Here is a 57,236-nt window from a genome sequence, read left to right on the forward strand (position 1 = left end):
GATCGTTTTTGTTCGCTTGTCGGGGGCACAACGCTAACGAGAAAATTAACGATAACAACTACTACTTTTGATTACTTAATCACAAAATAGAAGCATCGAGTAGGAATAAATCAAAGCTCAACTGGCCAACTATTAAATTCAACTCTATATGCAAATTGATTCATATAAAAAGGAAATGCATAATGTCAGTTACTGAACCTAACGTGTTAGAACCAAGTAAATCAATTTCTGAAAACGTAGCTCCAGCTAAAGTCCTTGTCACTGGTTTTCTAGGTGCTACTTTCGCACAATTTGCAGCAAGGAACTTGGCAAACGCTGCTTTAAATTCATTCAGTGTTCCTTTAGCTAAGACCGCAAAAAGCTTGTTCTTGCGCGCCGACTCTTCAACGAGCATGTCTCCAACTGATTACCTTGAACAAAACTTTGTTCGTATCCGTAGAATGACGAGGCAAATATACCAAAACGTCAATGATCTACCTTTGACAAATGCGAGGAACTTACTTCAGTCGAGCTTATCCAGTTTTGAAGAAATTAAAACTGATGACCCAGAGGGTGATTACGCTCAAATGAACTACGATAACGCAAGAGATGCTGTCACTAAATGTAAAGAAGCCTTAGCTATATTTGACGACCATTCAGATAATCAAGAGTGGATAGGCGCTTACTTTACAGCAGCCAGTCAATATTGCTTCATTTGCCGTCAGATCCTTCAATATCAGAAAGACAACATATTTGCTGAAAATGTTATCGCGAAGGAAAATGTCCTTTCTCAAATTGATAAATCGATAACATACGTCACCCAAACAGTTAATGTAGATGACATGATCAAAGCCGTTAGCGACAAAGTTGCTGAAGTTGCTTATACTGATGGATCTACCCACCCATGGGGATTCCGCTACTACTTATCTGAAGATAAGACTCACTATAAAACTCTAGCCAACAAAACTAAGGATGGAATGACAGAGTGTAGTGACGCTATCAGACAAAATGCGATTGATTTGCTTGAAACTCAAATAATACAACCAGATGTCGTAAGAAGCTGGGAATTAATAAAGCTTGCGATTGAAGAAGACGTCTAGCTTGAAGAGCTACTAAAATAATAAACTCTTTAAACCAAAAGGCGCCATATTGGGCGCCTTACTCAATTCAACTAAACATTTCCATCTGATCCAAATCTCCCTTACACAACTCAGGTTGGAGTTTTGGATCAGGTTTATCGCCGCTAGGCTCAATGATTCGATGTACTGAGGTGTAGGTTACAAAGACGGTACCGCAGTTTAGATTAAGGCACTGACAATACGCTTCTCGAGTTTCTTTACTCATCGCCCGGGAGGTAGCAATGCGGGCTTTGCTTTCACATTTTGGGCATGTGATTAACATAGCAACTCCTTTTCAGTAATTGCGCTTAAAGCCTGAATTGCGGGCTTTCGACTTCATCAGCCATTTCAATAATGGCTTTGATGGCTTCTACTTTTTCACTATCAAGCTCGCCTTGATTGTCAGCAACAACTAATCCCATTAAGTAAGCACCTGCCTGGGCGCGGTTTTCACCGTTCGTACTCAATGCGACCCCGTCGAGAATTAGCTCCAGTGCTTGCTGGAAAAGCTGTTTTTTATTAGACATATCAATATCCTTACCAATGACATCCAAAATATACTGTATATTTATACAGGCTTCTACCTGCATTTTGATGTCTATGCCACTGAATAAGGAGTTGGTAGCTAGCACGTATCCCTTCAAAGCCCCAATTCTAAATCGTTAAAAGCCTGCCATTTCTCAGTTGAACGGACACATATTTGTCTATCGGTACTTTAGCACCAAGTTGCAGAGGTCTAATAAGACATTTTACGCCTTGTGAACTCCATCCTGTCATACGCCTGAGTTGCTCAATTAGCGCCGAGTTACAGTTATTTTCAGTGCTCCAAGGGGAATCGCTCCGCGCTTCTTGAAGTCGCTTCACGTCTTTCTGCTTAACTAAGCTGTAGCTCTCGCTACAAGTTTCAATTAACTGACCAAACCAAGAAAAGCCGATGACTTTCTTGGTCTTTTCGCCATATTGGTTTTGCTTTGCTTCATATTCGATTTTCGCCCCAACCTCTAACCGGCAAAACAAAGACCATTTTGATGAATCGGCCGCCTGCCTGAGCTCTTCGAGCTTGGGATCAATAGAGGTTTGATTTGGTTGAGCGCGTCGAAGGTTTCGCCACAATGAAACCGGTTCTCCACCGAATTGCTGGAACTGTCGAATACGATGAGTTGAAGCCCAGGCTCGAGCGCGATATGCCCACTCTTCTGCTTCTCCTTCAGGCATGTGTTTCCCGTTGATATTCTTGGAAACATACTTGGCAATATAAGCTGTCGCGCTTCCTTTGGTCGGGTCTTCGACTTTTGCATCAAAACGAATGTTGATGTTTGAACCTAACTCATCTCTATCTTCACTGATCGCACGTTCTCGTAAAATAGAGATGATTTTGTCCTTGTCCTGAGGAGCACAGAAAAGAAAGTAATGAGCGTGGCTTGTTGCGTCTTGATGCGGCTCTGCGACTCGAAAGCCAAAGTAATCAATATCTAACTTAGCCAGTTCTGCACGCCCAATCGCCCACTTTTTCATGAGTTCCTTGTGGCCTTCTTTTACTGTTGCCCCATTCCACTTAGCTGAGTTGCGGTGGTACTTACTTGGCAGTGTCCAGGTCAGGAACAAAGCGACATAACCCAAATCTTGTGCAAGCTCTTCGAACCCACGCGAGCGAACCATCATCTCTATACGCCGGTTCTCTGGGTTTGCCGTAGTTCGCTTTACTACATCTTCCAGCTTAAACGCCTCTCCAGTCTCATCATTCATGACAGCCATCGACTCAACAAATCGCTTGGCTTCTCTTTGCTTTTGCATCCAGTTAGAGAAAGACACAGCGCTAACATATGGCTTTTGATATTTCGATTCACCGACGCGATCCAAAGTGATTTGAGCATACTCTATGTACTGAGCTCGCAAGTGAGTGAGCCTACCTACTATCCAACCTTCTCTTTGCATTTTTAGAATGGCCACTTGCAGGTCCTGCTCTAACTCCTCTGGCTTCTTATCTCTCTTAGAAAAGTTAACGTGCGGAGGAGTGATAAAAATCTCTTTGAGGTTTTTGGACTGTTGGTCGTACACATGTTCTAAAGCATCCAGAAAACTATCGAACTGCTCTCCTAAATCTGGGTCAGACATTAAGTTTGACGCTTTATCTGCATATTCCTTTGCTAACTTTTTTACGGCGTCATCCCGCATCAAAATGGCGTGTGTAAGAGGTCTAGATTTCGCGCCATTTCTGAAATCAACAAACGGGAATTTGTCTTCGAGGAAGTGGGATTGCTTGAGGCCAAAGTTGACCGCATCTTCTGCGGCCCTGACTAGATTTTCACGGGTTGGATTTTTACGTCCCATTCGCTGGACAACTTTGCGCTTAACGTCATTTCTGATCAACTGAGGAAGTCTGGGAAAGAAACGACGAGTGAAAGAAGAGTATTTAACAATATCACCGGCTTCTCCTAACTCTCGTTGTTTCTTGAGTGCTTCATCGACTTCAGCTTGGTTCATTGGTCGACTGTCCGCTCATAGATGCCAAAAAGGTGTTTGCCTCTTCCGCAAAGAATCGGCAATCCGCTATTTGACGCTCTAGGTCTGATGTTGTTAAACCTGCATTTTTTGTAATGTCGATACCCGTTTCCAAGCAGTCGGCGGCTTCGACTAAACGGTCACGCAAAAAACCTAACAACGTAACGCTTTGAGTGAATGGGTTCTCTTGTGTTGTTTGGTTTGATTTGAGTTGATTATCCATAATTCCCTCCGTACTAAGACCAATTGCGCTTTATTCGTTTAGCGCGCTGATTGATGAGAGCCCGTTGATAGGAACTTTCTGCCTGTTCATATTCTTTGCGCAGGCTTGAAAGCATGCCCTCTCTCACTTGCGCTCGAACTTGTTGCAGCTTCTCAAGCCCTCGCTCTTTGTCTTCCTTTGACAAAGAGTGATGCGGTAGATCCGGGCAAGGCATATGGCATGGGTCGCTATAAACTGGAATGGTCATATTTGAACTAGCTCCTGTGTATCTACGACGATAAATCCGCCCTGCCCTTCGCCTTCACTTAGAACACCATGACGAACGTGGTTGCATTTGAGTTGCTCGCAGGCTTGGCCAACGGCATCGTCTAGAGAATCGAACTCTCCAAGGGACGTTGTTTCCGGCTCTTGAGTTTCTTCGTGGCGCTTCATCGCACCATCACCAAAAAGGCGGATTGCTACGTATTGCATGAAGCTTTCTCCTTCTTGGCGATAAGCGTCTTCAATACGTCGCCTGCTTGCGCGTGCATGTCTTTCCACAAACGAATGTGGGTACTTTGGAGGTGTTGCTGCCCTTCCACAGGGTTACTTTTGTATTTGCCAATGTTCAGCGCAGCGACATTCTGGAGGTGTAAAGCTTCTTCAGGGGTGTTGATTTCAATCGTAATCATTTCGAAACTCTTCAGTTAACTCAGCCTAGGGACTGGCGCACCGTTGGCTACAAAATCCACTCCCATAGCAAGGAAGGGAGACACGCCTTTAGTGCGTTCTTCGAGATCACTAATCAAAAGCACGAGGTTGCCGATACTGGCCTGAGCTTTCTGAATAATGTTGTGTTTGTTGGTACGGCTTAGCCGTGTGCTTCCAGCCTGGTCCAAAGCCATTTGAGATAAGTCACCCGAGTGGATCGAGTTTTCTAAAGCTCGTTTGATGAAGGTTTCTTCACTCGCATTGAGTGGCACATGCGCCGTTACAACTCCTAACCCAAGCAAAAGGCTGTTCACGATGGTGTGATTACCGCTTACTTTGGTAATGGCGATAAGTTCAACACAAGTCAGAACATGTGGTTGTTCTGGATTGAGCTTGTTACGAAGCATTGTTGGACTCATGCCGATGCTCTCGGCCAGCTTGGTCATATTCTCTGACTTCGCAAATGAACAACACGCTTCATTAAATGCCAATTGTTTCGTGCCAACAAATTCGCACATTGAGTCACTTTCGTTCATAACCAATACTCAATTGCATACCAAGGAGATGAGAATGAAACCCCAACCGACGATATTGAGCCACAACGGGCAATACTCTTTGGTTGGAACCAGAGACGAAAAGCGCATGGTTTAACCTAAGTTTTGCATCGCTTCGCGTGTCGCCATTTCTAGCAACGCAACCATGTTGATAAGTGGCGTTTCCTTAGGTTTTGACTTGGCTTTAATAGGCAGGCGACCGTCAGAAACCCAATCCATAATGGTTCGTTTGGGCATACCCGAGAATTGCGAGTATTGGTCATAGGTCATGAAAGGCGTGTTTAGGACTACTTGATATGAAAGCATAGTGGTATCCTTGTAAGTTATTGAATGTTGAATTACGAACCATAGAGTTGCAGCTCACAAATGAGTTCGTATGCGAGAGATTGTTGATCGTATATGCGAGAAAAACAAACCAACCTATCCGCTTTTGACTACCAAGGTGGGAAGCTCGTCACAGAAAGACTATGTAAAGCTCTGGACGCAAAAAATTTGAGTGAGCTTTCTAGCATCTTAAACATACCAACTTCGACAATGTCTACTTGGCACAAGCGCGACCTATGCCCTTATGAAGTAGTACTTAGAGCTCATATGTATACTGGCGTTTCGGTTCGCTGGTTGACTCTCGGGGAAGGCGAAGCGTTTCCTAATCGAGGTGTTCAAGAAGACTCGAACTTAATTTTCGACATTGACTCATACAAAATTCTCAATGGCGAACTAATATCTCAAAAGCCTCTCACCCTCGACACTTCCATACTTGGTGATACTTCTGTTCTAAATGTTATGGCTGTTTTCGATAGCGATTGTACTTACGTAATTGATAGAGACACGCGTAAAGCAGTCAGTGGCACATATCTGGTTGATATGGACGGTTTATTCTCTCTGAATAAGATTCAGCGCTTACCTAGTAAGAAACTAGCCATCGGCTTTAATGGTTCAACTCTGACTGTTGAAGAAGATGAGGTTAAGGTGGTTGGTAGAGTCGCGCTAATCATAAAAAAACATAGTACGACTAAAACAAGTGATGAAACAATAGAGTAACTTATTATGAAGTTAACTATCTTAGATAAAAAAACGGAAGGAAACGCGACATGTTACTTGTGTAAAGTCAACATGCAGGAGTACTTAACTTCCTTATCTAGTGATTATAAAGACTGGAATATACAAAGAGGAATTATAGATAATAGTTATCTGGATGACATTATCGATACTGTAATAAGCAATAAACATATTCCCTCTCTTGTTTTGATTTCTGAAAGTCAAGAAATTGAAAAATCAATAAATAGCAACATTGCAACTATATCCAACTTCAAAATTTTAGATGGATTGCAACGTACTCACCGACTAAAAACAATACTCAATAGTAAGCAATTTGTGCTGAATCATGAGCAAGAAGTTTCTAACCTTACACCTGTAGGAATTTCAAGAAAATATTTAAAAGAAATCAACTCCATAAATGCAAGCACAACAATTATAAAAAAACTTATAAATGAGCTAAATTCAGGAAACTCTATAGCCAACCTTTTAGATTTCGAACAATGGGTTGAAATTTGGGAAGGTCTAAGCGTCAAAGAGCAAGTTGATAAGATGCTAATTTTAAATGCTGGGCATAAGCATGTAAGCTTAAAACATCAATTGGAAATTGTTTTCTATAACATAATTGATTTCATTGAAAAAGAAGTCAACGATAATTTCAAGGTTTTAAGAGAGCGAGATGTAAACTCTGTAAATGCTAATAAGAACCGCAAGCCAGGTGAGTTTAACTTTTCATTAATAATATCAGCGATACTATCTCTAAATAGTGGAAAAGCGATAACCATTAACTCAAAACTAATTAGTAACATTCAAAAAAATGAAGAATTTTATAGTATTGATTATCATACAATTTTAATGGTTTGCAAATTCCTTCTCGAACTAGATAAAATTCTCTTCAATCATTACGATGAGCTTGGAACAAAATGGCTAGGTAGAGATGTCGTAATTAGTGGAATGATGGGGGCTATTGGACAATACTCTCATATTGAAAACATATCTGTTTCAGAGTCTATTGAGTTAGCATTGAATAAATTTGTTAGTTTCCCTACAGCTTTTAACATTAATGATTTTGAAAAAGAGAGGAACAATGTAAATTATTCCAAAGTAAACATAGGTGAATTTAATAAAAAAGCGGTATACAGTGCAACACTATTAATCATGAGAAATGAATATAAAAGTATTCCTTGGAATGAGGTATTCATAGAGTTGTAATGATAAATGCTAAAGATACACTATATTTGTATATTATCGAAGCACTAGAAAAATTACTTGATAATGAACTCTTAGAAAAAATCGAACGTAGGGTCACTGATGAAAATCAAGATTTATTCCTGAATTCAATGCAGTGTATTCAGAGTTTTATAGACGTAATTTCCCTAGCCTACATTAATGAAGATGGTTACTTTGAGGGTTTTAGTGAAATCGTCGAATTACTAAATAGCTCAAAGCCAATTTATGAACCTTTTGAAAATATAGATACTGTTATAATATTTTGTGCTTATGCAAACCACATTACTAAATTTGATTTAGATTTAAGTGACATAGAGATTGACGAGACTAAGTTTATAACATATTCAGATATAAACATCCCCGCCTATAATCAGAGCTACTTTCATTACAATAACAAATCAGAAGAAAACTCTGTAATTTTCTTAAACAGAGTTAGTGAAGTAAATTTTGATAGTGATTCTTCATTTATTTTTTTCCTCCTCCTTCATTTTCTCTCTAAAGATAGAGTCAAATACATAAATAATTTCATTGTTGTTAAAAGATCAGAAGATGTAACCAAGTCTAAATCTGAAGCGTACCTGAAACTACATTTATTGACTTCTGGTCATCATTATCACGAAATAAAAACAGCCTCTAGAAATATCAACAACAACATCAAAGATAAACTTAAACCAATCCATTCTCTACAGCAGTTTGATGATAGTCTAATAATACTAAGTGAATATAATAGCAGAAAAGAAGTACTTAATAAATTTTTGAGCATTTATCAAATAATTGAAAACTTTATGTTTAAGTACCCTTTAGTGAGATTGAATAGCAATAACAACGGTCAGATGTTCTCTATACGAAACTTCAGAGATATGTACGACAGAGTCAGTGACAACGAAATAACGTCACTTAACAACTTATTTAAATCTACCTATGGTGAATCTTTTGAAAATGGGAATTTACTGTCAAGCCTAACAGATTCCTTTCATAGGCTTGTCTCTGATAACATCCTTGAAAAAGAAGACGTTGACAACGCATTGAACTCTTTAGGTATTAAAAACAAAAATGGTGATCCTTTCACTTATGACATTTTGGATGGCTATTCAGATAAGCAAAAACAGGCCGAATGGCCTAGACTATTTTCTAAGATAATCTATTTTACTCGAAATGCTATAGTACACAATAAAGAGACCGAGTTTCACTTATCCCATAACTACCTAGATAACTCCATTTACATGTTCGTCGATAAGTTCTTATTACCAGAATGTGAAAACCTCATATATCGGTTAATGTACAGGCCAAACAACCTAGTTTGGTATATCCACGATAGTGTTAGGTTGTATGACAATTCATAATAAAAAGGGGCTAATATTAGCCCCAATAATTTATCTTAGCCATTATATGAATCATATGCTTCAATAAATTCCTTATGGTACTCTTTTGATTGCTCCAATAACTCTCGGTAAGTTTTAACAAAAACTTCACCTGTTTCCGCATATGTCTTTTCTTTCGATCTAAAGCGTCTATCTTCTGATTTGCTGCCACCAACAACATAGCAAACAACTCTCGAAAACCCAGTTTCAGACGCATACCTTTCTTCCAAAAACGAAGCATAATCATAGGCTTGTTCTAAGGCCTTAGCATCAACCTTGTAGGTGCTCCTTTTAATCTCTATAACATAGAGAATTTCTCCTAGCGCATTACTACATAAAAAATCAATTCGACGATCTTTTTCATCAAGATCTTCATCTGGATAGGTTTCTTCAAGCAATTTTGAGTATGTCACTTCGTCTCGAAACTCTAGAATTCGGGGGTCTAAAAGCCATGAAAATTTCTTCAAAAAATTATGCAATGTTGGTACTTCTTTAGTGTTGGTATTTACATAATTCTCAAACTGTTTGATGACTTCTACACGAGATGTAGCCAAATCACGGTACTGTTTCGATTCAATAGATTTCCACTCCTCCATTAGTCGAAGTAACTTGGGAATATCTTCAGCTGATTCAGATAGGTCGGCAATAGATGAGGCGTACTCTTTGTATGCTTGATTATCAAATTTATCCATAACATTGCCAATGAGCTCAGCCGATTCATCAACATCAATATTGGAATTTTCTAAAATTGGGGTAATGATCTTATCGCCTAATTCACGTTCAAATGTTGGTAGCTCTTCTTTCCACTGTTCTAGGCCAACTTGGTGCTTTTCTTCTACTGCTGCTTGCTTTACTTGAGCACGCCTTTCACGCCACTCTTTGCCAATTACCTTAACAATAGTTTGTAGATACGCTTGTAATTCTCGCGTTTCTTCATGCTCCCAGTTGAGTGAATGGCGGTCAGTAGAGATTACGTCATCATCAAAGTCGTCTATAAAATCAACTTCTAGATATCCAGTAACATAGTTGTGGAATTGGTCATTGTCACGAGCTCCATAGAAACTTGCAACGTTAACTATCTTTCCTCTGGAAGTGAGATAAATACCACGCATCTCCGTATCTTTAACCGGGGTTTTGAGAGTAATGACCGAACCTTTCATTTGCTCCCAATGAGAGTAGCTTTTATCGTATTTTTCGTCAGGGAAAGACCAAGTAAATTCGGTATTGAGAGTCTGAAACTTAAGCTCATTGGTAATATGTACTTCGGAATCAGGCTCACCATTCTTGGTGATTCGGGTGTCCATCTCAGTAAAGATGATAAACTTCTTAGATAGACTGAGTGCAATATCATCTAAGTTGAAACCGCTCTTACGACGTATTTGTTTTAGTTTAATCACTGTACCAGAAGGAATCGGTGTAGACTCATTATGCGCTAATAACTCTGGAGAATACTTGTCCCCACGACTATCTTTTATTTCCTGAAGGTTCATCGTGAAATGGTTTTTTAATCCGTCTTTAATTGAAACAACTTCGATTTCATCACAGATACCAAATACTGATAATTTTCCAAGTCCTTTCTTTCCAATTACTGGACGGCCTTTCGTGCTTTCTTGACGTTTAGTATCTCGGCGACGGTTACGACCAATAACAAGGTATTTGTTATTCAGCTCATCAAATGTCATACCTTCGCCATCGTCCATGTAGATGATCTCTTTCTCATCTCCATTCTCAATGAAATCAATAGTGACATTATCCGCATCCGCATCCCAAGAATTACTAAGAAGTTCAGAAAGAACGCTCGGGAGTTTTGAATAAAGTGAAACGCCCAAATGCTCAATCGTATTCGGGTCAAATTTGAGGATTAATGAATCAGACATGTAGTAGCCAACCGTATTTTTATAAGAAATACAGTGTACTAGCTAGCTTTATTGAGCTTCTAGTAACTCCATCACAACTTGTCCAATTTGTTGCGCTAAGAAAGGAGGCACTGCATTCCCTACCTGAACATACTGCTGCGTTCTGTTTCCTTCAAACTTATAGTTATCCGGAAACGTTTGTAAACGAGCCGCTTCACGGACTGTTAAGCTTCGGCATTGCTTAGGGTCATAATGAATAAAGTAGTGCCCATCTTTTGAGATGTGACTCGTCACTGTTGTTGAGCATTTATTTGCAGCTTGAGTCCTAAAACGGTCGGCATGATACCCTGATTTCCAGTTCTCATGTGCTGGTGCAAGTGTGTCAGGGAAATCACGAGACTTTGGTGGTATACCACTGTTAAGTTGGGTGTACGCGGCGCTGTAAGCGTACCGTAGAAGATCGCTTTCCATATGCCCGCGAGTCTCATGATTAAGTACAAATTCAGGAGCATAGTCTCGATACCATTTGCACAAATTACTCGGCATGGTGTTCGGCTCGTATGTAAACTGCGATGAACCTCGTGGAAGGTTTTTCAGTGGCTTTAAGTCTAGGTCTTTGGCACCTTCAAATTGCTTCTTTAAAAGCCGTTTTACACGAGTCGCATTGCTAGATACTATTCTTTCCCAATCTTTAACTATATCTTTGCGCTTGGAGAAGCCACTTCTTAGCTCTGGCAAATCCTCTAGCACTTGTTGAACACTGACTTGTTCTGCGTTTCGTTCTAAAGTTCCCGGTACCCGATCTACATCCTCTCTGACACCAAGTAAAATTACACGATGTCGCGCTTGAGGAATCCCATAGTTCTCTGCTTTGATTAAAAAATCTGTAGAATTTTCGTAGTGCGGATTTTTTGGCTTTTCAGCATCAACCACTAACGAGTACACTCGATACCTTGGAGTTGCTATCTTGGTAATACGACCTGGTGCGCGTAAATCTTTCAGAATTCGCGGAAACATCACCTCGCCATCGATTTTTGCGGAAAGAATACCTCGTACATTCTCCATTACAAAGACATCTGGCTGTGCGATAGAAAGTACTTTTAAGTACTCTTTATACAAGAAGTTACGATGGTCTTTTTCAGCTTTGTAGTCTTTTATGCCTGCATTTCGAGAGCGCCCGGCTAGTGAGTACGCTTGGCAAGGTGGCCCACCAATAACAACAATTGGAGCATTACGCTCTCGCTGTTCTTTAGCTAGTTGTTGAATTCGGCCGTGTATCAGCTCATTGTCTTCCCCCAACGCTCTCGGTGCGTGAAGAGTTTCTTCATTCGCTTGGCTAGCTTGCTCAGGGTATTTCTCGAACAACTGCGTACGAGTTAACTCGCCACGAAGGTATTGGAAATAGCTTTCGAGTGAATCCGGCTTATCTTTCAACTTTCTGTATAAAGCACGAGTCGTAAGAGTTGTATGTGCTCCCAATTCTTTTTCTACTGATACTCCAATTTTAAATGGTTGGCGACCATCTTCATTAGTTACAGCAGACATGCCTTCGCCGAGCCCGCCAGGCCCTGCGAACAGGTCAATTACAAGAACATCACTAGATTGCATTTTTACTCTTACTTCCAATATTTTTTGCCAGGCCATCATACCAGGCGAATTAGCCCTGGCAACGACTTTATGCTCTAAAATTGAAACTTGTTTTCAATCGGTTAATGTGCGTTCAAAAACGAGCAATTTCGTTGTTTAATCCTTTATTTTCTGGAGTAGTAGCATTAGCGGACACTTACACAAATTGATACTCAACTTCTTGATTACATCATTATGTTTAGTGCTTCGCACTCTTATTGAAAGTAGGAGAAGTGAAAGTCTCAGCTCTAATATGCTTATGGAAGGCACATCGCTTTGCTGCAAAACTGAAAGTCCGAGCTTGGGGGAAGCTCGGCACTTTCTTTCCAACTTACTTGCTATCAGATTAACTTATATGGAAACGAGTGTGCTCGGTCAGGTGCAATAGATAGAAGCTGATACAACGCTTCAAACTGAACAGGCTCCATTTGATGGCTGAACCAGATTGCGCTTGTATCAACTAGCGTAAGCGTAACTTGATTGGCAACTTTGATCGTAACTTTATTGTGTTTGTTAATCTCTGAGTTTCTCTCATATAGCTGCCCATCAATTACTTCATAAGCGATTTGTTTCTGACTACTGTGTCCGACATTAGTAACATGGTCCAAAACCCTTGATGTAACCTTTAAATGTATTACGCTCATTTCTACTTCCTTACACCTTTAAACAGCTTACTTTCAATGACCAACAAAGCTGTACGACACACTTCGCATTTGTTCGTTATCGGCCGCATCAAACATTGCACATAAGCATACATTAAATTACTGTTCATTTATACAGTGTTGATTGGTAATTTATGTCCGTTAGAAACCTTAAAGATGGCTCCTCAAAACCGTGGATATGTGAATGCTACCCAAGCGGTCGAAGTGGTAAAAGAGTTCGCAAGAAATTCGCTACCAAAGGTGAGGCTTCCGCCTACGAGCGGTTCGTCATGCGTGAAGTTGAGAGCAAGCCCTGGGAAGGCGATAAGCCTGATCACCGAAGGTTATCTGAGCTTATCGACATTTGGTATACACGCTATGGTGCAACGCTCGCTAACGGATCTGTAATTTATAGCAAGCTACAAAAGATGTGTGATGCTATGGGCAACCCACTAGCTAACCTTCTCAACGCTAGGTTGTATTCAGATTTTCGCAGTCAGCGCATGCATGGTCAAATCAGCTTTGTGGATGAGCGATGGCAAAAAGGTGCACCGAGCATCGCTACGCTTAATTCTGAGCTAGCCCGATTTAAAGCTGTTTTCAGCAAGCTGAAAGAACTGGGTGAATGGAAACTCCCAAACCCAATTGAGGATGTTAAGCCTTTTAAAGATCACGAGCGCAGCATGGCTTTCTTACATAAAGAGCAAATTAGCCAGCTATTGAAATTAGTCGCTCTGCACAATAGAGAAGATATGCTCAAGATAGTTAAGCTTTGCCTTGCAACCGGTGCACGTTGGAATGAGGCTGCGCAACTTAACGGCTCTCAGCTCACCAAATACAAAGTCACCTATACCAACACTAAAACTAAGAAGAATCGCTCTGTACCCATCTCAGAAGAGCTTTTTCATGAAATCTATAAACCAACCTCAGGTAAGTTGTTCGAAGAGTGCTACACACCCTTTTGCTACATCCTTAAGAACAAACTCGGTATTACCCTACCCTCTGGCCAAGCTTCGCATGTTCTTCGCCATTCATTCGCCAGCCACTTTATGATGAACGGCGGTAATATTCTGGTACTGCGGGACATCCTTGGCCATGCAGATATTAGTATGACCATGCGCTACGCTCACTTCGCCCCCGATCACCTATCAGAAGCTATCACTCATAACCCACTCGCTCACTTGTAGTTGTCGCCACAAAAATTTTTTGCGGACTGTCGCCACTTTGTCGCCACTTTACAATTTTCGGGCAAAAAAAGAGCCGCAAAAAGCGGCTCTCAATATTTCGAATTTTCCGAAGTATTGGACTACTTCTCTTTACCGAAAACGTTGTTCTCTTGCTCTTGTACGCGGATGAAAGTCGTACGCTTAGTTAGCTCTTTAATCTTTGCTGCGCCTACGTATGTACAGGTTGAACGCACGCCACCAAGGATGTCTGAGATAGTACCGTGAACACTGCCACGGAATGGCAATAGTACGGTTTTTCCTTCAGCTGCGCGGTACTTTGCAACACCGCCTGAATGCTTGTCCATAGCAGACTGAGAAGACATGCCATAGAACTTCATAAAAGTCTCACCGTCTTTCTCAATAAGTTCACCGCCTGACTCTTCGTGGCCGGCAAGCATACCACCTAGCATAACGAAATCAGCGCCGCCGCCGAAGGCTTTTGCTACATCACCTGCGCATGAACAACCACCGTCACCGATGATCATGCCGCCTAGGCCATGCGCAGCATCACCACATTCAATGATGGCTGAAAGCTGAGGATACCCCACACCTGTCTTAACGCGAGTGGTACATACAGAGCCTGGACCAATACCCACTTTCACTATATCCGCGCCTGCGAGGATAAGTTCTTCACACATATCGCCAGTCACAACGTTACCTGCGGAGATCACTTTATCAGGAAAGGCTGCACGCACTTTTTCTACGTACTCGACTAAGTGCTCTGAATAGCCGTTAGCAATATCAATACAAATGAAGATAAGCTCATCACTTAACGCCATGATGTCTTGAGTCTTTTGAAAGTCAGCCTCAGAAGTACCAGTTGAGACAAATACATTGTTCAATGTACTCTGATCGGCTGATTCTACGAAATCAGCCCACTGCTCAACAGTGTAGTGTTTATGAATTGCAGTCATCACACCATGTTCAGCTAGAGCTTCTGCCATCGCGAAGCTACCCACTGAGTCCATATTTGCCGCAATTACCGGTGTGCCAGACCATTGACGACCACTATGCTTGAATGTAAAATCGCGGGTTAATTCAACTTGAGAACGACTTTTAAGGGTGGAACGCTTCGGGCGGAACAGTACATCTTTAAAGCCTAACTTAAGTTCTTGTTCGATACGCATGATAAATTTTCCTGTAAGCAAATTTACGTGTCGTGCGTTTTCGGTAAACGTTGGCAGACGTTTTACTGAGTTTCGGACACAAAAAAACCGGAGCGTTGGCAGACGCTCCGGTTTTCAGCATTATAGGCTGGGATTTATTTCCCGCAAGACTGATATTTGCATTTTTTTTGTGATACCATTTTGTCATCTTGCAAATCCGATTCCCCCGCACCATCCCTTTCTCCAAAAGAAACTCCAATAAACAAAGACTTAGAGTCTACTGATATAAATTCATCACGCATCCCGCAATCGTTTTCCGAAATCGTTCACTTCATTGTTTTTGGTGAAAAAGGTTGTATTGGGTTTATGTGTTCACCAAATAACGAATATGAGGCAGTAAATCGCTTGCACAAAGGCCTCGTTCACCGTTGATTTCAGCCTCTCTGTCAGCGGCTTGGCTATGTATCATCACACCTTTTACTGCCGCACTGATCAAACTTTCTCCCTGTGCTAGCAGACCAAGGATCGCACCAGTAAGAACATCCCCCATTCCTCCAGTCGCCATTCCCGGATTGCCTGCATTGCAAATATAGGTTTTTTGTCCATCACAAATGAGCGTTCCTGCCCCCTTCAAAACGATGACACCACCATATTTCTTGTGCAGCTTGCGTACTGCATTGAATCTATCACTTTCTATAGCTTGAACTGAGCACCCTAAAAGCCGAGAGGCTTCACCTGGATGGGGGGTCAGGATTCGATTAGGGTCATAATTTGCTTTTTCTGCAAGCAAGTTAAGAGCATCTGCATCAAACACTTTATTCAATGTGGTATCAACAACGGCTTTATACATCTTCTTTGCAGACGCATCCGTACCTAGACCAGGGCCAATGGCAAAACAGTTACACCACTGGTTCAACCTCAACGCATTAATCTTGTTATCCAGCCATGATGATGCCATAACCTCTGGACATGACACTAAAGCAAGTAGTGTATGATCCGGATGAGTAAGTAATGCAGTCAAACCTGCCCCGACCCGTTGACATGCCAATGCAGAAAGTACCGCCGCTCCTCCCATTCCTTGATTGCCTCCCACAAGCGTCACTTTGCCATGCAAACCTTTGTGCGCACTTCTTGAACGAGAAAGCATTGGTGCATAATCTTCTACTCTATTAAGCAGCTGTGCAGACGGAACATTCTGTTGTTCAAATGCACCTTCCACTCCTAGCCCTCGAAAATGCACTATTCCCGTATAATCCCGAGCTTGCCCTGTAAACAGCCCCTGCTTTAGCCCAACAAAAGATACCGTATGGTCGGCCTTAAGACAGTTTCCTAGCACTTGCCCTGTATTGCTGGAAAGGCCAGAAGGAACATCCACTGAGACAATGGGGATATCGCTCTGATTGAGTTTATTAATAACCAAAAGAAGGTGAGCTCTAACAGAGCCAGAAAGGCCCGTGCCAAGCAAAGCATCCACAATGCAGTCATAGTTAAGCTTTGAATCTAGGTCCGGCACCTCAACACACCCGCCAACTGCACTAAAGTCTTGGTATGCCTGTAGTGCATCACCTTTGAGTTTGCTTTGCTCGACACTTTGCCAGACCGTCACTCGCCACCCAGCTTCAACCGCCAATCTACCCACCACATAACCGTCTCCCCCATTGTTTCCTCCTCCACACACAACCAGAATACTTTGGCATGTGGGGTATTGTTCTTGGACCAATTCGAAAACGGCACGACCAGCACGAATCATTAGTTGATATAAAGTTACTGATTGGCTTTTCGCGGCAACCACTTCACCTGCTTTCACCTGCTCTGCACGATAAAGAGGAATGGGGGATGACATGGTGACTCCTTAAGATAAAAATAAAGCCAGACAGATTCTGGCTTTATACATACATTAGGCTAAATTCACTCTACTTAACTGAAACCAAAGCCTCAGCCGTTGCATCTTGAATGGATAGGAACATTGAGCGAATGTCACCTGTCGGCGTTCTCATCGGGTTGAGTGTGATGTTTTGGTACATAAAATCCGCTTGCTGTGTCACAGGTCTTACGTTTCGGCATTTGAATAAGTACGGACGCTGTTGCCATGTAATGAAGCTCCGACATCCTAAATCATAAACAGGCTTGCTCTTTAATTTAAACCAGTCTTCAGGTATCTCAGAAAACAGTTCAAACAGTGACTTATCTATCGCATCATGAGCCTGAACTCCACTATGGTGAGTCATAAAGCCATTCCAAACTTGAACTTTATACTCACGATCAACCACAATCAGCCCGAGATCGACATTTTGCACCATATCCACCATCCAGTGGAATTGCTCAAATTCGGCAGGAAGGTTAAGCATCAAAAGTCCTCCATCAAGTAAGATAACTTGTTGTCGAGCAATGGAAGAGACTCATCAACAAACATAAACAATAGATCACAGCGAATGGAGGTCCCATCGATGTTGTAACTCACCTCAAACGTCATGGTTTTCTTAAACGATCCCGTTGTCGATTGGATAACTGAATCGATCGAAATATGTTGACCGAGCAATACTGGTGAACTTTGGAAAAAACGAACCTCTGCCTGCTTGCCTAATCCATTCAAGAAAGAACCGACGAGAATATTTGACACATCCATCAACAGCTCTAACTCTTCCAGCTCTTCGCTATCCGCCGGGATTTTCATTAATTTTTTTAAATCACAAACACTGGAATCACTGAGCAAGACCAATGCTTCTCCAGCAATGCCTTCTCCACTGAAGCCTTGGCAAACTCCCGACACCTGATCGTTCTCAGCCAAATCACGCAGCGCCATATGCAATTCACTAACTTCGAAGATATTAACATTAGGAAGAGGAAGGTGTACGAAGACATCGAAGTGCCGAGCAAGGGCATCAGCCGCTCTACCGATAGAGACGTTGGCCACTTCCATATAAATATCGCGTCGACGTAATACGGGTAAATCAACAGACACAGGCGTGACTATTTGTGGCTGAGTGGGCTTTTCAACTAACTCTTTTAATACAGCGTTTAACGCGTCTTTATCGATCGGTTTTTGTATAAAAGCTTTGGCCCCAAGAGCCATGACCCGCTCTTTCGCTTTAGGCTGAATATCGCCGGAAACCACCACAACTTGTATGTTGATGTCACGATTGCCTATCTCTTCTAACGTACCAAAGCCATCAAGCTCAGGCATGGTTAAGTCGAGAAACATCAATCTAAAGTCGTTCTGTTCTAGTTGTTCTAGTGCATCCAGCCCATGGACGGCAAAAGTGATCTCTGCATTCAAAGAAGCAGGTAATGAGCGCGCCATTTGCTTTCGGGCTAACGCAGAGTCGTCACAGATAAGGACAGGAAAAGCCATGCATATACCTACTGCTATTCTTGTTACTAATAGTTTAAGTGTAACAGATAGTTAACTCATCAGACACGAATCCAACGAGATAAAACACATCTGATATGAGAACTCCGATCAGACAGTGTGATGTTGCCAAATGATACAAGCCAAGCTAGGCAGTAAAAAGCAACTTACCACGAGTCACCACGAGCCGTTATTCTTCACCGCTCGCTTTTAACTGAAACGTGCTTTCATCAAACCCTTCATCTTGATAGATGGATGCAATTTCTTTAAAAGTGCTTTCAATGTTCAAAAACGCGTCCACGATTAAAGGCTCGAAGTGGCTGCCAGAACCTTCAGATATAATGTCCAAAGCCTTTTCGTGAGGAAATGCTGGTTTGTAGACTCGCTCGGAAATTAATGCATCATATACGTCAGCTAATGCCATCAGTCTTGCGCTGAGAGGAATGTCTAATCCGGCCAGTCCCTCTGGATAACCACTTCCATCCCACTTTTCTTGATGGCTATATGCAATTTCTTTAGCAACGGTTAAAAAGTCGCATTTGAAGTCTATCGATTCCTCTACTGTCATTAACACTGCTCGCCCAAGAGTAGTGTGATACTTCATGACATCAAACTCATCATCGGTTAGTCGAGCTGGCTTGAGTAACACACTGTCGGGTATGCCAACTTTACCGATATCATGCAAAGGCGCCGATTTATAAAGTAACTCAATCGCTTCTGGTGTAAGGTCCTCCAAATAATGACCTTCACGTACCAGCTCTTCAGCTAAGGCTTTGACGTAATGCTGTGTACGTCGAATATGGTTACCCGTTTCATTATCACGAGTTTCAGCAAGAGAGGCCATCGCACCTATGGTCGCGTCTTGCAACATTTCCAGTTCTCTCGTGCGTTTTTTAACTCTTCTCTCCAACTCTTCATTTTGCTCAGCTAACTCATCCATGGCACCACGCAATCTTAGGTGAGTATTAATCCGAGAAATTAGTATTGGTGGGCTGATGGGCTTGAGTATGTAATCCACCGCACCCGCGGCAAAGCCTCTCTGTTCATCTTCAATTTGTGACTTCGCAGTGAGAAAAATAACGGGAATATCGCAAGTATCGGGATCCGCCGCTAAACGTGTACATACTTCATAGCCATCCATTTCTGGCATCATGATATCCAAAAGAACAATATCTGGTTTTCTTTGCTTGCAGATATTTATTGCTTGCATCCCACCCGTTGCTACGAGAACGCGATGGTGTGGTTTCAGTAAGCCGCTAAGTAACACTCTGTTCTCAGCATTATCATCGACAACTAAGACGCTGGTTAAATGGTCATCCATGGTTTCCCCCAAACACTTTATCCACATCTAAGGGATAAATGCTGGCTGCTTTTCTTAGGGCAACACTTGCAGACAAGAAGTCACAATCGTGGATACACTTACAGCAAGTGTCGAACTCTTCCGACCCAAGTAAAGTATTGAGGTACAAATAATGCTCGTCAAGGTAATCGAGCGCTTGCGCATCTAACTCCTGAAGAAGCACATCCAGATGGTGTATAATTTTCACGCTTTCATCGTCTAAATCTCCCTTTGAATCATAGGGTTGTGGGCGATGTAGTGCTTGGCATACGTCATGAACAAAGACCTCGAGATAATCTGACATTTCATTTCTAAGTTGCACCAGCCGCTCAGTTGGCTCCCCGCCTTGCAACTCTTGTTCAAGGCGGGCCGCCGTATCAGATAACCGAATAGCACCAAGGTTAGCTGATGAACCTTTTAAGGTGTGGCTGCTCAGTTTTGCATAGTCGAAGTCCCCTTTATCCAAAGCAACATCGAGTCGTTTTACAAAGTCGTGTTCTTTGTCCACAAGTTGAGATAGAAGACGGTGATAAAGGGCTTCATTACTGGCTACTCTAAGTAAACCATTGTGGGTATCTAGGGCTTCAACTTCCTCAAGTAGTGATGCTGTCGATTGATTTTCTTCAACAGCTTTATCGACAGGACTAGGAAATGGGTGATTGTGACGCGCTTGTGTTTTTTCCTGCCCCCCTTGCGGACAACAACGTTTTATCGTCGCGAATAGGTGCTCAGGGTCAATCGGTTTGGAGACATGATCGTTCATTCCAATTTTCATGCAACGGTCACGCTCTTCAACCATTGCATGGGCTGTCATTGCAATCAGTGGAACCGCGTCATATCGATCATCACTGCGTATACGCTTACTCGCTTCATAACCATCCATCACTGGCATCTGAAGATCCATAAAGATGATCTCAAACATATCGGGCGTGCCTATTCTCTGTTCCAAACACTCCAACGCTTCAGCACCGTTGTTTGCGACCGTAACCACGATGCCTTTTTCTTCCATCAGTTCAACTGCAATCTGTTGATTTATCTCATTATCTTCCACCAAAAGAACGGACAAGCCTTCAAGGTCTTTGTCCTTATAATGCCGACGAGACGGACTGGCTGGCCTTTCTTTTCCACTTTGAGGACCAAAGAGATCCATGATGAGATCAAATAGATACGACTGTCCCACAGGCTTAGAGAGGAAACCTGCAATATCCAATGCTGACACTTCATCAGAGATATCATCTTTATCATAGGCGGTGACGATAACTATCTTAGGCTGATGCGTAGTACTGATCTGCTGCCTAATATGCCGGCTAGCTTCAATGCCGCTCATTCTTGGCATCTTCCAGTCCATAAAGACTAAATCGTAGGGCTTCCCAGAAGCTGAAGCACGTTTCAATTCTTCCAAGGCCTGTTCACCACTGCTGACAAACGTAGGCTTACAAAGGAAAATATCGAGCAAGTCTTCCATGATCATAAGCGCATGCTCATTGTCATCTACAACTAACGCATTGACATGATTGAGCAAATCCGGCACAACGACGGGCGCATATGCCCCCTCAGTCGACGCACCGACCAGAATATTAAAATGAAAACTACTCCCCACATTCAGTTCACTTTCAACGGAAATTTTTCCCCCCATTAATTCGACTAATCGCCTACAAATAGATAGACCTAAGCCCGTACCACCATATTTTCTTGTCGTGCTGCCATCAGCTTGAGTGAAAGCATTAAAGAGCTTGCTAGACTGCTCATCACTCATCCCAATCCCCGTATCTTTTACTACGAATCCCAGATCAATCTTGTCGTCTAGGGTTCTTAGCACTTTAACAGCAACAGAAATTTCCCCTTGTTCGGTAAATTTCACCGCATTGTTAACCAAGTTGATAATGATTTGCCCAAGCCTAAGTGGATCGCCATAAAGCATCTTAGGAACGCCTCTAGGAATATCAAAGAGAAGCTCTAAACCTTTTTCGAACGCTTTCTGCCCAGTTACCATAGAAACGTTATGCAGAACATCGTCGAGATAAAACTCAATTTCTTCTATAGATAACTTACCCGCTTCAATTTTACTGAAGTCCAATATGTCATTAATGATACCTAATAAAAGCGAAGCTGAATTGTGTATCTTGAAGATGTAGTCATGTTGTTTCGGGCTTAAGTCTGTTTTCAAAGCAAGATGAGACATGCCAATAATGGCGTTCATCGGTGTTCGAATTTCATGGCTCATATTAGCCAAAAACATGGATTTAATTTCAACGGCTTCCTCAGCCTTTGCTCTCGCTTCATTTAGCTCATTTTCTACTTGCTTTCTCGACGTAACATCGCGAAGAAACATCGCTATACGGTATTCGTCATCGAACAAAAATATCGTCATTCCGAGATCAACGGGAATTAGTTTTCCATCGCGAGTATAAGTCTGTACTTCAAAAAACGAGCCACTCACCTTGTCCTGATCATCAAGACTTATCTCTCTTGAAGTCAGCTCTATTAAATCCTCTGGCAGTTCTGCATTTAACAAATCAAATAGGTTTTTTCCATCAGCTTCTTCGACGCTATAGCCATAGGTCTCGATAGCGGTTTTATTCCACAGCACAATATTTTTGTGCTTATCGACGATGACGACACTGGACGGCGCTCCTTCAATAATCGTACGAGACAATGCTTCACTCGCCTGCAAGTCTCTAGTTCGCCGTTCAATTTCTGCTTCCAATCCCTCTTGATGAGTCGCCAGCTCTCGATTTTTAACTTTGAGTTCATGCATGAGATCATCACGTGTTTTTTCAGACAGCACGTTTGTGATTTCAGCAAAATCTAATGGGGTAAGTGGCTTATTCGCATTGAGCGTCCAAGCCAACTCATGACTGGTCTGTGTAAGCGTCAAAAGAGGAATAGAGACATTAGGTAAACTTTCACCCTCCGTTGAGCACCACAACGCTTGAATACCGTTGTCATGAACCCTAACTTTAAGTTGTATAGAGGGTAAGGCTGCGAATAACTGGAAAAGTATCTCGCCACATAGGAAAATAACTTGATCTCTGTAATGCCTGTCATAACCCATCAAATCAAGCACAGCAATGAGCTTTCTACGCAGCACAATTCGCGATTCATCATCGTTCGTTAAGCGGTATACATGCGGCCTATCCATCGGTATACCTCACTGCGATAGCGGTCGCATCGTCATAAGGTTTGCTAAAAGATTCAATAAACTTGGAAGAAAGTGATTCGACAGTTTCGTAATTCGCATTAGGCAGTAAATCACCGTTGATATTTTCTTTAATCCCATCTGTGGTGAACATAAACACATCCCCATCAGCAAAAGTAAACTGAAACGGACGCAGAGTAGGCAACATTTCACCAACAATGCCAGGCTGTGCAGGAAAGGATCTTTTTTCGCTGGCAAGCTGACGTACAAGCGTATTTCCAATCCCAATACCATTGGCAGACTTATGAATAGCATCAAAAAAGACGATCGTTACTGCCGCGCCTATAGAGCCAAGAAAGACTCGGTGTAGCTCCGTCATCAACCACTCCACGTCTTCACATCCATGCTCCTCGAGAAAGTGCTCAATCTCACGCGCCAGCTTTGCAGCTTTACTTCCATGTCCAAGGGCGTCAATAATCACGACGAGAAGAGCCTCACTGAACTCCTGGATAAAGAAACCGTCTCCCGTTTCTAGCTCACCAAAGTAGGGAACAGCGCGAGAGCTGTATGAAAATCCCATCTACTCTCTCCATTTCACTACCTGAATTCGGGTTCCTTGACCAATACAGGTGTCGATTTCAAACTCGTCCACCATTCTCTGTACACCTGATAACCCCAAACCAAGCGAGCGTCCAGTCGAATAATTTTCTTCTAACGCTTTATCAACATCTTCTATTCCGGGGCCATGATCCTGAGCAACCACCTTCATTCCTCGCCCCTCTTCTCTTTCTAATTTCCATACAGAAATAACCCCAGACTCAGCATATTTGACGATGTTCATGCCCAGTTCCGACACAACGGTTGATAATTCACTAACGGCTGGTGTACTGAATCCAAATTGTGCAGCTAAGGTATATGTGGCTATCACTGAGCTCATCACATCGGATTCCGAGCGAATCTCGTATGTTTCGATTATGTCTTCCACTATGCTCGAAGCCGTCATTCTCTAACTCCCTATTATCGCCAGGCCATCATCTATGCTGCTTACGCAGCGCAAGGACTCTGTCTGGTAAGATATGTTGACTAATGCCATAGCAATACCCGGACGAATTCCTACAAAGAGACAAATACGCCCCATGACTTCGACGGCACTGACAACCTGCATAAGCGAGTCCATGTCTTGCCTGTCTAATGTTTTGACACCAGATAGATCAATAAGCACTCCTTTGATCGAGGTTGAATTCATCACCATATTCAACAACTCTTGCCTAAACTCATCCAACACCGCTTTACTTAAATCCACTTGGATATTGGCAATAAGCGCTTGCTTCATTCGGTTGATGGAAATCGATTTATGCATCTTCTGACCTGCCTGTCACGACTCATCAGAGAGCTGTTTTAAAGCATCAACATTGAGCCCAACCATTTTGAAGGCATTCTCTAGCGCATCACGAAGAGTCGCGTTGGTACAAACTTCGCCTACATTGATTCCCAACTGAACCATGGTTTGAGCGATAGAAGGAGAAACACCTGAAACCAAGCAATCACAGCCCATCAGTTTTGTTGCTTTGGTTATTTTAATGAAGTGATTAGCTACCGCAGTATCCACCACTGCTACACCAGAAATATCCATGATGAAAATCTTAGCTCTATGCTCAGAGATTTTATTCAACACCGCAGTCATGATGTCTTGCGCACGCTTAGAATCTATAATCCCCACTATGGGAAGCATTAAGATGTCGCGCCAGATCATGGTAACCGGTGTCGACATCGCAAGCAGAGCTTCGCTTTGCTCAGCAATCCTTTTATTAATTAAGCGCGAATAGGTATCCACGACAATCGTCGTATCAAGATGAAGTAATTTAGTGAATGCAGTGACCAAAGAACTGTATTCATCGCTGTATAAACTGCCGTCATACATTCGCTTAGTAAAAATCACCATTGAGATATTCATGCCAGCAAAGTACGTAGGTAAGGGCAATCCAACGCGAGCGTGTACCTCTCCGACATCTCTTCTCTGCTTTACATAAGCTTCATCGACTTTCGCTTCAAAGAATACGGTCCAATAACGCACTTGGGAGTCTTGAACTCGTACGAGCTTCTTTTCATCACCAAAAAATTGTTTATATTCTGGTAGCTTGTCGAGCCAATCATAAAAGTGCCTAACATAATCATCGAGCTTCGGTACCATCATGCTGCCGAACTTTCTGATCAGCGCTAAGTCAGCCTCATTCAGATCGTGAAGCACTAGTAAACTTTGAGCACTGTTATAGTTTCCTGTCGAAGAAGTAAGAGACATACCAATAACCTCCATGATTATTGTATTCAAGGCCTTAGTCGAGCTGATTCCTTCCTGCACAGCTCATTAGTATCAGGATAGTCAATAAAATAAGACTGTGAGCAATAAGTTGAATATTTAAAAGTAAATTACTTTAATATCAATAAAAACCAGACAATTCTCTCGCGTTTAAAAATTTGTACTTATACTGTTTGAGAAGTACCCAGTCATTTCTATTATTTTGTACGAGGTTGCTCGATGCGCATAAACGAACCTGTGACCCAGAAAGAAGTCACTTATCCTCCTGAATACAATTTGTTGTCCGTCACCAAGACCAGTAGTCACATCAGCTATGCCAGTAAAGAGTTTTGCGATGTTGCTGGATATAGTTTGGATGAACTTGTTGGGCAACCACACAACATCGTTCGCCATCCTGACATGCCACCTGAGGCATTTAAGGATATGTGGGAGTTTCTAAAGTCTGGCAAATCCTGGATGGGGATAGTAAAAAACCGATGTAAGAATGGCGATCACTATTGGGTTGATGCTTTTGCATCGCCAATTAAGGAAAATGGTAAAATCGTCGAGTATCAATCCGTTCGTCTCAGTCCCAATCGTAAACATGTCAAAAACGCCGAAAAAATTTACGCTCAACTCAAAGCAGGTCAAACACCTTTTCAGCTCAAAATGCCTCGCACCCGTCTATGGCAAAGGCTCTGTGCCGCATTTCTTGCTGCTGCTGTAATTTCCACATTGGTTGCGTCTGCCTCTCCTATTGCTGCAATCTGGTTATTTTTCCTCCTAGCAACCGGTACTGGTCTCTTATTTACCAGACGATTAGAGGTTATTTCAGCAGAGGCACGTAAAGTGTTCGATAACCCCCTAATGGAGCTGGTTTATAACGGGCACGTTGATGATCTTTCTGAAATTTCTTTAGCGTTAAAAATGAGACAATCAGAGCTCAACGCTGTAGTGGGGCGAATCCAAAACTCAAACGAGCAAATTGCAGACGCCGCTCAGTCATCAGCACAAAACTGTGAAACAACAGCAGACAACTTGATTGGCCAGACAGCGGAAACGGAACAAGTCGCTGCTGCGATCAATGAAATGCACTCCACCGCAAATGAAATTGCGCAAAATGCTCAAAGTGCTTCAGAAGCAACCGAACGTGCTAATTCTGCTTTAGGTGAAGGGAAAACCTCTGTTGAACAAACCGTCTCTTCGATGAACGAGCTTTCACAACAACTTGGTGTAGCAGCAGATGTGGTTCAACAACTCGCAGAGCATGGTCGTACCATCGGAGAAGTATTAGTTGTCATTCAAGGCGTTGCTGAACAAACCAACTTACTTGCTTTAAACGCTGCTATAGAGGCAGCACGAGCCGGGGATCAAGGACGTGGGTTCGCAGTCGTCGCTGATGAAGTGCGAAAACTCGCCCAACGAAGCCATGAATCTACAGAAGAAATACAAAATATTATCACCCTCATTCAAACTAGTACTGACAAAGCCGTACAAGCCATGGACGAAGGTAGCAAACTCTCTGATATCTGCGTAGATTGCGCTAGCACATCTGGCGAGAAACTGGATGCTCTATTTGGGCAAGTGACGGATATTTCAGATCGCAACAATCAAATCGCGGCGGCGATTGAAGAGATGGCACGAGTAACAGAAGACATGAACGCCAGCGTGCAATCAATTAGTGAAGTCTGCTCAGCCACAAATATTCTGGCCAGCGATACGCGAGATGAATGTGAAGGGTTAGTTAAAAACCTAAATTCACAAGGGAAACTGGTGAATCAGTTCAGGAAGCTCTAGGCAAAAAAAAGCCTTCAAATCTTAGAAGGCTTATTATCATCGTCTACAACGCGTTTACTTAGCCATGCGAACCAGTGACTTACCAATTAGCCACTCTAATTCTTTAGCGCTCTCTGCGCCGTATTGTGCTTCTGTCGTTTTGTATAGGCGCTCAATTCCATTCATTGCAAACTCATGTGTGCTTTGAGAGGTTACGATATGGTGGAATAGTAGGCGTAAAATCGCTAGAAACTCTGCGTTGTCTAACGCTTTCACCCAACTGTCTGAGAACTCTTGCAAGCTGCCGTCAAAATTCAAATGCTCAACAAACATTTTGAAAATTCGACCGTCTAGCGCTGCCGTGAAGTCTGTCTTCTTCGGAAAGTGGTGACTGATACCTGTTCGCGATACACCTGTCTGTTGACTTAGGGTTGTGTACGACATCTTGTCATAGCCCAGACGCAAAAGTTGATCCACTACTGCATCCATAATCTTCTGAATCGTGATTTCAGTATCTTCTTTACTACGCTTTGGCATGTTCAGGCTCTTCTCTCTGTAAATCCATCTAACTCAAACGAGTCAATAATGTCGCCTATTAGATATCTTACAAGACACTCGTTATAGTCTCAGCAGATCCCTATAGGGAATCTAATAAAACCATCGTACCATATAATACAAACGGCGTCTTAGATGGGTACACAATGTCGCATAAGATATACTTTTCATAAATCGCCACATCCGTGCAATTTATAAAAGAAACAGGCATTATCTTTCATTTATATAATTTGGCTCACGATAATCATACAAATCGAACTCGCTTACAACTAACTGCACACCATCCTGACTCGATAATGACATGATATTTCGCAACAACATGACTAATATCACACTATTTGACAGGTTTATCAATTCTCAGCTATTTCCACAATATATTTATAAGATAACATTTCGTTTATCTATACCTTCTGGACTCTTGCTCATTTTTGTGGATTACCATCAAATAACTCGATAAAATATCCATAATTTTTGTAAGAGGATTGTCGTAATGAGCACAGAACTAGAACAAGCTGACGTATGTGAAGCATGTGGTTGCGCTGGTGAGATGGGCTTTATTATCAAAGAAGGGGATGACGTCGCAGAAGTCACGATTTTTTCCGAGGGAAAAGCCCTACTCGAGGCGGAGCTGAATAAATATATAGAGTTAGCAAAACAAGTTTCTGAGAATGTAGAGTATGAAGTCACAGCAATTGAAGAGACGTCCAAAGAGCTAACCGCTCGATTCAAGTTCGAAGTCAGCGCAGAAAAGCTTATTTTTGAGTTAAAAACGCGTTCACTGACACGCTAAGATATGTAAAAAGCGGACATCTAGTCCGCTTTTTTGGCGCCGTCACTCTCTCAATGTTGACCCAGGACAGACTCCTCATTAATACTTAAGGCAAATTATCGTCTGGACTGTCTTATGAAGCATTGGCTTCTGCCTTCACTTATCGCTCTACTGTCTGCGCCTACACTTGGTGAGCCGATAGATCATTATCGTATCCTCAATCACCTTGATAACTATGGCAATCTTGACCTTCGCAATAAACCTTATCAAGAACTTCCATCAGGCTTAGTGATTAAAGGCAATCTCAACATTGCCAAAACCAGCATCAAAGAAATTCCCCAAGGCGTTGAGATACAAGGTAGCTTGGATGCTTCAAACAGCCAGCTCAAAAAGATAGCTAAAGGCGTGAACATCAGGGGTTACGCGAATTTACTTGCCTCACAAGTCACTCGCTGGCCATCAGGCATTAAAGTCGGAGGCTATGTCAATCTGACAGACACGCCTCTTACTAAGCTCCCTCCGCGCTTCAAAGTCAAAGGTGACTTGAGCGTGATAAGAACCCCGCTTGAGAAGCTCCCAGAAGGATTAGTCGTCGAAGGTAATCTTTATATTGGAGGGTCAAACATTACTGAATTCCCAGATAAGATGACTGTGAAAGGCAATATCTTCTTAGGTGGGAATCGGATCACTAAATGGCCAACCTCTCTAGATTTAGGTGGGGCTGTCGCACCGTAGCGTAAACCTCTAATCCCAATGCATTGACTGACGTTCACCTTTCCTGACCCGAAAAAAATCCCCAAGCTAAACGCTTGGGGATCGGTAGTCTAAAGTCATCGCTCAGTTGCAACTTGCGCTTGGGCTAGGACTCAACTTGAGGTTCAGATGTTTTCACATCTTCAAACACCTGAGTTGGTTTTGCCACAATACTGCGTGTTTCTTGATTAACATCATTCAGCACTAGCTCAAGCACATCCCCTAGACGATAGATCACTTCTTTATCGATAGAAACAGTGCCTGCATCACCGTTGCACTCCAAGCGCTCTTTGTTCGACAAAATTAAAGAGCCCGGAATAAATGCCGCCGCGCCATTATCAATTAAGCGAACTCGAACACCTGCACGTGAGACATCAAAAATTTCACCATTAAAGATGGTGCCTTTTGTTGGTTCTTCTGCGAGAGTTCGAGCATACAACCAATCCCCAACACTACGCTCAGCAATTTTATGATGCTTACGATGTAAAGCTAGCTCTTCACCCACAGTTTCATCTGCCGTTTGAACCGGCTCCTTACCCAGAATATGTGCTTTAAGCATACGATGGTTAATCATGTCGCCATACTTACGAATTGGGGATGTCCAAGTCGCATATAACTCTAGCCCCATCGCGTAATGAGGCAATGGCTGATTACCAATTTCGCTATACGCTTGATACTTACGAATTCGGTTATCAAGGTAACTCGTCTCTTGCTTTGCTAACCAACGACGTAATTGAGCAAAACCTTCGAGAGTGGCAACACTTTCTACCGTAAATGGTAAGTCGCCTTCTGGGTTAATCAATGTAATAACGTCAGCTACTTTCTCAGGTTTAAAACCCGCATGGGTATTGAACACACCAGAATCAAAGCTCGCTTTTAGTACTTTACCCGCACAGATGTTAGCAGTGATCATCGACTCTTCAACAAGGCGGTTTGCAGAACGTCGCATATCCGCGTGAATCGCAACCACATCGTTATCTTCACTCAGTTCAAAACGATAATCTGGTCGATCAGGGAATACAACGGCGTGAGTTTCACGCCATTCTGCTCGAGCTTGAGAAAACGCGTAAAGATCTCGGACGACCTCAGCTATCTCATCATTTGGTTGCCAGGCATCGCAATGGCCGTTTTCAAGCCAATCTGAAACATGGTCGTAAACCAGACGAGCATGAGATTTGATATTTGCAGCAAAGAACTTAACATCATCACCAATCACCCCATCTTTACTCACCGTAACAGTACAACACAAAGCTGGGCGCTGTTCGTTTTCAATCAGAGAACATAGCTCATCGGCAAGATCTCGCGGTAGCATAGGAATATTACGGCCAGGTAAATAAATCGTGAAGCCACGCTCACGCGCCACTTTGTCCATATCACTATCCGGCGTGATATAAGCCGTTGGATCAGCGATCGCAATCGTCAGCTCAAAATCGCCGGTTTCCGTTTTCTTAGCGTACAACGCATCATCCATATCTTTGGTTGATTCACCATCAATAGTGACAAAAGGGACATGCGTCATATCGATACGCTCTAACTCTGCGTCATCTTTGATTTCCCAATTATCGATACCGGCCGGTTCGGTGTTTGGTAAGTCGTTTTCAGCTAATGTTACCCACCAAGGCGCGATCTTGTCGTCAGCGTCAGTAATCTTCTGTGAAATTTCAACAAAGAAGCCGTTATCCCCTTTTAAAGGGTGACGAGTCAAATGAGCGACAACCCAATCGCCCTCATTAAAGTCGTCGCTTTTCAAGCCTTTCTGAACTTTTGCTTTCAAAGATAGTTTTTTAAGCTGAGGATGGTCAGGAGCAACGTTCAACTTACCTTTGAATAGCTTTACTCGACCAATAAAACGATTGACGCCCTGCTCCAAAAGCTCTTCTGGCTCAGCCACTTCACGCTCTTTCTCTGTACGAATAATCGCCTTCACTTTGTCACCATGCATACATTTTTTCATGTACGGAGGCGGGATAAAGAAGCTTGTCTTGCTATCGACTTCTAGGAAGCCAAAGCCTTTTTCAGTCGCCTTGATTGTGCCTTCCTTTTTAGGAAGGTTTTCTTGGATTTGCTGCTTGAGTTGAGCCAGTAGAGGATTGTCTTGGAACATTTTAACTTCTAACTAATTCGTTCATATCCCGAATGCAGTCGCATTCGACGCTATATTCTTCCTAGTCAACGAGTCATCAGCACTTCGCAATGACCACTCATTTTTTGGAGTCCACTTGTTGCCGCACATGGTACTAGGTAATGTGATCAATGTATATTGCAGAACTGTTTTATCATCAGCAGCTTCTACCAAGGAAACGTTTGATGGCTACTTTGCACACAAATAGTTTCACATGCCCCCAACTTTCGCTCACTGAGCACTCATTTTTGTCCATAGTGAGAAAAATATGTGATGTAATTCAATTTTTTCTGGCTTTTTTTATGCTTTTAGGGAATAATTCGCTCCCTCAAATCGATGCGACTACTTTTATGGCAAAGTGACCACGTGACACAATGCAAAGTAGTGAGCGGCATCGAGAGAATTTATGTCCCTAGTGGCTTGATGCGATTTACGACTTTTCCGCATCTGAATGGAATCAGCTCTCAACTGGATTGGTATTGGAATTGGTAGAGCTCATGGGACCTTTTGTTGACATAATATAGTAGGATCCCAATGACAGATTCTGTAATTCAGTTTAGCGATCTAGCGCTTAACGACTCTATCCTTTCAGCTCTTGACGGTATGGGTTTTGTTTCACCAACACCAATTCAGGCAGCGGCAATTCCGCACCTATTGGCTGGTAAAGACGCACTAGGTAAAGCTCAGACTGGTACTGGTAAAACAGCAGCTTTCTCTCTCCCTCTTCTTAACAAGCTAGACCTGGCACAACGTAAGCCTCAAGCTATTGTGCTTGCACCAACGCGTGAACTTGCGATTCAGGTTGCAGCTGAAATTAAGAACCTAGGCAAAAACATCTCTGGCCTTAAAGTACTTGAGATCTACGGTGGTGCGTCTATCGTCGATCAAATGCGTGCCCTTAAAAACGGTGCTCACATTGTTGTCGGCACACCTGGCCGTGTTCAAGACCTTATCAACCGTGACCGTCTACACCTAGACGAAGTACACACATTCGTTCTTGATGAAGCGGATGAGATGCTAAACATGGGCTTCGTTGATGACGTGACTGAAATCATGGAGCACGCGCCTGAATCAGCACAACGTGTACTTTTCTCTGCGACTATGCCTCCTATGCTTAAGAGCATCGTTGAACGTTTCCTGCGTGATCCAGAAACAGTAGACGTTGCGGGTAAAAACCACACAGTAGACAAAGTAGAGCAACAGTTCTGGGTTGTTAAAGGCGTAGAAAAAGACGAAGCAATGTCTCGTCTTCTAGAAACTGAAGAGACTGACGCATCCATCGTATTCGTACGTACTCGTCAAGACACTGAACGTCTAGCGGATTGGCTATGTGCGCGTGGCTTCAAAGCTTCTGCCCTACATGGTGACATTCCTCAGTCTCTACGCGAACGTACTGTTGATCACATCAAACAAGGTGTTATCGACATTCTAGTTGCAACTGACGTTGTAGCACGTGGCCTTGACGTTCCACGTATCACACACGTATTCAACTACGACATTCCATTCGATGTTGAGTCTTACATCCACCGTATCGGCCGTACAGGTCGTGCTGGGCGTAAAGGTAAAGCGATCCTTCTAGTTCGTACTAACCAACTACGTATGCTTCGCACTATTGAGCGCGTAACTAAGTCATCAATGGAAGAGATCCAACTTCCACATCGTGACAAAGTTGCAGAAGCTCGCGTTGCAAAACTGGGTGCAGAACTTGAAGCAGATAAAGAACACAAAGCGCTAGAGAAGTTCTCTGAGCTAGTTGAAAAACTACAAGAATCTCTAGAGCTAGATGCAGCAACACTGGCTGCGATTCTTCTTAAGCGTCAGCAAGGTAAGCGCCCGCTATTCTACATTGGCGAAGACCCAATGATTGAAGCGATTGAGCGTGACAAGAAACGCCGTAAAGAACGTCGTGAAAATGGTCGCGATGGCCGTGACGGTGGCCGTAGCTTCAATACTCAAGATTGGGATACTTACCAACTTCAAGTGGGTCGTGAGCAAGGCGTACAAGTTAAAGATATCGTTGGTGCGCTTGCAAACGAACTTGGCCTGACGAAAGGGTCTATCGGTGCAATCAAACTTGCACAAGGTGAAACTTACGTTCAGCTACCAAAAGCTATGTCTTCAGACACTGCAGGTAAGCTACGCAAACTGCGTATCCGTCAGAAGCAAGTTGACGCTGTAGTGTGTGACTTCAATGATTTCCGCGAACCACGTCGTAGTGGTGGCCGTGATGGCGGTCGTGGAAGTCGCGATGGCAGCCGTCGTGATGGTGGTTACCGTGGTAACCGTGACGGCAATCGTGAAGGTGGCTATCGTGGTAACCGCGAAGGTGGTCGTGGCAATCGAGAAGGCGGCCGTCGTGATGGTGAACGTCGCTTCGACCGCAACCGTGGTGGCGATCACCGTGGCAACTACCGTGGTGAACGTGGTCATAGCCGTGACCGTCGCACCGAAGCTTAATTAGCTGATTTTTAAAATCCCCACCAGCGCAAGCTCGTGGGGATTTTTATATCTTGTCAATCTATAGCCTGCCAATGTGAAGGAGGAGCTAACCCCCAACGCTGCATTTCTGTAGCTGAATAAATCGCTCGTCCCTGCTCTCCGATTATTATAGGGATTTGATCGGCACTTTCGCCGTCTAATATTTTATTCACTAAGTTTGCTGCTTGCTTACCTTGGCTTTCTCCAAAAAGCACAACACCGCCACTTGCTTTCCCCTCACCGACAGCAAAGTCCCAAAAAGCAAATAAAGGAATCGTCGAATTTTCATTGGTCCATTGTAATATCTGCTCTGAAGGAACGCTTTCTCCATGCTCATCTTTCAAGGTATGGTAAAGACCAATAATGATGATGGATACATTGTCGGCAGCAGCACTTTTAATGGCGTTTTCCCATTCATGCTGTGTAGAAAGAAGTAAAATTTCAGTTTCAATACCTAAGTTATCTTTGATCATGTCATGTTGTCGCTCTATGTATTTGGCAGCAATCTTGGAAGTAATTCCAGAATCAAACATGACCCGTACTTTAAAATACCGCTCTGGATATATTACGCTGAGGTCGCCAAGAGTTTTAATATAAAGAGGAAGCTCTAAGACCCCTGTCACTTTAGCACTGCCTCGATACTGATAGAGTAGATAACGAGGATTGGCGTTCACACCTAAAAACACAATAGGAATAGACTCTTTATACAATCTAGGGAGCATGTAGCTCAGAGCATTATCATCGCCCAGAATCACTACATCAGGTTGCAAACTATAATAATAAGACAGGGCTTGATCCGCTCTAGCTTCAAACTCCTCCTTAGGTAACCTTTTGGTATCCATTTGGAATCGGTACAACACCGCAGATTGTGTTAAGGCCTCTTCAATCCCCTTCACGTAGCTTACATCCCATGGGTATTCCGCATGGTAACTTTCTATCAGCAGGACTTTTTCCGCTTGTGACACACTGGCATAAAACAATAAACACAAAACAAGTACCCTCATGGGCACCTCCTGAAAACGACACCTCACACTTTAGTTTAGAAGCAGAAACCATCTTTAGTGTGAATAGGTCATTATAAAACTTAATCAGTGCAAGCTATACTCAAGTAAAAACACGACTTTAGAGCCCTATGAGCCGCAGCAAAAGAGTAGAAGAAAGTATCAACAACCCGTTATATAGCCGAATTGGTCGTCGCATCATTTTACTCATGGTGACATTAAGCAGTGTAGTAACACTGCTTACTACACTGCTGCAGCTGTCATGGGACTATGACAAAGAGTTCGATGATGTAGACCAAAGGCACGTCGAAATACGGGATGTTCATGCGAATTTGTTAGCTTCTTCTTTATGGTCGTTTGACTTGGTGGTTCTGCAGGAGAGGTTGGATGGATTAGTTAACTTACCTAAAATAGACTACCTTGAAGTGAACTCAGGCAAGTACACATTCAACTCAGGAAAAAAAGTCACAGGTAATGTGGTGAAGGCCACCTATTTACTGACCTATCACGATCTTGATGATGGCCATACCGAGGATATCGGCACCATTTATGTTGAGTCAAATGCTCAAGAAATCTATGACTACCTTATTCAGCAATTCATTTCTACACTGCTTCTAAATGCTTTCAAAACCTTACTCGTATGCTCAGTGATGATGTTCATCTTCCACGCCAGTGTTAATCGTCGAGTTTTTCAAATCGCACAATATTTGAGAGCCTTTAACCCTCGTCATCCTAGCCCGCCTTTAGTTTTAAAACACAAGCGTTGGATAACAGAGAAAAACGATGAGCTCGACTGGCTTGGCGAAGGTGCAAACAAGATCAGTAGTAATATCACCCTGCTATACAATAGCATCAAAGAAGAGCAAGAACGTTTGGCCGATTTTACTCATGTCTCTTCAGACTGGCTGTGGGAAACCAATGAGCTTGGACAACTCACCTACTGTTCCGAGCCTATGAAAGAAGTCCTCGGGCTGACGACGGTTCATGGACTTAGCTTCTCTGATATTCCTGATTTGCAAGAAGCAACAAAACTCCATAAAGCCATTGCAAAGCGCAATGACTTCACTCAAGTTGAAGAAAGTGTCACGATCCACAGCATCACTCGACACCTTCTATTCCAAGCCAAAGCCCGCTATGAGAATAGTCATTTCTTAGGTTTTCGAGGCACGGCAATCAATATCACCGAGCTTAAATTAACCCAGATTGAGCTAGAAGAACTCAACCAAAACCTTGAGCGTATGGTGGCTTCCAGAACCTTGGACCTCAAACAAAGTATGGAGCAGTTGCAAGAGGCGCAAAACAAGTTAGTTGAATCGGAGAAGTTAGCCGCACTCGGTGGGTTAGTTGCAGGGGTCGCACATGAAGTGAATACGCCACTCGGCATCGCTGTAACTGCAACATCAGTAATACGAGACGCTACACGTGAACTCAACGCCGCGTTTGCCGCACAAACTTTGACCAGCAGTCAGTTTGAAATATTAATGAAACGGATGTCAGACAGCAGCCAAATGTTGGAACACAACTTAAGCCGCGCTGCCAAACTGGTTAAGGACTTCAAACAAACCGCCGTAGATCAGGTCTCCGAAGCACGTTCTCAATTTAATGTACAGCAAGTATTGGAAGCCCTATTAGCCAGCTTACACCCTGAAACTCGCAAGATCCCTGTCGAACCTCTTTTGACAGGAGATAACACCATTTTAATGAATAGCTTACCCGGTGTACTAACGCAGATTATTTCCAACTTAGTGATGAACAGTATCAATCATGCCTTTGAGCAGCAGCCTAATGCGGCGATCAGCATTCATTTCTATCAAGTTGATGACATGGTCTTATTTGAATATCGTGATAACGGCAGTGGGGTTGAAGAGTCACTCCATCAAAAAATATTTGAACCTTTCTATACAAGCAAACGAGGGCTGGGTGGCTCAGGACTCGGGTTAAACTTGGTGTTCAACTTAGTCAAACAAAAATTAAAAGGAGAGCTGGAATTCAGCTCTCAGCCAGGAGAAGGTGTAATGTTCAAGCTCATTTTGCCAATGAACTTACCTTCAGAGTCTGAATAAGAATAGCGCTTTAGTCAGGAAGCGAATTACGGATTTCGATGAATTCATCCCAGTGCTGAACAAGTAATTCAACCAGTTCTGGTTCGAAATGCTTGCCCTTTTGCGCCACCAGTTCGACCATAATATCTTCATCACTCCATGGTTCCTTGTAGCTGCGTTTAGACCCTAATGCATCAAACACGTCAGCTAACGCCGTAATTCTTCCGGTGACCGGGATATCTAAGCCCGACAAACCATTTGGGTACCCAGTGCCATCCCACTTTTCATGGTGATAGCCTGCAATTTCCTTAGCAACAGTAATCAGTCGACGCTTGGACTTACTGAGAATATCCACACCATAATCGACGTGCTTTTTCATGATCTCCCACTCTTCTGCATTAAGTTTTCCGGGCTTATGCAGAATAGAATCGGGAACCGCAACTTTACCCACATCATGCAGAGGTGAGGCATGTTTGATCATTGAAGCATCATACTCACTTAAGCCATATAGCAATGCCAACTTTTCACTGAAAAGAGAAACACGTTGCACGTGGGCACCTGTCTCTTTACTGCGCGCTTCCACCGCATTTGCTAAGTTGTAAACCAACTCTTTGGACGTTTCACGGATATCAAGCATCAAACTGAGATTCTCAAAAGTCAGCCCTATGTTCTGCATGTAGATTTCAAGCAACTGCATATCCAGCTCGGTCAACTCTCTGCTGACATTCACATACAAGATGCAATCGACACCCTGATCGTCATGCGTATAGAGCACATAGGCATCACCAAAATTCTCAGACTTCTGCCCCTCAAAAACCCGCTTGCATCGTTCTGCCACTACTTCTGGTAACTTTTCAAAGGCGCATTCACTGTAGAAATCGACAAAACTCCCCGTGGCAGCGAGTGTTAAAGCACGTGATTCTTCACCATTCGGTCTTGGTTGAACAATGCAGTAAAGAGCAGATTGATCCAGCTTGAGTAATGAGGTCAGTTGCTCCAACACTGAAGTCGCATAAGCTTGCAAAGTATTGGTGTTTTGGACATAAGCTGAAGCTTCTATCACCTTGCTTAAACCTTTTTTTTGCTGCTCAATCAGACACAAATCCCGATAAGAGCGAAGCATGGAGTAGAGTAAGGTCTTCAGCTTTTGTGTCGTCAGTTCGGTTTTTTCTTTGTAATCATCGATTTCATATTCACGAATCACCGTATCTTCCGGTGCTTGCCCTGCCTGCCCTGTTCGCAAAACAAGGCGAACCAAGCCATTACCTAACTCTTCACGAACATATTTGACTAATTCCAAGCCCGCATGTTCTGTTTCCATCACCACGTCAACAAGAGCAAGTGCAATATCATCAGATTCTCGGAAAATGTCTTTCGCTTCTGCTGCGGAATAGGCAGAGATGAGATCGAGATACCTGCCCTCAAACTCAAAATCTGACAGAGCCAGTTTCGTCACCTGATGCATTTGCTCATCATCATCAATGAGAAGCACTTTCCAAGGTGGAGCCAAACGCTCAGCAGCACGGTTATCTTCACTGATTTCAGGCTGTTCTGACTGTCGATGGTCCGCAAACAATTCCATTTCTTGTCTAACCCCTTAATTACATTTCTCTAACTTAAGGTTTAGCACAAACTTATAGAAAAGGCTTACCTAGTAAATCAAACAGTTGCTTTTTTGTTGGCAGGCTCAGGTTTTTGATAACTCAGCAAATTTGAACATCGGATAGCTCGGGTGGCCACTATTTTCATTTACTGAATTTGATATACGGTTTTACGCTCAATGAGTGTAGGTTCTAGTTGAACGACTTGTGGCTCTGTTTCGCCACCATCGAGTTTTTTAAGCAATGCTTCAACGGCTGCTTTACCTAATCGATATTTAGGTTGATGGATGGTAGTTAACGCTGGTGTCATGAACTTAGAAATTTGAATATCGTCGTAACCGACAATAGAAAGGTCTTGAGGAATACGAATCCCCTTTTCATTAGCTGCATTGATCACCCCCATTGCCATCATGTCATTACACACAAATATAGAGCTTGGAAGCGGGCCTTTGGCATGCATTTTAATAAAAGCCTCATGACCGCCTTCACATTCAAAGTCAGCTTCAATAATCCAATTTGGATTAAATTCTAAGCTCGCTTCAATTAACGCACGTTTATAACCTTCGTAACGCATTTGTGCTTGGTGTTTAACCAAAGGGCCGGTTATACAACCTATTTCTTTATGACCAGCTTCAATCAAATGCTTAGCGGCCATGTAGCCACCGCGTAGCGAGTTGTCCTGAATTTTATCACTGGTAAATAACATCGGTCCCCAGTCCATGACAACGACAGGAATATCAGGGTACTTTTCGAAGACATCGATACGTTCACCTTCCAATGATGAACACATCAAAATTAAGCCATCTACACGCTTTTGTAATAAGGTGTTGATCGACTCACGCATGCGCTCATTATCACCTTCGGTGTTGCACAGAATGAGGCTATAACCTTGTTGATAGCAACTGCGTTCAACTCCCTTAACCACTTCGCCAAAGAATGGGTTTGTAGAGGTCGTGACTAACATGCCAATGGTTTTGGTACGATTCATCTTAAGGCTACGTGCAAGCGCGGAAGGTGTGTAGTTGAGTTCCTGAGCGGCTTTGTTCACCCGCTCAGAGATTTCTTCACTCACATAACGAGATTTATTAATGACATGGCTGACGGTTGAAGTGGAAACACCGGCGAGCCGGGCAATGTCTTTCATTGTAGCCATGTAATTATCTCCTTATCTTTGACTAACTGTGTTGCTCCAGAAAAGCGTCAACTTCAGCTCGACTAGGGATTGAAGTCTGTGCGCCAAAACGTGTGACGGAAATGGCCGCGGCAGCATGAGCAAACTTTATCGCCGATTCTAGTGGTAAATCTTCCAATAAACCAGTGACTAAGGCCCCATTAAAGGTATCGCCTGCAGCGGTTGTGTCTGTTGCTTCAACTCTGAAGCCTGGGATTAGTTCACCTCGACCATTCTGACTTAGCCATACTCCTTTAGCCCCGAGCGTAATCAATACGATTTCTATACCTTTACGGTGAAGTGCATTTGCTGCTTCTTGGGCTGACTCGTTATCGATAACCGTCACACCAGTAAGCACTTCTGCTTCAGTCTCATTTGGGGTAATCACATCAATACAAGCAAGCAGCTCATCCGATAACTCACGCGCAGGCGCTGGGTTAAGGATGACGTTAGTTCTAGACGCTTTCGCGACTTGCGCGGCTTTTTCAATGCCACACATCGGCGTTTCCAACTGCATAAGAAGATAGTTGGCCTGACGGATTCGCTCTAGATCAACTTCAATCACGTCGTCAGTCAACTTCGCATTCGCCTCTGCAGAAATACAAATACTGTTCTCACCGCTTTCAGCTACCTGAATCATGGCAATTCCAGTCGGACAATTTGGCTGCATTTTGACGCCAGCAATGTTGATGTTGTCCATTTTGAAGTTTTCACGAATGTTGATACCAAACGCATCATCACCAACGCAGGCGATAAATCCAGTATCTGCGTTTAATCGGGCAGCCGCTACGGCTTGGTTTGCCCCTTTACCACCAGGGATAACTTGATAATTGCGACCATGTAACGTCTCGCCCGGGCGAGGAAAAGAAGGCACTTGGAGAACATGGTCAGCGTTAACACTACCTAATACCACTAACTTATTCATACGGTTATCCTCGGTTCAATTGAACCTTACTAATTTGGAACGGGAATAATAAGTTTGCACTCTCGCAAAAGCGCAAGCTTATTTGCCCTCTTCCCCAAAACAACAGGTTGAAAATAGAGAAAAGGGCAAAATAACGATTACTTGGCAATCACTTTAAGTGGTACTGGGATGTACTCTTCTACAGCCTGACCTTTCAGTACTTTGTCTGCAGCTTCAATCCCCAGTGAGCCAATCAGATCTGGCTGTTGTGCGACTGTTGCCGCCAGTTTGCCGCGATTCACTGCTGCAATACCATCTTCAGTGCCATCAAAACCAACAATCATCACGTCTTTACCTGATGCTTGAACAGCACGTAAAGCACCCAGTGCCATTTCATCGTTCTGAGCAAAAACGGCTTGCACATTTGGGTTAGCAGCCAAGAGGTTTTCCATTACATTTAGGCCTTTGGTGCGGTCAAAGTCAGCAGGCTGGCTGGCCAGCAGCTCCATCTCACTGCCTTTCACTGCGTTCATAAAGCCTTCACCACGTTCACGCGCAGCTGATGTACCCGCAATACCTTCTAACTGGATCACTTTTGCTTTTTCACCCACTTTTTCCATGATGAAGTGACCTGCCATTTCACCACCAATCACATTATCAGAAGCAATATGGCTAACGACATCACCACGACTTGCACCACGGTCTAGTGTCAATACAGGGATCTTTGAGCGGTTAGCCATGCGAATTGCATTGGAAACGGCATCAGAGTCTGTCGGGTTAATCAGAATTGCCTTCACGCCACGTACCGTGAGGTCTTCCACATTTGATAGCTCTTTGCTTGGGTCATTTTGTGAGTCCAGAACAATCAAGTCATAGCCCAGCTCTTTCGCTTTCGCTTCAGCACCATCTTTCATCGTAACGAAGAAAGGGTTATTTAGCGTTGACAGTACGATGGCCATCGTATCCTGCGCTTGCGCCGAAACAGAAACGGTGGATGAAAGAAGTGCAGCAGAGATAAGAGTTGCGAGTTTTTTCATTGTGTTTAGTCCTTGTGTAGGGTGGCTCGGAGTACTTACCTCCAAGCCTTTTTATGAATTACTTGTTCTTGTTGTCGACCAGTACAGCCAGCAGAATAACCACAGCTTTAGCGATCATCTGGTAGTAAGATGAAACGTCGAGCAAGTTCAGAGCGTTGTTGAGGAAGCCGATGATAAGCGCACCAATTAATGTGCCCATGATCCGACCCTTACCGCCCATCAGGCTAGTACCACCGAGTACAACGGCAGCGATGGCATCCAGTTCATAGCCCATACCAGCCGTTGGCTGAGCAGAAGAAAGACGAGATGTGATAATGATGCCCGCTAGTGCAGACAGCAGGCCACATATAGCGTAAACACCAATCTTAACGCGATCGACGTTGATGCCAGATAGGCGTGTCGCAGATTCGTTACCGCCTAATGCATACACATAGCGACCAAAGCGTGTGTGATTAAGCAGGTACCAAGCCGCAGCGAAAACGATAACCATCAACCAGACTGGAACCGGAATGCCCAATGCGTAACCTGTACCAAACCATGCGAAAGCATCTGCGGTATCGGTAAAACCTGTCGAAATTGGACGACCATCGGTGTAAACCATAGTGACGCCACGCAACAAGGTCATGGTTACCAGTGTTGCGATAAAGGCTTGCACCTTGCCTTTGGCGATGATGATACCGCTGATCGCACCCAGTGCCGCTCCAGCAAACAAGGCTGTTGGAACCGCGACCAATACAGGCACTTCCAAAGCGATCAAACTGGCGGCAAAGGCACCACATAAGGCCAGAACCGAGCCGACACTCAGATCAATACCTGCGGTCAAGATAACCAACGTCATACCTACTGCAATAATTGCGTTTACTGAGGTCTGACGCAGAATGTTAAGAATGTTATCGACCGTAAAAAAGTTGGGGTTAAGGAACGATACAACAACAATCAGGAAGATAAGTGCAATGAGCGACTTTTGTTCAATCAGCCACTCTTTGCTGAACAGCTTCTTGCTGCCCGCTTCGTTTGGTTTGCTCATGGTATTAGTACTCATGCTGCTTCCTCATTTATTTCTTTGCCTACTGCACACGCCAACAACTTCTCCTGATCGGCGCCTTTGGCATCAAACTCACCACTAATGCGGCCTTCATGCATCACAATGATGCGGTCACTCATTCCCAAGACTTCCGGCATTTCTGAAGAGACCAGAATGATACTCATGCCTTCGGCCTTGAATTTGTTGATGAGCTGGTAAATTTCTTTCTTTGCACCGACATCGACACCACGAGTGGGCTCGTCAAGGATCAGTACTTTAGGTTTAGTCATCAGACCTTTCGCTATCGCCACCTTCTGCTGGTTACCACCAGATAGATTGCCAATGATTTGATCGCGAGTGGGGGTCTTGATGTTGAAAAGCTTGATAAAGTCTTCGACGGCGACCACTTCATCGCCATGCTGAATTCGACCACCTTTGGTTAACTTATCCAGAGAGCAAAGAGACATGTTCTCTTTTACTGACAAGCCTAAGACTAAGCCATCACCCTTACGGTCTTCAGAAATATAAGCAATACCGTTAGCAAGGCCATCTTGTGGGCTCACTGGGTTGATGGTTTTGTTATTCAGATTGATTACCCCGCGCTCACTGGGTAGAGCGCCATAGATAACTTTCATCAACTCAGTACGCCCAGCCCCCATCAAACCCGAAACACCGAGTATCTCACCACGCTGCAGTTTAAAACTGACATTGTGAACGCCAGATCCCGTTAGTCCAATCACTTCAAGGCAAATGTCACCTTGTTGAACGTCAATGCGTGGGTATTGCTCGTCTAGCTTACGACCAACCATCATCTCAATCAGTCCATCTTCGTCGGTAGACGCTACAGAGCACTCTCCAATGAACTTTCCGTCACGAAGCACTGTGATGTCATCGCAGATTTCAAAGATCTCTTTCAAACGGTGAGAGATGTAAACAATGCCGCAGCCTTGTTCACGTAACTCTCGAATCACGGCAAACAAAGACTCGGTTTCGGTATCCGTCAGTGCATCGGTCGGCTCATCCATAATGATGACTTTCGACTCAAACGACAGTGCTTTAGCAATCTCAACCATCTGCTGTTCACCGAGGCTAAGCTCGCCTAACAGTTGTTTAGCACTGTGCTTTACGTTCAGTCTTGCTAACAATTTGTCCGCTTCAGCGTACATTTTGTCCCACTGAATTCGACCCATCGCGCCTGTAAATTCTCGGCCAAGGAAAATGTTTTCAGCGATGGTCAATTCAGGGATCAGGTTAAGCTCTTGGTGAATGATACTGATGCCAGCTTCCTGTGAATCACGTGGGCCATTAAACGCAGCTGGTTGACCTTGGTAATGAATGCTGCCTGAATCTTTACGGTAGATCCCAGTAAGCACCTTCATCAAAGTGGATTTACCCGCGCCATTTTCTCCCATCAAAGCCATAACTTTTCCGGAGTAAACGTTCAGGCTGGCTTTATCCAGCGCTTTCACACCGGGAAATGCCTTCTCAATTTCGCTCAGTTGTAGGATAGCTTGAGTCATAATTGGTCCTCAGTCTCAAACGGCTTAAAACACAACGCCCGCTTGAAAAATAACGTTCGCATAAGGTGTACATTCACCAGTTCGGACAACAGCACGGCTATGTTGCGTGCGTGTTTTGAATTCTTCATGTGATACATAAGTCACTGTGATTGCTTTTCCTGCCGTTTCCTCTTCAACTCGCAGTTCCGAAATCAAAGCTTCATGGTGTGTTGGACTAACAGACGCAAACTCTTCTGCAATCACTACCCCTTCAACCTGTGATTCTGAAAGAATTACTCGAACCGTTTCTAGAAAACTCGGAACCCCATGGGTCAAGGCTAGGTCTAGACGCTGAACTTGCTCTGGGATTGGCAGGCCAGCATCACATATCGTGATTTCATCAGTATGGCCTAGTGATGCGACCAAGTAGGAAAGTTCAGAATTTATCAGGGTACTTTTTTTCATTTCATTGACCTATCGAATGCACGTTCAAACTGCAATAACCTTCACTTTTATTAACAAAAAACTCATCGAAACGTTTCGATGGAATCATAAGCTCTACCGGCATTTTTGCGAGAGTCTCATTCATAGAGTGTGAAATGGATCTTTAATTGATGTTTCTGACAGCACCAAACAGTGACCTAATTCACCGAATTTAACGTTTAGAAAGCATCTAAAATGCGACTTATCACTCGCAATTTACACACTTGGTTTATGATTTTAGGTATAGTGACGCAAACAAAATTACAGAGAAAAACAATGAAGAGACTAATTGTCATCCTTGCTACTGGTTTCGCTTTGAACGCCTGCAAAGCCGAAGTCGGCACACAAGATTGGTGTGACAATATGCAAGAAAAGCCCAAAAGTGAGTGGAATGCACAAGGGGCATTAGATTTTGCCAAGCACTGTGTATTTCAGAATACAGTTGGCAGTGAAGCTTGGTGTCAGAGCATATCAGACAAACCAAAAGGCGACTGGACTGCAAATGAAGCCACCAGCTACGCCAAGCATTGTATCCTTTAGCAGAACTCACCGAGCTGTTTCTGAGTATTTGGCCACTCAATAGCTCAATAGCTCAATAGCTCAATAGCTCAATAGCTCAATAGACAGGTTTATCAGCGGGTAGCTGATTAATTGTAGGGAGAATACTTCTCCCTCAACTTCTGATACATTCCCTTTGCTATTAATGACAATAAAACCATCAAGTCTATCTATCGTTAGGCTCGGCAACTGGCTAGAAGGTAAAAAATGAACAATACATCCATGGTATACGCAGGTTTTTGGATCCGCTTAGCGGCATCAATCATCGACACGATACTACTGTTACTCCTCATTACACCACTTATGCACTGGGTTTATGGGGAACTCTATTGGAGCTCAGATGATTTCCTGCTGGGTGGTTGGGATCTGGTGCTCAATTGGGTTTGCCCTCTCATTGCGACTGTCGCATTTTGGGTCTACCGCTCCGCAACTCCGGGAAAAATGGCACTCAAGCTGGAGGTATTGGATGAAGAAACAGGCCACCGACTGACATTGTCTAAGTCACTCCTTCGTTATCTCGCTTACTACGTCAGTGCAATTCCACTCTGTCTCGGTTTTATTTGGATTGCTTTTCATGGAAAGAAACAAGGTTGGCATGACTTGATCGCAAAAACGGTTGTCGTGCGCAAAGTGACCGAACCTGTAAAACAAACACAATTTCTTGGCTAAGCAGGTAAACAGAAGGGGGAATACCCCCCTTCTATCATTGGCTACGCAGGACGACCTATAGAGTAATATTGAATCCCTCGACTCGAAAGGCGTTCTGGCTCATACAGGTTTCGGCCATCAAAGATCACTGCTTGATTAAGCACCTGTTTAATGAAATCGAAGTCCGGCGCTTTAAAATTCTGCCATTCGGTGCAAATGATAAGCCCATCAGCCCCACTCAAAGCCGCTTCTTTGGTTCCCATCAAGCTCAAATCTGAGCGAGTTCTATAAATTCGTTGCGCCTCTTCCATTGCTTTGGGATCAAAAGCTTGAATCTTGGCGCCCGCTTCCCATAATGATTCCATCAAAACACGGCTAGGCGCTTCACGCATATCATTGGTACGCGGCTTAAAAGCCAGCCCCCACAAGGCGAATGTCTTGTTGCGTAGATATTCTCTACCACCAAAATGGGCCTGCACTAAATCAAACAACTTGCGTTTCTGATAGAAATTCACATTCTCTACAGCTTTTAGAATCTCACTACTGTAACCAAAGCTTTCAGAGGTTTTGATCAATGCCTGAATGTCTTTCGGGAAACATGAACCGCCATAACCACAACCAGGGTAAATAAAGTGATAGCCGATACGCTCATCACTCCCTATCCCTTTGCGAACATCCTCGATGTTAGCCCCCACACGCTCAGCAATGTTAGCCATTTCATTCATAAAACTTATTTTGGTCGCAAGGAGACTATTTGCCGCGTATTTCGTTAGTTCAGCCGACTTTACATCCATAAAAATCAGCTTCTCATGATTGCGATTAAAAGGGGCATAGAGCTCCCGCATCATATCCTTAAGGAGCAGATACCGAGGATGATGTTTATCCAAACCAATAATAATTCTATCTGGACGCATACAATCCGTCACTGCACTGCCTTCCTTGAGAAACTCCGGATTAGACAGGACCGCAATGTCCAGCTTTTCTATGCCGCGACGGCTCAGTTGCTGCTGGATTTCACACTCTACAGCCTGTGCAGTTCCAACAGGAACCGTGGACTTATTGATGATAATTTTATCGGTGTTGATGTAACACCCTATCTGCGAGGCTACTGCTAACACATGGCTGAGATCCGCCGAGCCATCTTCATCTTGAGGGGTGCCGACGGCAATGAAAATAACATCAGCCAGAGCAAGCGCTTCTTCAGCGTCAGTCATGAAAGTGAGTCGGTCTGCCGATACATTTTCTTCAACTAACTTTTCTAACCCCGGTTCATATATTGGAATGACGCCTTTTCTAAGCTGTTCAACACGATCTTCATCCACATCAATACAGAAAACGTTATGACCGGCCTCACTTAAGACTGCGGCCTGAACTAAGCCAACATAACCGCTACCAAAAATTGCTACTTTCATCATCACACCAATGTTTATCACACTGATATTCAGTTTGTTGAGCAAACGTGACATGACGCTTAAGGTTTTGCGGCAGTATTTTTACAGTTGATGATAGTTCGTTGACTCACTGAGTAGCAGACAGAGGATCCAGAGACAGGGCAATCCGAGTGCCTTTATTCACTTCACTTTGAACATTAATCGCACCCGCTAATTTTTGTGTACAAATGTTATAAACCATGTGTAGACCGAGTCCAGTCCCTCCTCTAGCTCTCAACGTAGTAAAGAAAGGTTGGAAGATTTTCTTTTGATTTTCGGGTGTGATCCCAACGCCATTGTCTTCAATTACAATATTAATTTTGCCATTGATTTCTTTGGCATTAACGATGATAACCCGCTCATGACTGAGCCCTTCACCATTAAAGCCATGAAGTGCACTGTTGTTGAGTAGCTCTTCAATCACACACTGAAGTGATATCGGTGGCAAAAAGACCTGAAGTGACTCGTCACATTGTATATCGACGTCAATGGATTTATCCAAGAGTGTCTCATTCACATGGAGTACTGCATCGATAATCATCTGCTTTAAATCGACCAGTTTTGGTTCCTCTGTGGTCATTTTTTGGTTGATCTGTTTCAGCTTGCTGACCAAATCGACCGAACGTTCAACATTATTCACAACCATTTCAACACACTCATTCGCCACAGTCAGGAACCGATTCAAATCCTCCGTCGTGATGGTTTTTTGAATAAACTTCTTGGCCACTTCATCAAGTTGCTCACTGAGTACCGAAAGGCTTGTGACTGAAATACCCAACGGCGTATTGAGCTCGTGAGCAACACCCACAACCATTCCTGTCAAAGCAGACATTTTCTCCGCTTCCATCAGCTGGTCTTGAGTGCGCTTAAACTTCTCAATCAGCGTCTGAATAGAGTGTTCACTGGTTTCAATTTGCATCGCCTGATTTTCGATTTCATCTTCGACTTCATCTATTAAAGAGCGTAAGCTGACGATCATCGAATGAAGTGAATTAGCCATGACATCTTTATCGCTACTTGGAACCACGGCAACATCATCAAGATTTCCTTTTGCTACGTGGTGTAAAACTTCAATATTCGCTTCCAGTCTGTCCATCAAGCGATTAAAGGAAATGGCAACATCTCCAGCTTCCGTACCAAACTCAACAGGGACACGCTTAGAGTAATCACCATCTCGGCTAATGTCTTCAATCACTCTTAAGGTCTCCAGCCAACTCATTTGAACCCCGTGTTCAGTGACATTCAAACCCAACTGTTCATCTTCAGGAGAGACTCTATCAAGATGGAAGCATTTCAATAGCCGGAAGCATAAATAGGAATTCGCACCAGCCCAAAGCAAAATGGCCAATAGACCAATAACTTGCACCGCCACATCCCACAATAGATCACCATTTTGAGTTAGGCTCAATGAGTACCCTGTATAAAGGACACCTAACATCCCACAGAAAAGGTGGACAGGAATAGCACCAACGGGATCGTCAATACGCAAGGCGACAAGTATTCTTTCTCCGTAATAAACGGTGAAGGATGCCAATATTCCGAGCAGAACCACCTCGAAAGTACTTAAGATATTTGCGCCTGCTGTCACGATGACTAAACCGCCTAAAACACTATTCAAAGTAACAAAAACAGGGACATGCTGAGACCGGTGAACAAGCATAAGCGTAACAAACCCTGCAACGGCCCCGCATAGCAGGGTGTTAAACAGTACCACTGGCACACGGGCGTCAAACTGGTAGAAACTTCCTCCATTGAACCCTAACCATGCAAATACCATAAGAAATACGCCTATTGTGACTAACGTATGGTTATAGGATGGGATTTCATTGACTTGTTGAGGGCTAATAAACCGGTCTTTACGAGGGCCAATGATCATAGTACCGACTAAACCAATCATTCCACCCACAACGTGAACAGTAGCACCGCCAGCAAAGTCCTGAAAACCTAATGTATAAAGCCAAGAGTTTGGATTCCACGTCCAATACGACACTACCGGATAAGTGAGAATACCTATAAACGCAGAAGCATAAATGTAGCCGCGAAAACTCATCCGCTCCGCAACACAACCAGAGACAATAGTGGCCGCTGTTGCAACAAACATCAGATTAAACATCACAACAGGTAAATCATCAGCCGCAAGTGGGAAAGTATCGAATGACAGTAGTGAGCGACCTTGAGCTAGATGAAAACCGACCAGCACATAAACCACAGACACAACCAAGAAGTCAGCCATGTTCTTCATTGCGACATTAACAGAGTTTTTCGCACGAACACAGCCTGTTTCTATCAGAGTAAAACCAGCTTGCATGAAAAAAGCGATACACGTACAAACTAGCAACCACAGAAGAGACATAAAGTCTGTCCCAGCCATACTTACCTTTAGAGTTATATTCCCTACTTACCAGTAAGCGTAGCGTAGTCGATGACGTTCCACACTGATACCTAAGAGTTATAATTTTCAAAACGCACATTTAAGCCGTAACAGGTCTTTACCAAAAATTGACCAATAAAGTGTGGCAGCCTGTTTAAGATTTCACTAAACTATCGCTGTTGTGGGTGCGTACCTCATCTCACTCTTCCCTATTTCGAAGCTCCACTCAGTTGATTTACCTTTGAAATAGGCTTTCTCATAAACTAGAAGCAATTAGTGTATTCATTTATGGACCAAGATAAGTTTACTCATATCTATCGTTTGCCGACCGCGACTCAAATTCGCATAGCCAAATGGCAGCAAACATTTAATGGCACTTCGGATTTGGTGCTACATCAGGCGATAGAAACACGGAATAAGCAATATCGTAAGCCTAATTTTTTTCCGACAGGCTGGAGTGTAAGTCTGTTCAACAAAGAAGACATTTCAATTACCAATCATGGCAAGTATATCCAGACAGCGATGAGAACCATGGTGGACAGGAAAGTTTCCTACAAACGTATTTATTTAACACGTATGCCTATCGAAGAAGCCGAGCCTGCATTACTCCAATTTAAACTCGAATGGATTTCTAAACATAACCACGTGGCACGCAAATACAATCAAATTAAGAAAAAGGAATTTCTACGCTACGCTCGTGAAGAGGAAGAAACATTATATCCGTCCATCCCTAAAGGCGGCTTCGATAAAGCACTTTGGAACCGATTGGTCAAATCAGAGCTTGGCCCGGAAAAGAAATTCGACAATCCGTATTTCGTAAAAAAAGCTAAAGTCTAAAATCTCAAAATGCAGCTAAATAGCTGCATTTTTGTTATTCATATTTTTCCATAATTTCTCGATACAAAGACTGACCAGACTCTCCCTTAGTGCTTTTGAGCATATCCATACCCTTCTGCAACTTAGCAATGACTTCTGGTTTTACATCTACATTAAATGCGAAATAGACCTGCCCCTCTCTGACCACATACACTGACTCAAAGAGATCAGGATCCACATTTGCCTGCTTAGCCCACCATATGGCTGCACGATGCGCATATACGAAAAGATCAATCCGCTTTTTCATCAGTTGTTCTGCTAAGGTGGTGACATAATTGGCTTCTTGCATCGAATTTCTAGGTAGCCCCATGGCTAGCAATGTCTGCTCCCCAATATCATCCCTAATAACGCCAATGCGATAATTCGCCATATCCATCGGTTTATCAATGGTAATACCGGCGTCTTTACGAGCCATCACGACAATCTGTATCTCTGCTATTGGTCCAACCCAATGAAATAAAGGCTCTCGATGCTCGGAGCGAGTGGTAGAAAATAACACTGAATCATCCCGTGTTAGGACAGTTCGATAGGAACGAGCCCAAGGCTGTAAAGTCACTTGTGACAACTCAACTTCTTCGCCTACCATTTTGCTTGCTGCACGCAGAATTTCGACCGCATATCCTGTAATCTGATCATTTTCAATATAGTTTGCAGGAGGATAAGATTCGGTGAAATAAGAAAGCTCGCGTAGGTCATCTGTTGAGCCGGAGACAGAGACCGAAGAAAAGAATATTGACCATGCAATAATTAGTGACTGAAGAGAAATTATTCGCTTCATGACAAACTTCCCGCTAGTGAGTACTTTATAAATTTAGTCCACCAAATGGGAGTTCTAAAGAAAATAGAGCAATTAAAGTAAGCCGCTACGCTTCAACCCCCGACGAACGCCAGTACACATTTTGCCGAAACGACGAATTTCATCGAATTGAGGAATAATACCTCGGGCTATCGCAGACTCCCAATAACACAGTTCGGAGTCTAGCAACTCCAACAATTTTTTAGGGCAACCCACACAATTCCCCTTTGAGCCGCAAATAAATGTCTCTGGAGCGTAAATGGGTAGTTCCAGCTTCACTTGTTCTATGATAGCAAGCATAGCACTCACTCTATCTGGCTTTTGATTCATAGCTTGTCATGGTGGTCATTCTGAAACAGGCATTATAAAGTTCGAGAAAGGGCTGCCAATACCCACTAAGAATTACTGGTTGCAATATTTGAACGCGGCTTACTCGGGCATTGATGTTTGGGCACTTTAACAACGAGATAAACAGCGAGAGCTGCTAGCGCAAACCCTAACATGGCCAAGCGATCAAACGACTCATCAAAAATGAACCATGCTTGTATTGCCGTCATCGGTGGTACAAGGTAAAACACCGATGCAACCTTTGAAGATGCGCCATTTTCCACCATATAGAGCAACAGTAATATGGCGACGCAAGAGAGTACGACCACCAACCATCCTAACGTTAGAATGAATTCAAGCGTCCAGTTAACCTGCATAGTTTCAAAGCTCATCGCATAAGGCAGAAATACACATCCCGCTGCTAAATACTGAATCAAAGCGCTACCCACCATATCGACACCTTGACAGAAACGCTTCTGATAAAGAGTGCCTAGCGTAATACCAACTAAAGAGAGAATACACAAGCCAATTGCCACCACCTTATGGGTTTCATCTTGCCATTGGGTTTTGCCTATCAGTACAAGGCTAATACCAACGAACCCCAAGGCTAAACCAAACCACTGCGAAAGCTTGAAGTACTCCCGCTGGAAGACGACCAGTAATACCGCAGTTAATATGGGTTGTATTCCTACTAACAATGAACTCAAACCAGCCGGCATACCGAGTTTTATTGCTATATAAGTGCCACCCAAATAAAAACCATGAATCAAAACACCGACCATACAGCTGTGCCAGAATAACTTTCCCTTCGGTATGGACCGTCGAAGCAAGGTAACCAGTAACCAAAAGAATCCAACATTTGCCAACATACGTAGCGTCAATAATGTCGCCGGTTCTGCGTACTGCAAGCCAAATCTTGCTCCAACAAAACCCGATGCCCAAAGCACGACAAATACAAACGGGATCAACTTCACCAACATGTGATTTCCTCTGGCTCTTACACTCTAATTAGCGCTACTTTAATAAGGGACAGAAAATACAAAAAGACACAGATTAGGCATTTTAAATGGGTACAGACTTTCAAGCCGACAAGAAATTCACGCAAGTAGAACAGCATATACGGCTGGCAATTAGCAAAGGTGTATATCAACCCGATGACAAGCTTCCCTCTATCCGACAGTTGGGTGCAGATCTCAATGTCAGCAAAAATACCGTGATTCGTGCTTATCAGGAGATGGAAGCCGCTGAACTCATTTATGCTGTGCCAAAGTCTGGTTATCGTGTTAAAGCCGTGCGCTCAACGCAAACACAGCGACACCAACCGCAATCAGTCGACTTACTGTCCGTTTCCAGAGAGATACTTAGCTATCCGGAGGAAAAAGAGCTTCTATCAACGGGCTCAGCTCATCCAAACATTAACGCGCCAGCGATCAAAACACTTTATGCCGAAATCGGTCGCCACAGCCGAATACAGAGCCATATGCCCAGCCACTATCAATTACCGCCGGGCAACAAAAAACTGATTAAACAACTGTCTAGAATAAGCCGCGACCTCGGAGTAGAAACCAGCTTGGATGACATTGCCATTACGCACGGTGCCCAGCAAGCTATCAGCCTTGCTCTGCGAGCCTTGACTAAGCCCGGAGATATTGTAGCTGTAGAGTCTCCCTGCTATTTTGGCAACTTACTTTTAATGGAATCTCTTGGGTTGCAAGTCGTTGAAGTTCCAAGCTGTATCCGCCGCGGAATGGAGCCACAAGCGTTAGCCAATGCAATACAAGAATGGCCTATCGCAGTGATTCTTATCACACCCAACTTTGCTAACCCAACTGGCTCTCGGATCCCAGAAGAAAGACGATTAGAGCTACTCAAAGTTTCTCGGGATATTCCAATTATCGAGGACGATGTGTTTGGCGCACTTACCTTCGATGATGGAATCCCCCCTTTAAAGACACTCGATACTCAAGATCGTGTCATCTACGTAAATTCACTATCGAAAGTATTAGATTCTCGCTTGCGAATTGGCTGGATTCTTGCGGGCCAATATCACTCTGCAATTGAGAAGTATCTGATCTGCGATAACATGGGTAGCCTTAATTTGATGCAATCCGCGGTAGGCGAATTTCTCTCTAGTGGTAAATATCGCCAGCACATTAATAAAATGAAACGCATCTATCAACACAACACACGGCGTTTCAGCCAGCAGCTTATAGAGGCATTAAATCAATACTCTGAACTGAAAAACCACTATCATCTTTCCCAGCCTCAAGGTTCTTTTCTAGTTTGGTTGACTTTGCCAAAGTCGGTAAACAGTTTTGAGCTTTATCAGCAATGTAAGAAGCACCGAATCAGCATCTTACCCGGCACGGTCTTTGCCACGGAAGGTCAGTTTAGCCATTGCGTTCGCTTAAGCTGCGCTAATTTTGAAGATAACTCAGAATGGCAGCGAGGTCTCGAACTTTTCGCAAAGCTGGTCTATCAACAGTTCACCCGTCACAGTGAAAAAGAAACAGCAATAAACCTCTGATCAAACATTTAAATTTAGTTATCTCTCTCGTATATTGAAACGACATACAAGCCTATCCATCACAAGGACAAACACTATGACTCCAATCACCGCAGAGGAAGTACTGTCATTTTGGTTTGAGGAATTAGAGCCAAAAGATTGGTTCATTAGTAGTGAAACTATAGACAATAAGATTCAACAACGCTTCGGCGATCTTATAACGCGTGCAGCCCAATGCGAACTGTACAGCTGGCGAACCAATGCTTTAGGTCGCCTAGCTGAAGTAATAGTACTCGACCAATTTTCACGTAATATTTACCGAGGGACTCCGAGTGCTTTCGCGCAAGATCCTCTTGCTCTTTCATTAGCACAAGAAGCTATCGCTTTAGGAAAAGACGCTGAATTAACGCCCCAGCAGCGCGCTTTTCTTTACATGCCTTTCATGCACAGTGAATCTGCCTTAATCCACGAACGTGCGGTGGAATTATTTAAAGCGCCAGGAATGGAAAACAACTACGAGTTCGAAATCAAGCATAAAGTCATCATTGACCGATTTGGCCGCTACCCACATCGAAATAAAATACTAGGTCGCGAAAGTACTGAAGAAGAAATTGAGTTTCTAACTCAGCCAGACTCTAGCTTTTGATCCTATTGGTTTTTCAACTTGCATTTTGCCCATCACAGCGCTTAATGATGGGCAGTAAAGCCCTTTTTTATAAAGCAAGTCATTAACAGGGCTCTATTTTCTGACCAGCTTAATTTGTGTTAGCGTATGACTGATTATTCTGATTGCTATGGAGTAGCCAAATATGATTGAAGTGAAAGGATTAGATCACGTCGTCCTACGAACAAACAAGATTAAAGATATGCTCCACTTCTACCAAGATATCTTTCATTGCCCTATTGAACGGGAACTTCCAGAACTGGGCCTAACACAGCTCCGAGCTGGCGATGCCCTCATAGATCTTGTTCGTGTTGATAGTGAGCTGGGTAAACTAGGAGGCAAGGCCCCCAGCCAGAATGGCCGCAATGTCGATCACTTCTGCTTACAAATTGCCCCGTTCGAAGAAGATGAACTGCTGAGCTACCTCGATCAATGTGGCCTAAATTACGAACCGTTTGCCGAGCGCTATGGGGCACAAGGCTTCAGTCGTTCAATCTATGTCTATGACCCAGAAGGCAATGTGGTCGAGCTCAAGGCAAAACTAACGCCATAGCAGTATAGAATAACGACTATGCTCCAATCACCAAACTAACTTTCAGTTTTGCCATTTTGCTAATCGCAAAGTGGCAAACTCGTCAAAAAATATAGAGCACACTTACTTCAGGAATAATCATGATCAGACATATTCTTCTCATTCAGTTTAAACCCGATACTACACCACAACAGGTGGAGGATCTGAAGACATCTTTCCTATCTATGACAACCAAAGTCGAAGGTGTCGATAGCGTAGAGTGGGGGCTCAACGACAGCCCAGAAGGAAAAAACAAGCATTACACACACTGTGTAATGATGACATTTTCTGATGAAGATGGTCGCAACCATTACTTGCCACATCCTGAACATGAGGCTTTGAAAGACATCTTCAGACCTATCCTAGAAGACATTGTTGTATTTGATTACACGGTATAGCGCGATGAACCTTCTGCAATCCATCCCTGAAGATTTATCTCAAGAAGTGTTTGAAGATCTGTTGTCTGGAAGTAGCTTTCGTCTGGAGCGTATCGTCTCAAAGGGGCAAAGTTCCGAGCAAGGTTTTTGGTATGATCAAGACGAACATGAATGGGTCATCGTACTAACAGGCTATGCTCGTCTTCAGTATCAAACGGGGGAAGAAATCGAGTTGAAAGCCGGTGACCATCTCAAGATTCCGGCCCATACTAAGCATAGAGTCAGCTATACCACGCCAGACGAAGAAACGATCTGGCTTGCCATCTTTTATAAGGACTGAGCATGATCTCTTGTAACCAATACGATTACATCGAAATAGCTTGTCTCTACCATATCCCTGTTCGGTTGGTAATGGAGTCAGGCCAGATTGTTGAAGGAAAAGCGAAAACCACTAGCTACGATGAACACCGCAGAGAGTGTATCGTTATAGTATCCTCTACAGGTACAGGCGATCGTCAAGTACCTACTGAAAGTTTGGTATCCATGACAGCTCTCATAGAGAACCCACATTTCACAGAGGTAATATTCACTCAAGTCAGTTAGCTGACTCTACAACGCCAACCGGCTTGATGTTAAACTGCCCTTCTATTCAATTAGTGGTTAAAAGGTATTTCGATGAACCCAATTTTAGAGACGCTGAAAGAGAACAATATCAGCGACGAGCAAATCAACGAACTGTTTCAGACATTGACCCAAAACCCTCTAGCAGCCATGGCCACCCTCAGCCAACTTGGTCTACCACAAGAGAAGCTACAGCTTCTTATGGGACAAGTAATGCAAAACCCTGCTCTCATCAAAGAAGCCGTTGAAGAGCTTGGGTTAGACTTCTCTAAAGTCGAAGAAGCAAAAGCAAAACTTCAGAACTAGACTAAGACTAAATAGTCGGCTTCATGTTCTCGGTTTATGGGAACAAAGCCTAAATAAAAACAAAGGGCCTGCAATCGCAGGCCCTTTCACTTAAGAAGTTGTGTTTTTAATCTAATCTTAATGTCACGCCTGAGTAGCTAGAGTAGCCTCTTAGCATTACATGGTAAGTCGTACCCGGTGTTGCTGATAAGCTACACTGTTCGCTGTTACCGTAACGGTATGGGCGACAGTCATAGTTGCCAGTTGTAGGTTGACTACCTGCTTTAACATAAAGGTCCGCATCACCAGTACCACCAGAGATAGAAACAACAACACTTGACGTAGAATCTACCGTAAACGTATAAAACGTTTCAGAAGAACTAGAGCCTGATAGGTTAGTCACTGGAGTGCCTTTTACCAGAACGTTTGGAGACGGTGTACCACAAGATGCGTTTACGCCTACTGTAGTAAATGCCTCTTCAACATCAGACACGTTGTAACCCATATCGGCTGCTGCTTTTGCTACACCACATGCACCTGCGTCGAATGTGCTGTTCGCCGTCCAGTAAAGCTGGTTAGCCAATGTAAAGATCTCAAAACCTTTACGTACGTCCCAACCCGCTTTGTTCGCCAACAAGTAGAATGCTCGGTTATACACACCACTTGAATAGTGAACATTTAGGCCATCGTAGTACTGAGAAGCGTGGTCGATAGAGCGACC

At 43.4% G+C, this 57,236-nt stretch carries 58 protein-coding genes (1 of these 58 running past the window's edge); 20 read left to right on the forward strand and 38 right to left on the reverse strand.

Features of this window, described 5'->3' with window-relative positions; all coding sequences use genetic code 11:
* Nucleotides 1–182 precede the first annotated feature (182 nt).
* Nucleotides 183–1,079 carry a hypothetical protein gene (locus L1D31_RS01525; RefSeq protein ID WP_239835335.1) on the forward strand — a complete coding sequence of 299 codons (897 nt, stop codon included), beginning with the start codon at nt 183–185 and terminating at the stop codon, nt 1,077–1,079.
* Between the two features lie 67 nt (nt 1,080–1,146).
* Here the strand turns inward: L1D31_RS01525 and L1D31_RS01530 are convergent, their stop codons facing one another.
* The 9 genes from L1D31_RS01530 to L1D31_RS01570 all read right to left on the reverse strand — a co-directional run bounded on the left by L1D31_RS01530 (nt 1,147) and on the right by L1D31_RS01570 (nt 5,372).
* Entirely contained in the window at nt 1,147–1,380 is a 234-nt protein-coding gene (locus tag L1D31_RS01530) for an ogr/Delta-like zinc finger family protein (protein WP_239835336.1), read from the reverse strand.
* A 25-nt stretch (nt 1,381–1,405) separates the two neighbouring features.
* Nucleotides 1,406–1,624 carry a hypothetical protein gene (locus L1D31_RS01535; RefSeq protein WP_031342464.1) on the reverse strand — a complete coding sequence of 73 codons (219 nt, stop codon included), beginning with the start codon at nt 1,622–1,624 and terminating at the stop codon, nt 1,406–1,408.
* A gap of 127 nt (nt 1,625–1,751) precedes the next feature.
* Nucleotides 1,752–3,581, reverse strand: a complete 1,830-nt coding sequence (locus tag L1D31_RS01540; protein WP_239835337.1) for a replication endonuclease — start codon at nt 3,579–3,581, stop codon at nt 1,752–1,754.
* A complete protein-coding gene (locus L1D31_RS01545) occupies nt 3,568–3,822 on the reverse strand; it encodes a hypothetical protein (protein WP_239835338.1) in 255 nt (84 codons plus the stop codon). The genes L1D31_RS01540 and L1D31_RS01545 overlap by 14 nt, the downstream gene beginning before the upstream one ends.
* A gap of 13 nt (nt 3,823–3,835) precedes the next feature.
* Complete coding sequence (locus L1D31_RS01550) at nt 3,836–4,069, reverse strand: hypothetical protein (RefSeq protein WP_019275356.1); 234 nt, start codon at nt 4,067–4,069, stop codon at nt 3,836–3,838.
* Nucleotides 4,066–4,293: a hypothetical protein gene (locus L1D31_RS01555; RefSeq protein WP_095560574.1), complete on the reverse strand. Its 228-nt coding sequence runs from the start codon at nt 4,291–4,293 to the stop codon at nt 4,066–4,068. Before L1D31_RS01555 ends, L1D31_RS01550 begins: the two co-directional genes overlap by 4 nt.
* On the reverse strand, nt 4,281–4,493 hold the full coding sequence (locus L1D31_RS01560; protein WP_239835339.1) for a hypothetical protein: 213 nt from the start codon (nt 4,491–4,493) through the stop codon (nt 4,281–4,283). Before L1D31_RS01560 ends, L1D31_RS01555 begins: the two co-directional genes overlap by 13 nt.
* Nucleotides 4,494–4,508: 15 nt before the next feature.
* The gene (locus L1D31_RS01565) at nt 4,509–5,048 is read right to left on the reverse strand and encodes a phage regulatory CII family protein (RefSeq protein ID WP_239835340.1); all 540 of its coding nucleotides are present in this window, start codon (nt 5,046–5,048) and stop codon (nt 4,509–4,511) included.
* 111 nt (nt 5,049–5,159) lie between these two features.
* Nucleotides 5,160–5,372, reverse strand: a complete 213-nt coding sequence (locus L1D31_RS01570) for a hypothetical protein (protein WP_019275486.1) — start codon at nt 5,370–5,372, stop codon at nt 5,160–5,162.
* Between the two features lie 93 nt (nt 5,373–5,465).
* Here L1D31_RS01570 and L1D31_RS01575 point away from each other — a divergent pair, with 93 nt between their 5' ends.
* The 3 genes from L1D31_RS01575 to L1D31_RS01585 are packed head-to-tail and all read left to right on the forward strand — an operon-like array spanning nt 5,466 to nt 8,674.
* Nucleotides 5,466–6,107, forward strand: coding sequence for a phage repressor protein CI (locus L1D31_RS01575; RefSeq protein ID WP_239835341.1), 642 nt, complete (start codon nt 5,466–5,468; stop codon nt 6,105–6,107).
* A gap of 6 nt (nt 6,108–6,113) precedes the next feature.
* On the forward strand, nt 6,114–7,313 hold the full coding sequence (locus tag L1D31_RS01580; RefSeq protein ID WP_239835342.1) for a hypothetical protein: 1,200 nt from the start codon (nt 6,114–6,116) through the stop codon (nt 7,311–7,313).
* Nucleotides 7,313–8,674 (forward strand): hypothetical protein, encoded by a 1,362-nt coding sequence (locus L1D31_RS01585; RefSeq protein ID WP_239835343.1) that lies wholly within the window; start codon nt 7,313–7,315, stop codon nt 8,672–8,674. Before L1D31_RS01580 ends, L1D31_RS01585 begins: the two co-directional genes overlap by 1 nt.
* A gap of 35 nt (nt 8,675–8,709) precedes the next feature.
* On the opposite strand, the gene L1D31_RS01590 is transcribed toward L1D31_RS01585, so the two are convergent.
* The 3 genes from L1D31_RS01590 to L1D31_RS01600 all read right to left on the reverse strand — a co-directional run bounded on the left by L1D31_RS01590 (nt 8,710) and on the right by L1D31_RS01600 (nt 12,818).
* Nucleotides 8,710–10,569 carry an ATP-binding protein gene (locus L1D31_RS01590; RefSeq protein ID WP_239835344.1) on the reverse strand — a complete coding sequence of 620 codons (1,860 nt, stop codon included), beginning with the start codon at nt 10,567–10,569 and terminating at the stop codon, nt 8,710–8,712.
* Between the two features lie 48 nt (nt 10,570–10,617).
* The gene (locus L1D31_RS01595) at nt 10,618–12,156 is read right to left on the reverse strand and encodes a DNA cytosine methyltransferase (protein WP_239835345.1); all 1,539 of its coding nucleotides are present in this window, start codon (nt 12,154–12,156) and stop codon (nt 10,618–10,620) included.
* A 359-nt stretch (nt 12,157–12,515) separates the two neighbouring features.
* Nucleotides 12,516–12,818 carry a hypothetical protein gene (locus L1D31_RS01600; RefSeq protein ID WP_239835346.1) on the reverse strand — a complete coding sequence of 101 codons (303 nt, stop codon included), beginning with the start codon at nt 12,816–12,818 and terminating at the stop codon, nt 12,516–12,518.
* Nucleotides 12,819–12,970: 152 nt separating this feature from the next.
* Between L1D31_RS01600 and L1D31_RS01605 the strand changes: the two genes are divergently transcribed.
* Complete coding sequence (locus tag L1D31_RS01605; RefSeq protein ID WP_239835347.1) at nt 12,971–14,002, forward strand: tyrosine-type recombinase/integrase; 1,032 nt, start codon at nt 12,971–12,973, stop codon at nt 14,000–14,002.
* 119 nt (nt 14,003–14,121) lie between these two features.
* On the opposite strand, the gene L1D31_RS01610 is transcribed toward L1D31_RS01605, so the two are convergent.
* The 10 genes from L1D31_RS01610 to L1D31_RS01655 form a co-directional block, all read right to left on the reverse strand.
* Nucleotides 14,122–15,168, reverse strand: a complete 1,047-nt coding sequence (locus L1D31_RS01610; RefSeq protein ID WP_239835348.1) for a GMP reductase — start codon at nt 15,166–15,168, stop codon at nt 14,122–14,124.
* A gap of 343 nt (nt 15,169–15,511) precedes the next feature.
* Nucleotides 15,512–16,990 carry an NAD(P)H-hydrate dehydratase gene (locus L1D31_RS01615; RefSeq protein ID WP_239835349.1) on the reverse strand — a complete coding sequence of 493 codons (1,479 nt, stop codon included), beginning with the start codon at nt 16,988–16,990 and terminating at the stop codon, nt 15,512–15,514.
* 70 nt (nt 16,991–17,060) lie between these two features.
* Nucleotides 17,061–17,495 carry a PAS domain-containing protein gene (locus L1D31_RS01620; RefSeq protein WP_239835350.1) on the reverse strand — a complete coding sequence of 145 codons (435 nt, stop codon included), beginning with the start codon at nt 17,493–17,495 and terminating at the stop codon, nt 17,061–17,063.
* Nucleotides 17,495–18,499, reverse strand: a complete 1,005-nt coding sequence (locus L1D31_RS01625) for a response regulator (protein WP_239835351.1) — start codon at nt 18,497–18,499, stop codon at nt 17,495–17,497. Before L1D31_RS01625 ends, L1D31_RS01620 begins: the two co-directional genes overlap by 1 nt.
* A gap of 187 nt (nt 18,500–18,686) precedes the next feature.
* A complete protein-coding gene (locus L1D31_RS01630; protein ID WP_239835352.1) occupies nt 18,687–19,817 on the reverse strand; it encodes a two-component system response regulator in 1,131 nt (376 codons plus the stop codon).
* A complete protein-coding gene (locus tag L1D31_RS01635) occupies nt 19,810–22,977 on the reverse strand; it encodes a response regulator (protein WP_239835353.1) in 3,168 nt (1,055 codons plus the stop codon). Before L1D31_RS01635 ends, L1D31_RS01630 begins: the two co-directional genes overlap by 8 nt.
* Nucleotides 22,970–23,554: a SpoIIE family protein phosphatase gene (locus L1D31_RS01640; protein ID WP_239835354.1), complete on the reverse strand. Its 585-nt coding sequence runs from the start codon at nt 23,552–23,554 to the stop codon at nt 22,970–22,972. Before L1D31_RS01640 ends, L1D31_RS01635 begins: the two co-directional genes overlap by 8 nt.
* Nucleotides 23,555–23,977, reverse strand: a complete 423-nt coding sequence (locus tag L1D31_RS01645; RefSeq protein ID WP_239835355.1) for an ATP-binding protein — start codon at nt 23,975–23,977, stop codon at nt 23,555–23,557.
* 3 nt (nt 23,978–23,980) lie between these two features.
* A complete protein-coding gene (locus L1D31_RS01650; protein WP_239835356.1) occupies nt 23,981–24,334 on the reverse strand; it encodes an STAS domain-containing protein in 354 nt (117 codons plus the stop codon).
* 15 nt (nt 24,335–24,349) lie between these two features.
* Nucleotides 24,350–25,273 (reverse strand): protoglobin domain-containing protein, encoded by a 924-nt coding sequence (locus L1D31_RS01655; RefSeq protein ID WP_239835357.1) that lies wholly within the window; start codon nt 25,271–25,273, stop codon nt 24,350–24,352.
* Between the two features lie 237 nt (nt 25,274–25,510).
* Here L1D31_RS01655 and L1D31_RS01660 point away from each other — a divergent pair, with 237 nt between their 5' ends.
* Nucleotides 25,511–27,067 carry a PAS domain-containing methyl-accepting chemotaxis protein gene (locus L1D31_RS01660; RefSeq protein ID WP_239835358.1) on the forward strand — a complete coding sequence of 519 codons (1,557 nt, stop codon included), beginning with the start codon at nt 25,511–25,513 and terminating at the stop codon, nt 27,065–27,067.
* 54 nt (nt 27,068–27,121) lie between these two features.
* Here L1D31_RS01660 and L1D31_RS01665 read toward each other — a convergent pair whose 3' ends face one another.
* Nucleotides 27,122–27,583, reverse strand: coding sequence for a TetR/AcrR family transcriptional regulator (locus L1D31_RS01665; RefSeq protein WP_239835359.1), 462 nt, complete (start codon nt 27,581–27,583; stop codon nt 27,122–27,124).
* Between the two features lie 508 nt (nt 27,584–28,091).
* Here L1D31_RS01665 and L1D31_RS01670 point away from each other — a divergent pair.
* Nucleotides 28,092–28,391 carry a YfcZ/YiiS family protein gene (locus L1D31_RS01670; protein WP_239835360.1) on the forward strand — a complete coding sequence of 100 codons (300 nt, stop codon included), beginning with the start codon at nt 28,092–28,094 and terminating at the stop codon, nt 28,389–28,391.
* 114 nt (nt 28,392–28,505) lie between these two features.
* Nucleotides 28,506–29,105 (forward strand): hypothetical protein, encoded by a 600-nt coding sequence (locus L1D31_RS01675; RefSeq protein WP_239835361.1) that lies wholly within the window; start codon nt 28,506–28,508, stop codon nt 29,103–29,105.
* Between the two features lie 124 nt (nt 29,106–29,229).
* Here the strand turns inward: L1D31_RS01675 and rnb are convergent, their stop codons facing one another.
* On the reverse strand, nt 29,230–31,227 hold the full coding sequence (rnb, locus tag L1D31_RS01680) for an exoribonuclease II (RefSeq protein WP_239835362.1): 1,998 nt from the start codon (nt 31,225–31,227) through the stop codon (nt 29,230–29,232).
* Nucleotides 31,228–31,779: 552 nt separating this feature from the next.
* On the opposite strand from rnb, the gene L1D31_RS01685 reads away from it, so the two are divergent.
* Nucleotides 31,780–33,702, forward strand: coding sequence for a DEAD/DEAH box helicase (locus L1D31_RS01685; RefSeq protein ID WP_239835363.1), 1,923 nt, complete (start codon nt 31,780–31,782; stop codon nt 33,700–33,702).
* Between the two features lie 56 nt (nt 33,703–33,758).
* Here L1D31_RS01685 and L1D31_RS01690 read toward each other — a convergent pair whose 3' ends face one another.
* Entirely contained in the window at nt 33,759–34,727 is a 969-nt protein-coding gene (locus L1D31_RS01690) for an ABC transporter substrate binding protein (RefSeq protein WP_239835364.1), read from the reverse strand.
* Between the two features lie 128 nt (nt 34,728–34,855).
* Here L1D31_RS01690 and L1D31_RS01695 point away from each other — a divergent pair, with 128 nt between their 5' ends.
* On the forward strand, nt 34,856–36,787 hold the full coding sequence (locus tag L1D31_RS01695; protein WP_239835365.1) for an ATP-binding protein: 1,932 nt from the start codon (nt 34,856–34,858) through the stop codon (nt 36,785–36,787).
* 10 nt (nt 36,788–36,797) lie between these two features.
* Here L1D31_RS01695 and L1D31_RS01700 read toward each other — a convergent pair whose 3' ends face one another.
* The 7 genes from L1D31_RS01700 to rbsD all read right to left on the reverse strand — a co-directional run bounded on the left by L1D31_RS01700 (nt 36,798) and on the right by rbsD (nt 44,467).
* A complete protein-coding gene (locus L1D31_RS01700; protein ID WP_239835366.1) occupies nt 36,798–38,348 on the reverse strand; it encodes a response regulator in 1,551 nt (516 codons plus the stop codon).
* A gap of 167 nt (nt 38,349–38,515) precedes the next feature.
* On the reverse strand, nt 38,516–39,520 hold the full coding sequence (locus L1D31_RS01705; RefSeq protein ID WP_239835367.1) for a substrate-binding domain-containing protein: 1,005 nt from the start codon (nt 39,518–39,520) through the stop codon (nt 38,516–38,518).
* Between the two features lie 22 nt (nt 39,521–39,542).
* On the reverse strand, nt 39,543–40,463 hold the full coding sequence (rbsK, locus tag L1D31_RS01710; protein ID WP_239835368.1) for a ribokinase: 921 nt from the start codon (nt 40,461–40,463) through the stop codon (nt 39,543–39,545).
* A 137-nt stretch (nt 40,464–40,600) separates the two neighbouring features.
* Nucleotides 40,601–41,479 carry a ribose ABC transporter substrate-binding protein RbsB gene (gene rbsB / locus L1D31_RS01715; RefSeq protein ID WP_239835369.1) on the reverse strand — a complete coding sequence of 293 codons (879 nt, stop codon included), beginning with the start codon at nt 41,477–41,479 and terminating at the stop codon, nt 40,601–40,603.
* 58 nt (nt 41,480–41,537) lie between these two features.
* Nucleotides 41,538–42,521, reverse strand: a complete 984-nt coding sequence (gene rbsC / locus L1D31_RS01720) for a ribose ABC transporter permease (protein ID WP_006960603.1) — start codon at nt 42,519–42,521, stop codon at nt 41,538–41,540.
* Nucleotides 42,518–44,023: a ribose ABC transporter ATP-binding protein RbsA gene (gene rbsA / locus L1D31_RS01725; protein WP_239835370.1), complete on the reverse strand. Its 1,506-nt coding sequence runs from the start codon at nt 44,021–44,023 to the stop codon at nt 42,518–42,520. Before rbsA ends, rbsC begins: the two co-directional genes overlap by 4 nt.
* 24 nt (nt 44,024–44,047) lie before the next feature.
* Nucleotides 44,048–44,467 carry a D-ribose pyranase gene (rbsD, locus tag L1D31_RS01730; protein ID WP_239835371.1) on the reverse strand — a complete coding sequence of 140 codons (420 nt, stop codon included), beginning with the start codon at nt 44,465–44,467 and terminating at the stop codon, nt 44,048–44,050.
* A gap of 294 nt (nt 44,468–44,761) precedes the next feature.
* On the opposite strand from rbsD, the gene L1D31_RS01735 reads away from it, so the two are divergent.
* Complete coding sequence (locus L1D31_RS01735) at nt 44,762–45,025, forward strand: DUF3012 domain-containing protein (RefSeq protein ID WP_239835372.1); 264 nt, start codon at nt 44,762–44,764, stop codon at nt 45,023–45,025.
* Between the two features lie 225 nt (nt 45,026–45,250).
* Nucleotides 45,251–45,712, forward strand: coding sequence for an RDD family protein (locus L1D31_RS01740; protein WP_239835373.1), 462 nt, complete (start codon nt 45,251–45,253; stop codon nt 45,710–45,712).
* Between the two features lie 41 nt (nt 45,713–45,753).
* Here the strand turns inward: L1D31_RS01740 and L1D31_RS01745 are convergent, their stop codons facing one another.
* A complete protein-coding gene (locus L1D31_RS01745) occupies nt 45,754–47,157 on the reverse strand; it encodes a UDP-glucose/GDP-mannose dehydrogenase family protein (RefSeq protein WP_239835374.1) in 1,404 nt (467 codons plus the stop codon).
* Between the two features lie 52 nt (nt 47,158–47,209).
* Nucleotides 47,210–49,474 (reverse strand): ATP-binding protein, encoded by a 2,265-nt coding sequence (locus L1D31_RS01750; RefSeq protein WP_239835375.1) that lies wholly within the window; start codon nt 49,472–49,474, stop codon nt 47,210–47,212.
* A gap of 306 nt (nt 49,475–49,780) precedes the next feature.
* Between L1D31_RS01750 and L1D31_RS01755 the strand changes: the two genes are divergently transcribed.
* A complete protein-coding gene (locus L1D31_RS01755) occupies nt 49,781–50,329 on the forward strand; it encodes a hypothetical protein (protein ID WP_239835376.1) in 549 nt (182 codons plus the stop codon).
* Nucleotides 50,330–50,363: 34 nt separating this feature from the next.
* Here L1D31_RS01755 and L1D31_RS01760 read toward each other — a convergent pair whose 3' ends face one another.
* The 3 genes from L1D31_RS01760 to L1D31_RS01770 form a co-directional block, all read right to left on the reverse strand.
* The gene (locus L1D31_RS01760) at nt 50,364–51,146 is read right to left on the reverse strand and encodes a transporter substrate-binding domain-containing protein (protein WP_239835377.1); all 783 of its coding nucleotides are present in this window, start codon (nt 51,144–51,146) and stop codon (nt 50,364–50,366) included.
* Nucleotides 51,147–51,218: 72 nt separating this feature from the next.
* Nucleotides 51,219–51,494, reverse strand: coding sequence for a hypothetical protein (locus tag L1D31_RS01765; protein WP_239835378.1), 276 nt, complete (start codon nt 51,492–51,494; stop codon nt 51,219–51,221).
* Between the two features lie 65 nt (nt 51,495–51,559).
* Entirely contained in the window at nt 51,560–52,471 is a 912-nt protein-coding gene (locus L1D31_RS01770) for a DMT family transporter (RefSeq protein ID WP_239835379.1), read from the reverse strand.
* Nucleotides 52,472–52,557: 86 nt separating this feature from the next.
* Here L1D31_RS01770 and L1D31_RS01775 point away from each other — a divergent pair, with 86 nt between their 5' ends.
* The 7 genes from L1D31_RS01775 (at nt 52,558) to L1D31_RS01805 (ending at nt 56,536) form a co-directional block, all read left to right on the forward strand.
* Nucleotides 52,558–54,018, forward strand: a complete 1,461-nt coding sequence (locus L1D31_RS01775; RefSeq protein ID WP_239835380.1) for a PLP-dependent aminotransferase family protein — start codon at nt 52,558–52,560, stop codon at nt 54,016–54,018.
* Between the two features lie 76 nt (nt 54,019–54,094).
* The gene (locus tag L1D31_RS01780) at nt 54,095–54,643 is read left to right on the forward strand and encodes a DUF924 family protein (protein WP_239835381.1); all 549 of its coding nucleotides are present in this window, start codon (nt 54,095–54,097) and stop codon (nt 54,641–54,643) included.
* 163 nt (nt 54,644–54,806) lie between these two features.
* Nucleotides 54,807–55,214: a VOC family protein gene (locus L1D31_RS01785; RefSeq protein WP_239835382.1), complete on the forward strand. Its 408-nt coding sequence runs from the start codon at nt 54,807–54,809 to the stop codon at nt 55,212–55,214.
* A gap of 119 nt (nt 55,215–55,333) precedes the next feature.
* Nucleotides 55,334–55,630 carry a Dabb family protein gene (locus L1D31_RS01790; RefSeq protein ID WP_239835383.1) on the forward strand — a complete coding sequence of 99 codons (297 nt, stop codon included), beginning with the start codon at nt 55,334–55,336 and terminating at the stop codon, nt 55,628–55,630.
* 4 nt (nt 55,631–55,634) lie between these two features.
* Entirely contained in the window at nt 55,635–55,949 is a 315-nt protein-coding gene (locus L1D31_RS01795) for a cupin domain-containing protein (RefSeq protein ID WP_239835384.1), read from the forward strand.
* Nucleotides 55,950–55,951: 2 nt separating this feature from the next.
* The gene (locus L1D31_RS01800; protein ID WP_239835385.1) at nt 55,952–56,212 is read left to right on the forward strand and encodes a Rho-binding antiterminator; all 261 of its coding nucleotides are present in this window, start codon (nt 55,952–55,954) and stop codon (nt 56,210–56,212) included.
* A gap of 72 nt (nt 56,213–56,284) precedes the next feature.
* On the forward strand, nt 56,285–56,536 hold the full coding sequence (locus tag L1D31_RS01805) for a DUF2999 family protein (RefSeq protein ID WP_239835386.1): 252 nt from the start codon (nt 56,285–56,287) through the stop codon (nt 56,534–56,536).
* Between the two features lie 106 nt (nt 56,537–56,642).
* Here L1D31_RS01805 and L1D31_RS01810 read toward each other — a convergent pair whose 3' ends face one another.
* Nucleotides 56,643–57,236 carry the 3' portion of a M4 family metallopeptidase gene (locus tag L1D31_RS01810; RefSeq protein ID WP_239835387.1) on the reverse strand. The gene runs 1,221 nt beyond the window's last position, so only the last 594 of its 1,815 coding nucleotides appear in the window; its start codon lies beyond the right edge, outside the window; the stop codon is at nt 56,643–56,645.

Source organism: Vibrio sp. Isolate23 (assembly GCF_022398095.1).
Taxonomy (GTDB): domain Bacteria; phylum Pseudomonadota; class Gammaproteobacteria; order Enterobacterales; family Vibrionaceae; genus Vibrio; species Vibrio coralliilyticus_A.

What these genes read in the sequence shown, in the direction of transcription:
- L1D31_RS01525 (WP_239835335.1), top strand. Translation starts at nt 183, where the DNA reads ATGTCAGTTACTGAACCTAACGTGTTAGAACCAAGTAAATCAATTTCT.
- L1D31_RS01530 (WP_239835336.1), bottom strand. Translation starts at nt 1,380, where the DNA reads ATGTTAATCACATGCCCAAAATGTGAAAGCAAAGCCCGCATTGCTACC.
- L1D31_RS01535 (WP_031342464.1), bottom strand. Translation starts at nt 1,624, where the DNA reads ATGTCTAATAAAAAACAGCTTTTCCAGCAAGCACTGGAGCTAATTCTC.
- L1D31_RS01540 (WP_239835337.1), bottom strand. Translation starts at nt 3,581, where the DNA reads ATGAACCAAGCTGAAGTCGATGAAGCACTCAAGAAACAACGAGAGTTA.
- L1D31_RS01545 (WP_239835338.1), bottom strand. Translation starts at nt 3,822, where the DNA reads ATGGATAATCAACTCAAATCAAACCAAACAACACAAGAGAACCCATTC.
- L1D31_RS01550 (WP_019275356.1), bottom strand. Translation starts at nt 4,069, where the DNA reads ATGACCATTCCAGTTTATAGCGACCCATGCCATATGCCTTGCCCGGAT.
- L1D31_RS01555 (WP_095560574.1), bottom strand. Translation starts at nt 4,293, where the DNA reads ATGCAATACGTAGCAATCCGCCTTTTTGGTGATGGTGCGATGAAGCGC.
- L1D31_RS01560 (WP_239835339.1), bottom strand. Translation starts at nt 4,493, where the DNA reads ATGATTACGATTGAAATCAACACCCCTGAAGAAGCTTTACACCTCCAG.
- L1D31_RS01565 (WP_239835340.1), bottom strand. Translation starts at nt 5,048, where the DNA reads ATGAACGAAAGTGACTCAATGTGCGAATTTGTTGGCACGAAACAATTG.
- L1D31_RS01570 (WP_019275486.1), bottom strand. Translation starts at nt 5,372, where the DNA reads ATGCTTTCATATCAAGTAGTCCTAAACACGCCTTTCATGACCTATGAC.
- L1D31_RS01575 (WP_239835341.1), top strand. Translation starts at nt 5,466, where the DNA reads ATGCGAGAAAAACAAACCAACCTATCCGCTTTTGACTACCAAGGTGGG.
- L1D31_RS01580 (WP_239835342.1), top strand. Translation starts at nt 6,114, where the DNA reads ATGAAGTTAACTATCTTAGATAAAAAAACGGAAGGAAACGCGACATGT.
- L1D31_RS01585 (WP_239835343.1), top strand. Translation starts at nt 7,313, where the DNA reads ATGATAAATGCTAAAGATACACTATATTTGTATATTATCGAAGCACTA.
- L1D31_RS01590 (WP_239835344.1), bottom strand. Translation starts at nt 10,569, where the DNA reads ATGTCTGATTCATTAATCCTCAAATTTGACCCGAATACGATTGAGCAT.
- L1D31_RS01595 (WP_239835345.1), bottom strand. Translation starts at nt 12,156, where the DNA reads ATGCAATCTAGTGATGTTCTTGTAATTGACCTGTTCGCAGGGCCTGGC.
- L1D31_RS01600 (WP_239835346.1), bottom strand. Translation starts at nt 12,818, where the DNA reads ATGAGCGTAATACATTTAAAGGTTACATCAAGGGTTTTGGACCATGTT.
- L1D31_RS01605 (WP_239835347.1), top strand. Translation starts at nt 12,971, where the DNA reads ATGTCCGTTAGAAACCTTAAAGATGGCTCCTCAAAACCGTGGATATGT.
- L1D31_RS01610 (WP_239835348.1), bottom strand. Translation starts at nt 15,168, where the DNA reads ATGCGTATCGAACAAGAACTTAAGTTAGGCTTTAAAGATGTACTGTTC.
- L1D31_RS01615 (WP_239835349.1), bottom strand. Translation starts at nt 16,990, where the DNA reads ATGTCATCCCCCATTCCTCTTTATCGTGCAGAGCAGGTGAAAGCAGGT.
- L1D31_RS01620 (WP_239835350.1), bottom strand. Translation starts at nt 17,495, where the DNA reads ATGCTTAACCTTCCTGCCGAATTTGAGCAATTCCACTGGATGGTGGAT.
- L1D31_RS01625 (WP_239835351.1), bottom strand. Translation starts at nt 18,499, where the DNA reads ATGGCTTTTCCTGTCCTTATCTGTGACGACTCTGCGTTAGCCCGAAAG.
- L1D31_RS01630 (WP_239835352.1), bottom strand. Translation starts at nt 19,817, where the DNA reads ATGGATGACCATTTAACCAGCGTCTTAGTTGTCGATGATAATGCTGAG.
- L1D31_RS01635 (WP_239835353.1), bottom strand. Translation starts at nt 22,977, where the DNA reads ATGGATAGGCCGCATGTATACCGCTTAACGAACGATGATGAATCGCGA.
- L1D31_RS01640 (WP_239835354.1), bottom strand. Translation starts at nt 23,554, where the DNA reads ATGGGATTTTCATACAGCTCTCGCGCTGTTCCCTACTTTGGTGAGCTA.
- L1D31_RS01645 (WP_239835355.1), bottom strand. Translation starts at nt 23,977, where the DNA reads ATGACGGCTTCGAGCATAGTGGAAGACATAATCGAAACATACGAGATT.
- L1D31_RS01650 (WP_239835356.1), bottom strand. Translation starts at nt 24,334, where the DNA reads ATGCATAAATCGATTTCCATCAACCGAATGAAGCAAGCGCTTATTGCC.
- L1D31_RS01655 (WP_239835357.1), bottom strand. Translation starts at nt 25,273, where the DNA reads ATGTCTCTTACTTCTTCGACAGGAAACTATAACAGTGCTCAAAGTTTA.
- L1D31_RS01660 (WP_239835358.1), top strand. Translation starts at nt 25,511, where the DNA reads ATGCGCATAAACGAACCTGTGACCCAGAAAGAAGTCACTTATCCTCCT.
- L1D31_RS01665 (WP_239835359.1), bottom strand. Translation starts at nt 27,583, where the DNA reads ATGCCAAAGCGTAGTAAAGAAGATACTGAAATCACGATTCAGAAGATT.
- L1D31_RS01670 (WP_239835360.1), top strand. Translation starts at nt 28,092, where the DNA reads ATGAGCACAGAACTAGAACAAGCTGACGTATGTGAAGCATGTGGTTGC.
- L1D31_RS01675 (WP_239835361.1), top strand. Translation starts at nt 28,506, where the DNA reads ATGAAGCATTGGCTTCTGCCTTCACTTATCGCTCTACTGTCTGCGCCT.
- rnb (WP_239835362.1), bottom strand. Translation starts at nt 31,227, where the DNA reads ATGTTCCAAGACAATCCTCTACTGGCTCAACTCAAGCAGCAAATCCAA.
- L1D31_RS01685 (WP_239835363.1), top strand. Translation starts at nt 31,780, where the DNA reads ATGACAGATTCTGTAATTCAGTTTAGCGATCTAGCGCTTAACGACTCT.
- L1D31_RS01690 (WP_239835364.1), bottom strand. Translation starts at nt 34,727, where the DNA reads ATGAGGGTACTTGTTTTGTGTTTATTGTTTTATGCCAGTGTGTCACAA.
- L1D31_RS01695 (WP_239835365.1), top strand. Translation starts at nt 34,856, where the DNA reads ATGAGCCGCAGCAAAAGAGTAGAAGAAAGTATCAACAACCCGTTATAT.
- L1D31_RS01700 (WP_239835366.1), bottom strand. Translation starts at nt 38,348, where the DNA reads ATGGAATTGTTTGCGGACCATCGACAGTCAGAACAGCCTGAAATCAGT.
- L1D31_RS01705 (WP_239835367.1), bottom strand. Translation starts at nt 39,520, where the DNA reads ATGGCTACAATGAAAGACATTGCCCGGCTCGCCGGTGTTTCCACTTCA.
- rbsK (WP_239835368.1), bottom strand. Translation starts at nt 40,463, where the DNA reads ATGAATAAGTTAGTGGTATTAGGTAGTGTTAACGCTGACCATGTTCTC.
- rbsB (WP_239835369.1), bottom strand. Translation starts at nt 41,479, where the DNA reads ATGAAAAAACTCGCAACTCTTATCTCTGCTGCACTTCTTTCATCCACC.
- rbsC (WP_006960603.1), bottom strand. Translation starts at nt 42,521, where the DNA reads ATGAGTACTAATACCATGAGCAAACCAAACGAAGCGGGCAGCAAGAAG.
- rbsA (WP_239835370.1), bottom strand. Translation starts at nt 44,023, where the DNA reads ATGACTCAAGCTATCCTACAACTGAGCGAAATTGAGAAGGCATTTCCC.
- rbsD (WP_239835371.1), bottom strand. Translation starts at nt 44,467, where the DNA reads ATGAAAAAAAGTACCCTGATAAATTCTGAACTTTCCTACTTGGTCGCA.
- L1D31_RS01735 (WP_239835372.1), top strand. Translation starts at nt 44,762, where the DNA reads ATGAAGAGACTAATTGTCATCCTTGCTACTGGTTTCGCTTTGAACGCC.
- L1D31_RS01740 (WP_239835373.1), top strand. Translation starts at nt 45,251, where the DNA reads ATGAACAATACATCCATGGTATACGCAGGTTTTTGGATCCGCTTAGCG.
- L1D31_RS01745 (WP_239835374.1), bottom strand. Translation starts at nt 47,157, where the DNA reads ATGTCACGTTTGCTCAACAAACTGAATATCAGTGTGATAAACATTGGT.
- L1D31_RS01750 (WP_239835375.1), bottom strand. Translation starts at nt 49,474, where the DNA reads ATGTCTCTTCTGTGGTTGCTAGTTTGTACGTGTATCGCTTTTTTCATG.
- L1D31_RS01755 (WP_239835376.1), top strand. Translation starts at nt 49,781, where the DNA reads ATGGACCAAGATAAGTTTACTCATATCTATCGTTTGCCGACCGCGACT.
- L1D31_RS01760 (WP_239835377.1), bottom strand. Translation starts at nt 51,146, where the DNA reads ATGAAGCGAATAATTTCTCTTCAGTCACTAATTATTGCATGGTCAATA.
- L1D31_RS01765 (WP_239835378.1), bottom strand. Translation starts at nt 51,494, where the DNA reads ATGAATCAAAAGCCAGATAGAGTGAGTGCTATGCTTGCTATCATAGAA.
- L1D31_RS01770 (WP_239835379.1), bottom strand. Translation starts at nt 52,471, where the DNA reads ATGTTGGTGAAGTTGATCCCGTTTGTATTTGTCGTGCTTTGGGCATCG.
- L1D31_RS01775 (WP_239835380.1), top strand. Translation starts at nt 52,558, where the DNA reads ATGGGTACAGACTTTCAAGCCGACAAGAAATTCACGCAAGTAGAACAG.
- L1D31_RS01780 (WP_239835381.1), top strand. Translation starts at nt 54,095, where the DNA reads ATGACTCCAATCACCGCAGAGGAAGTACTGTCATTTTGGTTTGAGGAA.
- L1D31_RS01785 (WP_239835382.1), top strand. Translation starts at nt 54,807, where the DNA reads ATGATTGAAGTGAAAGGATTAGATCACGTCGTCCTACGAACAAACAAG.
- L1D31_RS01790 (WP_239835383.1), top strand. Translation starts at nt 55,334, where the DNA reads ATGATCAGACATATTCTTCTCATTCAGTTTAAACCCGATACTACACCA.
- L1D31_RS01795 (WP_239835384.1), top strand. Translation starts at nt 55,635, where the DNA reads ATGAACCTTCTGCAATCCATCCCTGAAGATTTATCTCAAGAAGTGTTT.
- L1D31_RS01800 (WP_239835385.1), top strand. Translation starts at nt 55,952, where the DNA reads ATGATCTCTTGTAACCAATACGATTACATCGAAATAGCTTGTCTCTAC.
- L1D31_RS01805 (WP_239835386.1), top strand. Translation starts at nt 56,285, where the DNA reads ATGAACCCAATTTTAGAGACGCTGAAAGAGAACAATATCAGCGACGAG.